A 47,399-nucleotide genomic window follows, 5' to 3' on the forward strand; every position below is an offset into this window, starting at 1 on the left:
CGACATGAACATGCCGATGGCCGCGATCACCAGGGTCAGCGCGACCCAGGCCTGCTGGAATTTCCACTTGCCGGCCATCGCCGCAAAACCGTACATGGCGACAATCGAAATGATCCAAGGGATGGAGTTGAGCAGACCGACTTCAAAGTCGCCGAGATTGCCCATCTTCTTGATCATGCTCGGCAACCAAAAGGTCGCACCATAAATGGTCAGGGCGATGGAAAAATAGATAAAGCAGAACAGCGCGATCTGCCGGTCGGCCAACAGTTTGAACATTGATGGCTTGGCGACCTGTACCGCTTCGCGGGCGCGCTGTTCCTCGGCAATCGCGGCCACCAGCGCGTCACGCTCCTCCTCGCTCAACCACTTGGCTTGCCGCGGATGCGACTGCAACCAGAACCAGACAAACGCGCACAGCACCACCGACGCCGCGCCCTCGATGAGGAACATCCACTGCCAGCCGTGCAGGCCCAGACCGCTGATGTGCAACAGCGCGCCGGACACCGGGCCGGAGATCACCGAGGCAATCGCCGAACCACTGAGAAACACCGCCATGGTTTTGCCGCGCTCGGAGGCCGGCAACCACTGGGTGAAGTAATAAATGATCCCCGGGAAGAACCCGGCCTCGGCGGCACCGAGAATAAAGCGCAGCACATAGAAACTGGTTTCACCCTGAACAAACGCCATCGCCATCGCAGCAGCGCCCCAAGTGAACATGATCCGCGTCAGCCAGACCCGCGCACCGTAGCGCTGCAGAAGCAGGTTGGACGGCACTTCGAACAGCGCGTAGCCGATGAAAAACAAACCGGCACCCAGACCGTACGCCGCCGCACCGATACCAAGATCGGTCTCCAGGTGACTGCGCACGAAACCAATGTTGACCCGATCGATGTAGTTGACGATGAACATCACCACAAACAGCGGCAATACGTGGCGCTTGACCTTGGCGGCAGCGCGGGCCAGCACCGTGACGTCCGAGGGACTCTGGAGGGTTTTCAAGGGGCGACTCCCGATCTTGTTTTTTTAGGGATGACTTGAGGCGATGGATCGATCATGGACGCCGGGCATTGATCCCGTCTAATCTAAACTCGCACTCGATTGATACTTGGATTAGATCAATGTTTGAATTGACCCAATTGCGTTGCTTCACCACGGTGGCCACCGAACTGAACTTCCGCCGCGCCGCCGAGCGCCTGAACATGACCCAGCCACCGCTGAGCCGGCAGATACAATTGCTGGAACATCATCTGGGTGTGGAGTTGTTCACCCGCAGTACCCGCAACGTTGCGCTGACCGCGGCTGGGCGGGCGTTTTTCGTTGAAGCGCAGAATCTGCTCGAGCGCGCCCAGCAGGCAGCCGTCACCGCTCGCCGGTTTGCCGAGGGCGACATCGGCACGGTGAACATCGCTTTTGTCGGGAGTGCGGTGTATGAGTTTTTGCCGAAGGTGATCGCCGAAGCACGCCTGAAACAGCCGCAGGTGAAAATCGATCTATCGGAGATGAACACTTATCAGCAGCACGAGGCGTTGCGTGCGCGCCGCATCGATCTGGGGATCGCCCGCGCGCCGTTACTGGAGCCGGGCTACGCCACCGAGTGCCTGGTGCGTGAACCGTTTGTGTTGGCGGTGCCACGTAAACACGCGCTGGCCACCGCGGTCGACGTTTCGGTCGCCGACCTCGACAAGCAGCCCTTCCTGATGTACTCCCACGCCGCGTATCCGCCGTTCAACGAACTGTTGACCGGCATGCTGCGCTCGGCGCGGGTCGCCCCCGATTACGTGCAATGGCTGGGCTCGTCACTGACGATTCTGGCGCTGGTCAACGCCGGCATGGGCCTGGCACTGGTGCCACGTTGCGCGACCAGTGTGGTGTTCAAAGATGTGGTGTTTCGCGAGATCAACCTCGGCGAAGGGGTACAAAGCGAACTGCACCTTATCTGGCGGGAGAACAACGACAACCCGGCGTTTGCGATGCTGCTGGAGGCGATTCGCCGGGCTGTAGCGCAGGGTTGGGGCTAAGGCGTTATCGTGGCGTCCAGTGCTTCAGCGGCGGCGGAGCACTGGGTGCTTTGATCAACGGCTGCTCCAGCGGTTTGCCGTCCGGCCCTACGAAAAGGCGTTCGTATTGCTTTGGCATTGGTTGCGGTGCTCTGGCAGTCGTCATGATAAACCCTCTGATACCGGGCTGAACTCAACCCATTTGACTTGCGCAGAATCTATCAGCAAAAGTTCGGCACCAAAAGGCGCAGACTCGCCATCCTCAGTGACCCAACGCGGATTCTGCATGACGAATTGCCCTCGGCTTGACTCGGATGGCCATTCGACAGGCCAGCCAAACACGCGCCTCTCGTCATGCAAATGCAGGGTTATGAACCGGTTGAATTGTGCAAAGGCGCAGAACCACTCACTCGGGTAAGAAGATTGTTTCGTGACGTTTCGCCGGCGCAGCCAGCCATGCATTTTGTCATTGGTCGCCAGATAACAGGCGAGCAATCCAAGCATCAATGAGAACACAAACGCCCACAGCGTTTGCGCTCGACCATCCCAAACGCCTATAGAGAATCCCTTCGAGCCGATCCACAGGCACAAGGTGCCAATCGCCAACACGGCGCCCTGAATCACAAACGTAAAAATCAATGCCTGCACAATCTGTCCGAACGTATCCGGTCGCTTGAAAGCCGTGAGGGAATAAAAGATCCAGGTCGATAAAAACCCGGGGACGAGGTGTTACAAACAATCACGTACCGACTGGCGCAGCGAACCTGATTTGGCCCACGGCGGCCCCTGATACAACGACACCTTGCTGCCGTTCTTGTATTTGACGATATCGAGAATCTCATCCGCGGTGATGATGCTCGGCGCGGTGATGCGATAGCCATTGGAAATCGATGTCTGCGAAGTCTTCGCGACATCCCGCTGCCACAACGGCAATACGCACGCGGCATAGTCCCTGGGGGGCTTGTCACTGGTCTTGCTGACGTTGGGTTCACCCGGTACCAGCGAGGCCGGTAAAGAGCAACCCGTCAACAGGGCCAATGCCAGACTGCCGATCCATATCCGCATGTTATTTACCTGTTCGTAAAAACCGCGAATGTACCGTTAAACCGTCTGCACATCCATCGTGGCACCCCGCTTTTACGGGTGATTGGAGGTTTTTTTACATCCGTTCAGCCGGGCGTCAGACGATCGCGCACGACCGCCGTAAATGCGGCTACTCTTTTCTACCGACAATGTTTCGGAGGTGATCATGCGGCTTAATGAATACGAACACGAACTTCAACGCGACCTGCAAAGTGTTGCATCGGACTTGCGCTGGTCGGCCGTCGACCTCAAGCGAATCGCCGAGCAGTTGCGCAAATCAGGCAACGAAGCGGACGCCCAGGCCGTGCTCAGGTCTTGCGAGATCCTGCAAACCGACGAGGAAAGACTGCAGGTCTATGCCAAGGAGGTAAAAGCCCGGGCCATCAGCCGAACCAAAGTCCACTGACATCTATCGATTTTTGCCAAACAAAAGCCCCGGAAAAACCGGGGCTTCTTTTTGACAGCCGGTCAACCGGCGCTGTGATCCTGCACACGCTTGGCGCGTTTTTTATAGCCGGGGAGCGCCGCCGCATACGCCATCGCCTCTTCCCGGCTCGAGAACGAAGCCAATCGATCGCCCTGGGTGCAGACCCGCCAGGGGCCGTTGTTCACACTGAGCACGTCGTAACCGTTCATGTGCAGCTTGTTCAGCATTGGAATGCTCATGAGCACCTCCCTTTTGCCAACGGTAGTTTCAATCTTGCGCAATTACCTTACACCCGGTTCCGGCGCGGGTGTGGACCAGCTGTCGCGGCACCTGTCCGTCAATTCACTGGCACTTTTCGCTCAGGCCACAGTTCCCAACTCTAAGGGAACCTTTAAATCACCGCCCGGCTCGAATATTGCAGTTTAATTACAGTTTTGTGACAGGCATTCAATGAGTAACAGATGAAAGTACGCGCAACCGTCATTTGCGAACAGGATCGACATATTCTCCTGGTGCGCAAACCTCGCCATCACTGGTCGCTGCCCGGCGGCAAGGTCGAGCCTGGAGAAACCCGGGCAGATGCCGCCGTACGCGAACTGCAAGAAGAAACCGGGCTGGATGCCGAAGAGCTGCTGTACTTGATGGAGCTTGAGGCCGGCAGCACGCGGCATCACGTCTACGAAGCGTCAGTGGTGAATATCGATGAGGTGCGCCCGCAGAACGAAATCAGCGATTGCATCTGGTTTCCGCTGGATGCCGTACAGAACCTCAACACCAACGAAGCGACGCGGCGCATCGTTCAGGCTTTCCAGCGACGTTTATAAAAATTTAGCCGGCGAACGCCCTGCGACCCGCGCTGATCTCGGTGCGCAGCTCTGCGATGAAATTGGAGATATCACGTATCGTGACGAGGTGCTCGGGGGAGACGCCATCGAGCAGCAGTTCGACGCGCCCTGTCTTCGGGTCATAAATCTTGATGGACAACAGCCCTTGCCCGGTTGGCATGCAATCGCACTTATAAGCGGGAAACCCCGATTCGACGATGCGGCAAATGTCGGCAATGGCAAGCATGGACGGCCGCCTCGCAGGCGATGAGCTATCCAGCAAGCATAGGCGAGCCTACTGCACTTGCCTGACCCGAAACGCCAACTGGCTCACAAACTGCGCAAGCACTCAGTGGGCATCCTGGTCCCAGATCCAGTTCCACAGGCCCGGCAAATTGACCGGTTCGCTGCTTTGCTGAACCGTGCGCGCCAGCGCCGCCCTTTCCAGCGTAGCCCTTTCGTCATAGAACGGCTTTGCGTCCAGCCTCACCCCGGTGGCCGCCGCACTGTCCAGCAGAATCTGCAAATACTCACGGGTGTGCCGTGCGGTATAGCGATTGAGGTCATGAAACGTCACCACGACCGGAATCACCCCCTCCACCGTCGGGAACTGGCCAAGCGCAATACGCTCACGCACCTCGGAGAGCTGGCGCAACATGTTCGCTCGGCGCCGCGGACTGGCGTTGAAGCCCCAGATCTTGCCGTCATTGGCACTCAAGTCGGTCAGCAAAACGCGCAAGCCATGCTGTTGATAGGCCGCGAAGGTGCGTTTGTCGTAGTTCCAGAATGGCGGGCGCAGCAGCGTCGGCGGCGCGCCCGTAACGGCGGCGATGTCTGCTGTGCCATCCGTCAGCGATTGTTCGAGTTCCTGCGGATCAAGCAACCGATGGTTGGTGTGCCAGTGGGTCGCCGTGTGGAAAGCCAGAATATGCCCCTCGTCGTGTTCGCGACGCATGAGGCTGCGGCCAATTTCGCTGTTGCCGGCCCTGGGCGCACGGGTCTGCACGAAAAACACCGCTTTGATGCCCGGTTGCACCGGATTGGTCTTGAGGCTGTCAAGCACGGTCGCCGTGGGATTCCACCACCCCGACGCACTCGGGCCATCGTCAAATGTCAGCAGAAAACGCACAGGCGCCTGGGTTTGCAGGCGGCTTTCGGTTTGTGCGGTCATTTCGATGGGCGCCGCGATACAGCCAGCCAGACCGAGGGCGATGAGCGCTGCACAAAGAACTTTGTATCCGGGGATCATGTTTTGCCTTGGGTCCGGCGCTAGCCGTCATGTTGTCGATTGGCAAAACTCCCTCGCCCTCGTCCATCCCTGCACGGCGATCTGCGCGCGCAGGTTGGATAAGGTACACAGGGTTTGGTTCCGGCGCTCGTTTCAGTGCGTCAAGGCTTGTTGAAATGACGTGTCGATGATGCCTGCCGTGGCCAAGGGTGCCGGCAGCGCTTTGACTTTAAACAGGAAGTCCGCGGTGCTTTGCAGGTCCGCTGCCGCCTGCTGGTCTACCGGCCCGACGGTCATGTGCGCCTGGCGCAGCCAATGCCGCGAGACTTGCTGATCGAGATTGGCCTTCTTCGCCCAGAGATCGGCGTATTCATCGGTGTGGCTGTCAACCCAAGCCCGTGCCTGTTTCAAGCGCCCGAGAAAATCGGCAATTGCTTCACGCTTGCTGTCGATGGCCGGCGAAGACGCGGCGATGGCGCTGAGCCCCGGCATCAGGTTTTTCGCGGTCAGAATCGGCCGGGCGCCAGAGAAAACGATCTGTTGCGAAATATACGGTTCCCAGACCGGAAACGCGTCAATGCTGCCTTGCGGCAGCGCCGCGGCCGCATCGATTGGCATCAGCTTGACGAACTCAACGTAGTCCTCCGCCAGCCCGCCCTGCTCCAACGCACGCAACGTCAACTGCTGACTCCAGGCGCCGGGCCAATACGCAACTTTCTTGCCTTTAAGATCGGCAATGGTTTGCGCCGGAGAATCCTGGGAGACCAACAAGGCGATGGTGTCCGGATTCTGCCGCGACACACCGATCAATTTGACCGGCGCCTGTTTCGCCGCGAGGAACAGGAAGCCTGAGTCGCCGAGAAAGCCCAGGTCCAAGGCACCGGTCTGCAAGGCCTCGGCCAGCGGCGCTGCGGCCTGGAAATGCTTCCAGTCGACCGTATAAGGCGCGCCCTTCAACACGCCGGACGCTTCTATCGAGGCGCGGATGTTGTAGTAATTCTGATCTCCAACGTGCAGGACCAAAGGCTCGGCAGCGTACGCAAATGGAGAGGTCAGCACGGCAGCGGTCAGCACGCTGCGCAGAAAACGAGAGAGCTTCATGGCGAGTCCTGAGAAGAGGTTTCCATAGACCATAACGCTCTTGATTTTTATTTTTAAATTCTATTTGTGCATAACCTAAGCACCGTGCTGTCGACGAAGGCTTGACGACGCCCGCCTAAATAACCGAAGCACCAGCGCGTTATCCAGACATCCGTTCTACTGAATCCGTCGCGTTACAGTCGCTGTATCAATGGCGAAACAACTTCCCACAAAACAGTCGTTTGAGCGAACCAACCGCTTGTCTGACATTTGGATCGTCATACATACATTTTCCTGCGCTACGGATAGCATGCGCGCCGCCTTTCCGATTGGTATACCAGTTGACCAAAGCGTCAACAAATCAGGAATCCCCCAACAACTTTCAAGCCTTGCAGAGAAATAAGTGAGCGACGATTTTGCAATCAAACAGGTCAACGGCCTGGAGTGGATCCATCTGTCCAAGACAGAGCGCCTGGAACTCGACTGTTTTATCGGCCATTACATCAAGACCCGAAACCTGCACAGTGTTGCCGACATCGAACGCACCCTGCGCAGCACCCTCGAAAGCTATCCTGGCCATCCGCCGGTGATGGTCAACGAACTCAATGCGTGGATCGACAAGACGCTGGGATATCGGGCAACACACCCGGACTTCACACAGCACGAAGACCTCTGAAATGCGAAAAGCCCCGCTCAGGCGGGGCTTTTCGTATCCATGATTCACGGCTTCAGAGGGCGTTCCTGATCGCGGTCCGACAGTTCTCTGCTGTCGTCGTGCTTCCAGGTTTTCTCGTCCCGTTTCTTTTGCTGCTCGATCTCTTCTTCCGTAGGCTCGTCATCGTCCGGTTGCGTTTGGTCGGTCCTCATATGCACCTCGCTTTCACGTTGCTCGCTTGGACAAACTTGCGCACTGGCGCCGAATTTCCCTCAGACCGGCGTACCATGGCGCTATCTAATCTTAGGTCAGGGAAACGACATGCTGTACCGAATCGCAGCCGACGGGCTGGTGCTGTTCCATTTGAGTTTTATTGTCTTCGTACTGCTCGGCGGGCTGCTGGTGCTGAAGTGGCCACGGTTGCTGTGGCTGCATGTGCCGGCCGCTGCCTGGGGGGTCGCGGTCGAAGTGTTGCACCTGACCTGCCCGCTGACCTATTGGGAAAACCTGATGCGTCACGCTGCCGGGCAAACCGAATACGCCGGCGGTTTCATCGAGCATTACATTTGGCCGATCATTTATCCGGCGGGGCTGACCCCGCAGATTCAACTGGCACTGGGCAGCGTAGTGCTGGCAGTGAACCTGCTGGTGTATGGGCGCCTGTTTCGCTTATGGAAACTGCGCCGCGCCCGACGTATCCCGTTTTAACGCGAGGCCGGTTTCAGCGCTTCGAGCCATTGCGGATCGAGGCGCGACTGATCAAGCTCCAGACCCAGCGCCTGCATCCGCTCCTTATGGGCTTCGACTTCGCGAAACAGTTGCCCGTGGTCACTGGAGTTGCCGTCCAGCTCATGCATCTGCATCAACCCCAAGTGGTAGAAACGCAGCACCTTCATCGCCGTCGGATCGTTATTCTCCACCGCCGCCGTGACGTGGTGCATCACATTGGTGATGCTCATGAGATTGCGTTTGAGCCGCCAGCCATACACCGCTGGCGCCATCCAGCTCTGATGCCAGAAACGACCGCGCAGCAACGCCGCAGTCAGCAGAAACGCCAGGAACACCCCGCCGACATTGAAGCGCAGATTATCCCCGCCCGGTTCACCGAACAGCGCCACCGCCGCACTGGAAAACAACATCGCCAGCACCAGGAACAACACCGCAATGATCACCGTGCTGCGGCGGGTCTGCTGGCGAAAGCTTGTGGCGTCCATCGGCTGAATCTCGAACATCTGCTGTGACTTCCTTGAACGACAAAAGGGGCAACGGAAAAAACTCGCCGGCGCATTATCGCATCGAAGAGGGATTTAGCTATGCTGGGGCTCCTTTTCATCTTTTCAGCGTCCAACGGGAACATGGCGGTACAGCGCAGATCGTGCCATCTTCATTCATGGATACACACTATTCAGATGCCATCCGCCCGGTTCTGGATGACATCGTTTTAAGGATCATTGCATGACCCAACGACACGTAATCAATGCTTCGGTCAGCCCGAAAGGCAGCCTGGAAACGCTTTCTCAACGTGAAGTCCAGCAACTGAGCGAAGCCGGTTCCGGCAGCATCTACAACCTGTTCCGCCAGTGCGCCCTGGCCATCCTCAACACCGGCGCCCATGTCGACAACGCCAAGACCATCCTTGAAGCCTACAAGGACTTTGAAATCCGCATTCACCAGCAAGATCGCGGCGTACGCCTGGAGCTGCTGAACGCTCCGGCCGATGCTTTCGTTGACGGCGAAATGATCGCCAGCACCCGAGAGATGCTCTTCAGCGCCCTGCGCGACATCGTCTACACCGAAAACGAACTCGACAGCCAACGTATCGACCTGAGCAGTTCCCAAGGCATCAGCGACTACGTCTTCCACTTGCTGCGCAACGCCCGCACCCTGCGCCCGGGCGTCGAGCCGAAAATCGTGGTGTGCTGGGGCGGCCACTCGATCAACACCGAAGAATACAAATACACCAAGAAAGTCGGTCACGAACTGGGCCTGCGCAGCCTCGACATCTGCACCGGCTGCGGCCCCGGCGTGATGAAAGGCCCGATGAAAGGCGCAACCATCGCCCACGCCAAGCAGCGTATTCACGGCGGCCGCTACCTTGGCTTGACCGAGCCGGGCATCATCGCCGCCGAAGCGCCGAACCCGATCGTCAACGAGCTGGTGATCCTGCCTGACATCGAAAAACGCCTGGAGGCGTTCGTGCGTGTCGGCCACGGTATCATCATCTTCCCGGGCGGCGCCGGTACGGCGGAGGAGTTCCTCTATTTGCTGGGCATCCTCATGCATCCGGACAACGAAGGCCTGCCGTTCCCAGTGGTACTGACGGGGCCGAAACATGCCGCGCCGTATCTGGAGCAGCTCGACGCGTTCGTCACCGCAACCCTCGGCGAAGCAGCGAAGCAGCATTACGAGATCATCATCGACGATCCGGCCGAAGTGGCACGGCAGATGACCCAAGGCCTGAAGGCGGTGAAGCAGTTCCGTCGCGAGCGCAACGACGCGTTCCACTTCAACTGGTTGTTGAAAATCGACGAAGGCTTCCAGCGCCCGTTCGATCCGACCCACGAAAACATGGCCAACCTCAAACTGCACCGCGACCAGCCACCGCACGAACTGGCGGCCAACCTGCGCCGGGCGTTCTCCGGGATCGTCGCCGGCAACGTCAAGGACAAAGGCATCCGCCTGATCGAAGAGCACGGGCCGTACCAGATCCGTGGCGATGCGGCGATCATGCAGCCGCTTGATGCACTGCTCAAAGCCTTCGTCGCCCAACACCGGATGAAACTGCCGGGTGGCGCGGCGTATGTGCCGTGTTATCGGGTGGTGGCGTAATACTTGAGCCACATCCAAAACCTTGGAAGTTGGGTTGCCCGCAAAACCATATGACTTCCGCTGGCATGCGGCGCGTTAAATGCCGAATGCCAGCGAAAGCTTCAAGAGGATAGCTCTGGACAATTTGATGAACACGTTTCAGCTTGATTCTTTATTCCGATTGTGAGTAATTTCGTACTCTGTAATAGGTCCGTCAAACACATTTCCGCCAAAATTCAATAAGTAGGAAAACTTGGCGCGCTGTGGACCTATGGTTCAGCAAGTCTTGGCGAGAAACGTTTATTTCAATGGTGCCTGGATGAGGAGTAGTCCCCATATATCGATCACCGATCAAGGTACCTTCTAAAGATACCTGAACGAAAAAAGGGACTTGTGTCGGCTCGTCCAGTATCTCCGGTGAGATCTGCGCAGTAGCACCTTCCGCTGGGACATCTGTAAGCTTAATGATGCCGTCCTTGGCCTCTTTGATTACAAAGGGTGGAAGAGTCTTGGGCATTTGTCTATTCCTTTAAAGTAAAATGGGGACACGAAGTCTTCGGTGCGGCGCCATTACCTCCCCATTGGCAAAGTTGCACAACTGTCAGAAATTACAGGTGCGTCCTTCATTCCGACAAACGGTAATATCGACCTTAGCGATCCAGCCTCATGGCCAACGCCTTCGCCTGCAACGCTACATCCGTCACCGCTGTGCTCTCCCACCACATTCCGCGCAACGGTGGTCCCATCGTAAACAATCGGCCAGCCGCACGCCCCTCGGCATCCAGCACCGCGCCATTCACCGCTGCCGCGATACCCAAGGCCAACGGCCCCGGTTGCACCAAGCCACGCGCCAGCATCTGCTGCGGCAACGGTCGCGCCACACGGCGCCAGTCATATTCGATGCCGCTGGAATTGATCAGTGCTGCGCCCTGCACCAAGCAAGTTTCAAACTCACCGCGACGTCGAATGCGAATACTGACACCGCCCTCCGCATTTGGCTCAAGCCTCTTGAATGACGCTGCGTGAATTCTTAGCCGCCCTGCCGATTGCAGCCGCTCAACCAACGCCGCACTCAGCGGCGGTGACCGATGGTGATGGCTCTCCCACCACGGCCGCACATGCCGTACGAATTGTCGACGCTGCACGTCAGTCGCTTGGCTCCATAGCCGCGCGATATGCACGCGGACCGTGTCCAGCGGCGCCTGCCAGTCGATGCCCTGGGCGATGGCGTCGCGACAGTGCCGACGCAATTCGCGCAACAGCTGGCGTGGCGTGCGGATGTTGTGATTCTCTGCCAGAAAATCCACCCAGGCCGGCGGTTGACGGCGCACATGCGGCAGCAAACCGTGGCGCGAGAACACCTCGATCGGACCGCGATGCCCGGCCTGCTCCAGCGACACCACGGCATCGACCATGGTCAGGCCGGAACCGATGATCAGCACGGTGGATTGGGGATCAAGTTCACGCATCGCAGCGACATCCCAAGGATCGAGCGCGGCGGCGTTGAGACCACTGGATTGCGTTTGCGGCGTACGAGCAGCGGGAAACATGCCGGTGGCAAGCACTGCGCGTTTGCCGCGTAACCGTTGGCCGTCGCGCAATGTCAGCAGCACTGAATCGGCGTCGTCTTGCAAATCGATGGCTTCGGCGCAGACATGCTCGAGCGTCGAACCGTGCTGCGCGCCGACAACCCGAGCCTCAGCGAGACGCTGCTGCACATACACACCGAACAAACCACGGGGCGGAAACAGCTCACTGACCGGGACCTTCTGCTCCCGGGATTGCGGCCAGCCGCCTGCGGCGATGTGTTCGGTCAGCCATTGCGTCAGATCATCGGGGTTATCCGGGTCGACGCTCATTCGTGCCGCGTTGCCGTTGAGCGTGTGGCCCAGTTCGACGGCACTGTAGGCCTCGCCACGGCCCAGTTCGGCACGCGGCTCGATGACCTGAATGCTGCGTTGTCCTGGTAACCGCAGCAACTGCACCGCCAGCATTGTGCCGCTGAGACCGCCACCGATGATCAGAATGTCCGCGCGCTGCTCCATTCAGATCACCACATTACGCACAAACCACGCCGCGACATCACCATCGTTGCGATAGGAGTGCGGCTGATCGCTGGCAAACATAAAGAATTCGCCTTTGCCGATGTGTTGCGGCTGATCTCCAAGCATCAGCGTCAGACGCCCTTCAAATACGTAAATTTGCTCGCTCCAGCCTGCGGCATCCGGTTGCGAGGGATACACCTCGCCCGGTTGCAGGCACCATTCCCATTGTTCGACCTCGCGAGTAGCGGTGGCTTTGGACAGCAGGACCGCTTTGCTGCCGGGGATCGCTCCCGCCCATGCGACTTCGTTGATGCGGCTGGGATCGCGGGCATCTGCGGCCTGAATCAGGTCGCTGAACGCCACATCCAGCGCCTCGGCAACGCGGTCGAGGGTGGTCAGGCTGACATTTTTCTCGCCGGCCTCAATGGCCACCAGCATACGCCGACTGACCCCGGACTTTTCCGCTAGCGCGGTCTGGCTCATGTCCGCCGCGTGACGCAGGCGCCGCACGTTCTGGCTGACATGCTGAAGCACGGAAGCTCTTTGGCTGGAATCTTTGGGCACTATATTGCTCACTTGGTGGGATTGGGCAGTATACTGCCCAACGTTGGATGCATTGTGCGTCCTGCCTTTTATAGTGCGCAAGGTCATGACGTCGGCAAACAACTCCCCCACTTCCCTCCGCTTCTCCAGGTTCAGCAAAGCCGAGTGCGTGCTGGTGCTGATCACTATGGTCTGGGGCGGCACCTTTCTGCTGGTGCAACACGCCATGACCGTCAGTGGGCCGATGTTTTTTGTCGGCCTGCGCTTTGCCGCTGCGGCGGTGATTGTCGCAATGTTTTCCTGGCGTCACCTGCGCGAGTTGACCTTGTTCGAAGTCAAGGCCGGGTCGTTTATCGGCGTCGCAATCATGCTCGGATACGGACTGCAGACTGTCGGGCTACAGAGTATTCCGAGCAGTCAGTCGGCCTTCATTACCGCGCTGTACGTGCCGTTCGTGCCGCTGTTGCAGTGGCTGGTACTGGGCCGCCGCCCCGGGTTGATGCCGAGTATCGGGATCATGCTGGCGTTTACCGGACTGATGCTGTTGTCAGGCCCGTCGGGTGCCGCGTTGAATTTCAGCCCCGGTGAGATTGCTACGCTGATCAGCGCCGTCGCCATTGCGGCCGAAATCATCCTGATCAGCACGTTCGCCGGCCAGGTGGATGTGCGGCGAGTGACAATGGTGCAACTGGCGGTGACAGCGGTGTTGTCGTTCCTGCTGGTAGTGCCGACCGGTGAAGTGATTCCGGATTTTTCCTGGCTGCTGCTTTCGAGCGCTCTGGGGCTGGGCGCGGCGAGCGCCGCGATCCAGGTGGCAATGAACTGGGCGCAGAAGAGCGTTTCGCCGACTCGGGCCACGTTGATCTATGCCGGTGAGCCGGTCTGGGCGGGGATTGTCGGGCGGATCGCCGGGGAGCGACTGCCGGCGATTGCGCTGGTTGGCGCGGGGTTGATTGTTGCGGCGGTGATTGTCAGCGAGTTGAAGACCAAGGGGAAGGCTGCAGGGGCGGAGACTGAGCTGGAACGGGAGACGCTTGGTTAAGGCCGTGCCTGACATATGGCTATCGCGAGCAGGCTCACTCCTACAGGTGGATGTGTTTCAAATTGTAGGAGTGAGCCTGCTCGCGATGAGGCCATTGCACGCAACATCGATCTACCTGAAACAAGGCCAAACATAAAATCCCGGACTACTTTGTAGGATTCTGAGACATCCTCGCGTTTGGTGATCGGGGAGCTGGCACGTATGATGCTTCACAAACTTCCGCAGATTAGAAGCCTATGTCCCTGATAGTTCTACTGCTTCTGCCATTCATTGGCAGCTGTCTGGCAGCGGTGCTGCCACACAACGCGCGTAATGCCGAATCCCTGCTGGCAGGCCTGGTCGCTCTGATCGGCACCGTTCAGGTCGCGCTGATATACCCGCAGATCGCCCACGGCGGCGTCATTCGCGAAGAGTTCATGTGGTTGCCGAGCCTGGGCCTGAACTTCATTTTGCGCATGGACGGCTTCGCCTGGCTATTCTCGATGCTGGTGCTCGGCATCGGCACACTCGTGTCTTTATATGCCCGTTACTACATGTCGCCGGACGACCCGGTGCCGCGTTTCTTCGCGTTTTTTCTGGCCTTCATGGGCGCCATGCTCGGTCTGGTCATCTCTGGCAACCTTATCCAGATCGTGTTTTTCTGGGAGCTGACCAGCCTGTTCTCATTTCTGCTGATCGGCTACTGGCACCACCGCGCCGACGCCCGGCGTGGCGCCTACATGGCGTTGATGGTCACCGGTGCGGGGGGATTGTGCCTGCTGGCGGGGGTCATGATCCTCGGCCATGTCGTCGGCAGCTATGACCTGGACAAGGTCCTGGCCGCCGGCGAGTTGATTCGCGCACATGCCCTCTACCCTATCCTGCTACCCCTGATCCTGATCGGCGCGCTGAGCAAAAGCGCGCAATTTCCCTTCCACTTCTGGCTGCCCCACGCAATGGCGGCGCCCACCCCCGTTTCGGCGTATCTGCATTCGGCGACCATGGTCAAGGCCGGGGTCTTTCTGCTGGCACGTCTGTGGCCATCGCTGTCCGGCAGTGAAGAATGGTTCTACATCGTCAGCGGGGCCGGTGCCTGTACGCTGTTGCTTGGCGCGTACTGCGCGATGTTCCAGAACGACCTCAAAGGACTGCTGGCGTACTCGACCATCAGCCACCTCGGTCTGATCACGTTGCTGCTGGGTCTGAACAGTCCACTGGCCGCCGTCGCGGCGGTGTTTCACATTCTTAACCATGCCACGTTCAAGGCCTCGCTGTTCATGGCCGCCGGCATCATCGACCACGAAAGCGGCACGCGTGACATCCGTAAGCTCAGCGGTCTGGTCAAACTGATTCCATTCACCGCGACCCTGGCCATGGTCGCCAGCGCCTCGATGGCCGGCGTACCGTTGCTCAATGGTTTCCTGTCGAAAGAGATGTTCTTCGCCGAAACGGTGTTTATCAACGCCACGGCCTGGGTCGAAACCAGCCTGCCGATCGTGGCGACCATCGCCGGCATGTTCAGCGTCGCCTATTCCTTGCGCTTCACCGTCGATGTGTTCTTCGGCCCAACCGCTACCGACCTGCCGCACACGCCGCACGAACCGCCGCGCTGGATGCGCGCACCGGTCGAACTGCTGGTGTTCACCTGCCTGTTGGTGGGGATTTTTCCGGCACAGATTGTCGGGCCGTTGCTCGCCGCTGCGGCGCTGCCTGTGGTCGGTGGCGAATTGCCGGAATACAGCCTCGCTATCTGGCACGGTCTGAACGCGCCGATGATCATGAGCCTGATCGCCATGTCTGGCGGCATCGTGCTTTATCTGTTGTTGCGCAACCAGTTCAAACTCGGCCGTTTCAAGTACCCGCCACTGGTGGGCCGCTTCAACGGCAAGCGCCTGTTCGAGCGCAGTCTGGTGATCATGATGCGCCTGGCCCGACGGGGCGAGCGGCGACTCGGCACCCGACGCCTGCAGATGCAGTTGTTCCTGATGGTCTCGGCAGCGGTGCTTGCCGGCCTGATCCCGATGTTGCACAGCAGCCTGAGCTGGGGCGACCGACCGAAGATACCCGGTTCCATCGTCTTCGTGACGCTCTGGCTACTGGCGATCGCCTGCGCCCTGGGCGCCGCTTGGCAGGCCAAGTATCACCGTCTCGCCGCCCTGACCATGGTCAGCGTCTGCGGGCTGATGACCTGCGTAACCTTCGTCTGGTTCTCCGCGCCGGATCTGGCCCTGACGCAACTGGCGGTCGAAGTGGTCACCACCGTGCTGATTCTGCTCGGCCTGCGCTGGCTGCCGCGGCGGATTGAAGAAGTCTCGCCACTGCCGAGCAGCTTGCGCAAGGCACGCATTCGTCGTCTGCGCGACTTGCTGCTGTCGATAGCCGTGGGCGCTGGCATGGCGCTGCTGTCCTACGCCATGCTCACCCGGCAGACGCCCAACGACATTTCCTCGTTCTACCTCAGCCGCGCCTTGCCTGAAGGCGGCGGCAGCAACGTGGTCAACGTGATGCTGGTGGACTTCCGTGGTTTCGACACCCTCGGCGAAATCACCGTGCTGGTTGCCGTGGCGCTGACCGTATTCGCCCTGCTGCGCCGCTTCCGCCCACCGAAAGAAAGCCTGCAGTTGCCGGCCCAGCAACGCCTGCTCGCACCCGATGTGGTCACCGACCTGGTCAACCCACGCTCGGCCAGCGATACGGCGCTGGGTTTCATGATGGTGCCGGCGGTGCTGGTGCGCCTGTTGCTGCCGATTGCGCTGGTGGTGTCGTGCTATCTGTTCATGCGCGGGCACAACCAGCCAGGTGGCGGTTTTGTCGCCGGGCTGGTGATGTCGGTAGCGTTCATCCTGCAATACATGGTCGCCGGTACGCAGTGGGTCGAGGCGCAAATGAGCCTGCGCCCGCTGCGCTGGATGGGCACCGGGCTGTTGTTTGCCACCGCCACCGGGCTGGGGGCAATGCTGGCCGGCTATCCGTTCCTGACCACCCATACCTGGCATTTCGCATTACCGCTGTTGGGTGATATTCACATCGCCAGTGCGCTGTTCTTCGACATCGGCGTGTACGGCGTGGTGGTGGGTTCAACGCTGTTGATCCTTACCGCCCTCGCCCACCAGTCGGTGCGTGGCCATAAAACCGCATCGCTGCCCAAATCCGTCGCCAGCAAAGGAGCCGTCTGATGGAAGAAGTCATCGCAATCGCCATCGGCATTCTGGCTGCGTCCGGCGTCTGGCTGATCCTGCGGCCACGGACCTTCCAGGTGGTCATGGGCCTGTGCCTGCTGTCGTACGCGGTCAATCTGTTCATCTTCAGCATGGGCAGCCTGTTCATCGGAAAAGAACCGGTGATCAAGGAGGGTGTGACCCAGGACCTGCTGCATTACACCGATCCCCTGCCCCAGGCACTGGTTTTGACTGCGATCGTTATCAGCTTCGCCATGACTGCCCTGTTCCTCGTCGTGCTGCTCGCCTCACGCGGGCTGACCGGCACCGACCACGTCGACGGCCGGGAGCCCAAGGAATGATGGCGATGACTCACCTGATCGCTGCGCCGATTCTGCTGCCGTTGCTGACGGCGGCGATCATGCTGATGCTCGGCGAGCGACACCGGCCGCTGAAAGCGAAAATCAACCTGTTCTCCAGCCTCGTCGGCCTGTTCATTTCGGTGATGCTGCTGCAATGGACGCAAACCACTGGCGTGCCCGGCTCCATCGGCGTGTACCTGCCGGGCAACTGGCAAGCGCCCTTCGGCATCGTGCTGGTGGTCGACCGGTTGTCAGCACTGATGCTGGTGCTGACCGGGATTATCGGTGTCAGCGCCCTGCTGTTTGCCATGGCGCGCTGGGACGGCGCAGGTTCGAGCTTCCACGCCCTGTTCCAGATTCAGCTGATGGGTCTGTATGGCGCGTTTCTGACGGCGGATCTGTTCAACCTGTTCGTGTTCTTCGAGGTACTGCTCGCGGCATCCTACGGTCTGTTGCTGCATGGTTCGGGCCGGGCACGGGTGTCGTCGGGGCTGCATTACATCTCGATCAACCTGCTGGCGTCGTCGCTGTTTCTGATCGGTGCGGCGCTCATCTATGGCGTCACCGGCACCCTGAACATGGCGGATCTGGCGCTGAAGATTCCTCTGGTGCCGGAAGCCGATCGGGGCTTGCTGCACGCGGGTGCAGGGATTCTGGCCGTCGCGTTCCTGGCCAAGGCCGGTATGTGGCCACTCAACTTCTGGCTGGTCCCGGCCTATTCGTCCGCCAGCGCCCCGGTCGCGGCGATGTTCGCAATCATGACCAAGGTCGGCGTCTACACCCTGCTGCGCCTGTGGACGCTGCTGTTCTCGGGACAGGCCGGCGCCTCGGCATTCTTCGGTGGCGACTGGTTGATCTACGGCGGCATGGCGACCATCGCTTGCGCAGCGTTGGCGATTCTCGCCGCACAACGGCTGGAGCGCATGGCCAGCCTGAGCATTCTGGTATCGGCAGGTATTCTATTGTCAGCGATCGGTTTCGCCCAACCGAACCTGATCGGCGCCGCGCTGTTCTATCTGGTCAGCTCGACCCTGGCGTTGAGCGCGCTGTTCCTGCTGGCCGAATTGATCGAACGCTCACGCTCGGCCAACGAAATCCCGCTGGAAGACGAAAGCGAGCTGCTACCGCGCCCGCAGGAGTCGCTGCAACCGCCCAAGGGCATCAACCTCGACGACGAGCAGAAAGCCGTGGTCGGCCAGGTGATCCCATGGACCATGGCGTTTCTCGGCCTCAGCTTCATTGCTTGCGCGCTGTTGATCATCGGCATGCCACCCTTGTCGGGTTTCATTGGCAAGCTCAGCCTGATCGGTGCCCTGCTCAACCCGCGGGGACTGGGCATCGACGCACCGATCTCCAGCGCGGCATGGGCGCTGTTGGCACTGTTGATCCTGTCGGGTCTGGCCTCCTTGATGGCCTTCTCGCGCCTGGGCATCCAGCGTTTCTGGACACCGGAGGAGCGCCCGTCGCCGCTGCTGCGCAAATTCGAATGCGCGCCGATCTTCCTGCTGCTGGGGCTGAGCATTGCGCTGACTTTCAAGGCTGAGCCGCTGCTGCGCTATACCCAGGCGACCGCTGATGCCCTGAACAATCCACAGCAATACGTCATGGCAGTCCTCGGCACCCGCGCTGTACCCGGCCCGGATGCCGCAGCCGCCACGCTGGAGGTGCAACCATGAGGCGTCTGTTTCCCGCGCCCTGGCTGTCGCTGACGCTTTGGGTTCTGTGGCTGACGTTGAACCTGTCAGTCAGTCCGGGCAATTTGCTGCTCGGCGCCGCGCTGGGTTTCGCGGCGCCGTTGATGATGCGCAAATTGCGCCCGAAACGCGCACGCATCCGTCGCCCGGGGACGATTCTGCGTTTGTTCTGTCTGGTCGGCCGTGATGTGGTGATGTCCAACCTGATCGTTGCCTGGGGCGTACTCAATGCCGGGCGCCGACCGCTGCGCCCGGGTTTCGTCAAAGTCCCGCTGGACCTGCGCGATGCCCACGGTCTGGCGACGCTGGCGATGATCTGCACGGTGGTGCCCGGTACGGTCTGGTCAGAGCTGGCACTGGATCGCAGCATCCTGTTGCTGCACGTCTGGGATCTGGATGACGAGGCGCAATTCATCGAACACTTCAAGACCACCTACGAGCGGCCGCTGATGGAGATTTTCGAATGAGCCCATTACTGTCGAACGCAATCCTGCTGACACTGTTCCTGTTTTCGCTGGCGATGGTGCTGACCCTGATCCGCCTGTTCAAAGGCCCTTCCGCCCAGGATCGGGTACTGGCCCTGGATTACCTGTATATCGTCGCCATGTTGATGATGCTGACCCTGGGCATTCGCTACTCCAGCGACACCTATTTCGAAGCAGCGCTGCTGATCGCGCTGTTCGGCTTCGTCGGCTCGTTTGCCCTGGCAAAATTCCTGTTGCGTGGCGAGGTGATCGAATGAGTGCGCCATTGTCTTTGTGGGTCGAGATCCCCGTGGCGATTCTGCTGGTGCTCAGCGGCGTTTTCGCGCTGATCGGCGCCACCGGGCTGTTGCGGATGAAAGACTTCTTCCAGCGCATGCACCCGCCCGCCCTGGCGTCGACGCTGGGTGCCTGGTGCGTGGCGCTGGCCTCCATTATTTGCTTTTCCGCGCTGAAGTCCGGGCCAGTGCTGCATGCTTGGCTGATTCCGATTCTGCTGGCAATCACCGTACCGGTAACCACACTGCTGCTGGCGCGAGCGGCGCTGTTTCGCAAGCGTATGGCGGGGGATGATGTGCCGGCGGAGGTCAGTAGCCGGCGTACCGAAAGTGGTAGCTAAGTCAGATTTTTGTGGTGTCGGTGCAGGCCTCTTCGCGGGCAAGCCCGCTCCCACAGTGATTGTGGGTTTACACAAATTCCGGGGGCAACCCAAGTCCCTGTGGGAGCGGGCTTGCCCGCGAAGAGGCCAGTTCAGCAACCACAAAAATCCGATCTGATCTCAAACCCAGGCAACCGCCAACAACCCCGCCCCCAGTGCCGCACACAGCGGCGAGTACACCCAGGTATCCAGCCGGGCGAACCGTGAATCCTTCACTTCCTTGAAGAAACCTACCAGATTGGAATCGCCAATCGCCCGGGCAAACATTAACAGCGCAATCGCGCTGATGACCCATTGCAGCGCCTTGTGGCTCACCGCCGGTATTCCCCAGCCAACCCGCATACATACCAATACAGCAATCACCAGCAATGCAGCCGCGACTATCAGCGTGAGCCAGCCAGATGGATTGAAGGCCGGTCGCACGGTTTCCACAAAGCCCCGCACCGGCACCTGTGGCACCACCGCCGCTGCCGCCCATTGCCCACCCAGCGCCCAATACACGTGCATCAGACTGATCGCCGCGAAAATACTCACCAGCCATTGAGCCAACACAAAGGTCATGGTTGAAATTCTTGAAAGGGATTTGAACAAACCATCGTAGTCGGATTTTTTGCGCCTGCACGACCGGTCGGCGGTACGCTGCCTTGCACCTCCTATCGCCGGGCGGCTGCACGACCGACGCCAATCATGCAGCCGGAACCACTGTCAGTTCAGACCAGCCGCGACCTTGTCAGCCACATCCTTGGGCAACCATGCCTGCCACACCTGCGGATGTTCCTTCATGAACGCCAGCGCGGCATCCCGAGGCGAGGTGTGCTTCTCACTCATCTGCGCCAGCGCCTTGTTCAGCGGCTCGATCGGGAAATCGACCTTGCTGAAGAATTCGGCTATTTGCGGGTATTGCTTCTGAAAAGGTGTTGAAACACCGATCGACAGCTTCGACGCCAGCGACCGCGTCGGTTTCGGATCGCGATTGTCGGCATCCGTCAGGGTCTTCCACGCCTCGGCATCAAACGGCGGCTCTTGCAGTTGCACCAGTTTGAACTTCCCCAGCAACGGCGTCGGCGACCAGTAATAGAACAACACCGGTTTACCCCGACGAATCGATGAACTGATCTCGGCATCGAGCGCGGCACCCGAGCCGCTGCGAAAGTTGGTGAAATCGTTCTGCAAGCCATAAGCCGTCAGCTTCTGCTTGTTGACCACCTCCGAGGTCCAGCCGATCGGGCTGTTGAGAAAGCGCCCCTTGCCCGGGTTTTCCGGGTCCCTGAACACGTCCTTGTATTGTTTCAGGTCACTGACACTGCGCAGCTCCGGCGCCAGCGGCTTGATGCCCTTGGCCGGGTCGCCCTTGATTACGTACTCCGGCACCCACCAGCCCTCGGTGGCGCCCTTCACGATATCGCCCAGGCTGACAACCTTGCCCTCGGCCTCGGCCTTGATCCACACCGGGCTGCGTCCGGCCCACTCTTCGCCGATGACCTGAATGTCATTGTTGGCCAGCGCGGTTTCCAGGGTGATGGTGGTGCCCGGCAAAGTGTCGGTGGGCAACCCGTAGCCCTTTTCGACGATGATGCGCAGTACATCGGTGATCAGGCTGCCGCTTTCCCAATTCAGGTCGGCAAAATGGATCGGTGCCTGAGCGGCCATCAGCGTTGGCGTTGAAGCCAGCAATGTCCATGCAGCCACACTGGCGGCCAATAACCGTCGAATTCCGTTCATGCATTGCACCTCGTGCTGTCCACAGCAATGACAGGATGGCCTGCCAGACCGCAAGCCTCTGAGTACTCAGTCAACTCACTGTAGCCGAGGTTCCTGCATTTTCAGGGACATGCACTGCGTGACGCTACGATTCAGAATTTTCCTGCAGGATTTGCAGCTCGCGTCTGACCATGCTCGCGTACTCCGCCGGGCGCAATGTATAGATCTGCGCAGCCACCCAGTTCAGCCACGCCCCTTGCAGCTCAGCCTTGGCCGCCAGCAAACGCCGGGCTTCCTGGCGTGCCGTGTCGAGATTGTGCGAATGAAACTGCGCCCTGTTCACTCGCTGGCCTTGAACGTAATCAGCTCGCCCTTGCGCCACTTGGCTGCCTTGGCGGTGACAGCCTTCAAGGTTTTGGTCAGGCCTTCCTGCAACTGTTCGTTTGCGGCGAATACGGTCACCACACTGTGGCCTTCCTTGAACAGGATCGCCTCGCCTTCAGCAGTCGTGACGAAGGCGTAGTCGCCCAGGCCGTAAACCGTCAGTTTGATATCGCGGAAACGAATGTCCAGCTTGCCGCCTTCACGACTGGGCAGGACCGAGGCGCTGAAATGATCGCCGACTTTAAGCTTGAGTCCCGGTTTGTCATCGACCACCAGGGCACTCTCGGTATCGATTTCGGCGACGTAAATGCCTTCTGCGTTTTGCTCGGTGATGTAAACAAAACGTGATTGAAACTGCTTGACCAGCTTTGCGCGTAAATCACCCAGCACAAACAAAGCATGCATATCGAGGTTACTGACTGCCAAAGAAACATCCCCACATCTGAAAAAGCGCGTACGGAAAACGCGCACGGCAAAGAAACGGCCAGGCCGATGGAACTGCCAGATAACTCAAAAATACCCGAAGTGAACAGAGCGCTCATTGATCGCGAGGTTCGTAGACTACTGGATTGTCAGTCATGAAACCCGCCCTGTAGTTCGACAAACCTTGAAGGAAAAAGCCTCAAGAGCGACCAGAGCAAAGCTGACTACGAACTTTAGGGAAATTTCTCACGAAAAAAAGCACTTTTCCGACATATCCCTCGCGAAAAATTGCTTTAGATAAGCCCGGTCGTCAACAAGTATTGGCGATTTTAGAGCAGCGTTCCTCATTACGACTACCCGAACCGACCGGTAAATGCCGGCCGACTGACGAAAAGGACTTCATATGTGCACACTGACTCACTTTGCCATGTTGCCCGACGAACGTGTCACTGCCTCGATGATCATGCAGGCGGCCGACATGGACAACCCGCCAACATCGACCTGGAGCCACCGAACGCCGCGCTTTCGGGTCGTACCCGCCGGCAACGCTTTTTTTCACATCAAGGAAACGTCTACCGGGCTTGTAAGAGGTTTCCGCGAAAACCACAACGAGGCCTGTGCCCTCGCGCGCTGGCTTGAATCAAAAATCGAACTCCATGGCGATGCTTGCCTCAGATAAAGAAGTATCGACAAGCCGTACCGGCGCCCACCGAGGAGTACATGATGGAACTGCCTGCAGAACTGAATCTGACCACCCTATTCGAACAACTGGGCCTGCCTTCGGATGAGGCGTCCATTAATGACTTTGTCGAAGCACATCCACTTGAGCCGGACACCAAACTGATCGATGCGGACTTTTGGGAACCGCAACAGGCGCAGTTACTAAAGGAATGGTTACTCGCCGACGGCGAGGAAGCGCCCATTGTTGATGAACTGAACGTACGCCTGCACCGCGGCAAATAGTACGCTCAGTGCAAGCGGTCGCCCGACTCGATGTTCAGTTGCTCGAGCCAGGCGGCCCTGCATTCTTCTGCTTCACCCCGGCTGGCGAACGCGGTCCCGCGACGCTCGCCGTTGAGCAACACCACCCAGCAGACGCTTTGTCCCCTCGCACGCAGGCCAGCGGGCACGCCGCTGCCAATCATCACTGCAACATCAACCCTGCACTGCACGCCGGCCTCCGAGAAAATAATTAGCTACCTAACTAAGCGGGCAGATTAATGGTTTCCCCGAGACGGAAACAGCAACCGCCGTGCACAGCTTCATTGCGTCAACCGTAACAATCACCTAGCGCGGGTTCTCTGGCCTGTAGCCCAGACGCAAACCACCCCAATGCCTGCCCTTGACCATGATCGGTACCGACAGATCGTGCATCAGCTCGCCCGTATCGCGGGTGTAGGTCTGCAACAGCACCGGTTGCTGGTGACTGCCGCAGCGGATCCCGGTGCGATCGGCAAATTTGCGCTTGGTGCGATTGTTCACCGTGTCGACGGACGCATCCCCGCTCAATGGCTGGCTGAAAACCTGGTTATGCGTAGGCACATACCCTTGCTGCGTGCAGGCAATCGCAAACACCAGCCCTTCATGGCGCCGCAGCAATGGTTCCTGAATCGCAGGCAAAACCTGATCAGTGTAACGGTCGAAGCGGGTCTGGAACTTGGCCGGCTCCGTACCGGGAATCAGCTGATAGTTGCGATCGAAAAGATCGTCCAGGCTGATTCGGCCCTGCTCGACATCCGCTTCGAACCGCGCCGCAATCTGACTCGCACCTTCGCGGGCCAGGTCGTAGACGCGCTGGTGATAGTCGTCCAGCCCCACTTCGGCGAGGCGCTCGCTGATGGTTTCGGCCTGGCCTTCCATTTGCACCGCCGCCTCGGCCAGGCGTCGGGTCTGTTGATCGCTGATCGCCAGATCACTGCGCATCTGCTCGACGGCCTTGAATAAACTGTCGAGCTGCTCGCGATTGGTTTGTGCGCCACGGGCGATCTCGCCGACTTGCCCTTCCACCCCGGCCGCCAGGCGAGCGATATTCTCCAAGTGCTGGCCGGTGCGCTCGACCTGTTCGACGCCGGTGTGCAAATCGCTCGACAACTGGCGAATCTGCTCGACCACCTGCGCAGTGCGCTGCTGGATGTCAGCGACCATTTCACCCACCTCACCCGTCGCCGACGCCGTGCGCGCCGCCAACCCGCGCACTTCATCCGCCACCACCGCAAAACCACGACCATGCTCGCCGGCCCGCGCCGCTTCTATCGCCGCGTTCAAGGCCAGCAGATTGGTCTGGCTGGCGATCGATTGAATCACCAGGGTCACTCGCTGGATATCGTCACTGCGCACGCTCAACGCCTCGATCAGTTCGCGGCTGGCATTGGCACGCTGGCTGAGCTGATGCATGCGCGAAATCGAATCAATCAGTTCGTTGCGCCCCGCCGCGCTGCTCTGATGCGCCTCGCTGGCCGCCTCCAGGGCTTCGCGGCTGAGCTGCGACGTCGCGTGCTCGGTGGCAATCATCACCTCGGCGTTACTGACGATCCGTGCCGCCGCATCAAGTTGCGATTGCAGCTTGCTCGCCAGCGCCTTGACCGAAAATGCGACACCGGCCGCCGACAGCGCGTTATGGCTGGTGGTGCAGGAAAGGTCTCGGGTCAGCTCGGCGATGGCACTGCCGGTATCGACAGGCGCGGCCTCGGGGGTGGCGCGGGAACGCAAGCGCGGCAGCCAGACAATCAGCATCGCCAACGGCATGCCGACGTACAACGACCAATCAGCCAGCGTCGTGGCGGCCAGCAACAGCATCAGGGCGATGCTTTGCAAGGTCGGAGCGATCCAGCGGTTTTTCGGCAAAAGCACTGGTGCAGGCAGAGCCGCAACCAGAGATCCGTCTCTCGTCATCTTCATCACCCCACGCTTGTTCTCATTGTTGTGACTGCATTAAACGCCACTACAACGCCATTATCCATGGTCCGTTAGTCGTGGGGCTGTGGCAGGTCAATGGAACGGCGCAGGATTGCTGCAGACGAGCAAAAGCAAAGATCGCAGCCGCCGGCAACCCATGTGGGGCTGCCGACGGCTGCGATCTTTTCGGGGTAGTCCCTATTCAGGAACTACCGCACAGAATCAGGCCTGACGCTGGTGCTTGTCGATCTGCTCGTGACGCTCTTGAGCTTCGATGCAGTATTTGGTGGTCGGGCTGATCAGCAGGCGCTTCAGGCCGATGGCCTCGCCGCTGTCGTCACACCAGCCAAAGCTGTCGTCCTTGATGCGCTCAAGGGCTTGTTCCAGTTGCGGCAGCATGCGCTGGTCGCGATCGATCGCGTTGACCAGCCAGGTGCGCTCTTCTTCAACCGAAGCCGCGTCCGCCGGGTCAGCCGGGGTGTCCAGGCTTTCGATGGCGATACGATTTTGCTCAATGCGCTCGTGGGTTTCGACTTTCATGTTCTGCAACAGCTCAGTGAAGAAAGCGTGTTGCTCTGCATTCATGTAGTCATCTGCCGGCATAGCCAGCAACTTGTCCTTTGTCATTGATATCTCTATAAAAAAACGTGCATTAAGGCGAATTAGGGAGCGTTTCGGCGATCCGTGTCCGGTCGACGAAAAGGCATCGTTTATTGCAAACGCCACCCGGCACTCAATTTACGAAGGGGCGGCAGTCTAAGGCCCGATTGAGGCCTCAGCAACTCTAAATACGGGAATTTGTCCGACACAGCCCGGAAACTGCTCTGACACGAGCGTCGCAGCGGTCATCGGAGTGCGTTTATAGCAAGAAATTCAGTCCAGCGGCGTTATATAGAAGACAAACGGCTAACTGCGCCGCGCCTGAGCGCGAAATTTTCCGCGGTCGGTGCATCGTTTCAGCACAGCAGACCCCGCACAGCCCCACTACTATCAGGCCCAACGTGCGATCAATCAGCCTGAAGGATGCCTTATGCCCCGCCCCGATCTGTCGGCCACCGACGAGGTTTCGCTCGCCAGCCCCCCGATCAATGCCGAGCGCTTGCTGCAACTGATCAGCGACGAATATGAAGCCCTCCCGCGTCAACTCAAACGCGTCGCCAGCTATATGAGCCAGCAGAGCGACCGGATCATGGTTGACCGCATCAGCGACATCGCGCGCGAGTGCGAAGTCCATCCGTCCGCCATCGTGCGATTCTCGCAACGCTTCGGTTTCAGCGGCTTCAGCGAAATGCAGTCGCTGTTTCGCAGTGCCTACACCAACAAAGCCTCGCCGGTGCAAAACTACCAGCAGCGCATTCGCAGCATGATCGCCAACCAGACACAAAAGGCCAGCGACGGCGACCTCGCCCGCGAGTGCATTGATGCCACTCGCTCAGGCATCGAGCGCCTGGGCCGCGAACTCGACGACAGCGCCTTCGAAAAAGCCGTCAACCTCATCACCCACGCCGAGAACATTTATGTGATTGGCGTGCGTCGCTCCTTCGCCGTGGCCGACTACCTCGTTTACAACCTGCAACACACCGAGAAACGCATCCACCTGGTTTCGGGCCTCGGCGGCAGCTATCGGGAGCAAATGCGCAGCGTACGCGCCAATGACCTGGTCATCGCCATCAGTTTCGTACCTTACGCCAAGGAAACCCGGCACTGCCTGCGCTTCGCCCGTCAGCAACAGGCCAACACGCTGATACTCACCGACAGCGCGCTCTCGCCGCTGGCAAAACTGGCCGACAGCGTGCTGCTGGTCAACGAAGGCAGCGCCCTCGCCTTTCGTTCACTGAGCGCGACGCTGTGCCTGTGTCAGGCATTGTTTGTCGCGGTGGCGTATCGGTTGGGACTGAATGTCGATGAGATTCACGAACAGGCTGGATTCGATGACTGACAATTGCCGCCGGCTCGGCTAGGTTATGTGTCCCACCGATTCGACTTGAAGGAACGCGTCATGAAACTGATCGGCATGCTCGACTCCCCTTACGTGCGCCGCGTGGCCATCTCAGCCAAATGCCTGGGCATCGACCTGGAACACGAGTCGGTCTCGGTGTTCCGGCATTTTGAGCAATTCCAGCAGATCAACCCGGTGGTCAAAGCGCCAACGTTGGTCCTCGACGACGGCCTCGTGTTGATGGATTCCACCCTCATCCTCGACTACCTCGAAAGTGCTTGCGGCAGGAGCCTGTTGCCGACTGAATTGACCCGGCGCGCGCAAGCCTTGCGCCTGATCGGCCTGAGCCTCGCCGCGTGCGAAAAATCCGTGCAGCTCTACTACGAACGCAACCTGCGTCCGGCCGACATTCAATATCAACCTTGGGTTGAGCGCGTTGAAGGCCAACTCGCCGCCGCATTTACTGCACTGGAAAAAGAACTTGAGCACAGTGCCTTGCCCGAGGATGGCTCGCTCGCCCAGGACGGCATCAGCCTGGCGGTCGCGTGGAGCTTCACCGCACTGGTCGTGCCAGATCAGATCGATGCCACGCGCTATCCGCGTATCGCCCATTACACCGCTTACGCTGAAGGCACCGGCGCGTTCATCAGCACGCCGATGAACTGAGCATGAGCACCACCGACACCGCCGCCCCGGCGTTAAAAGAGATTTTCAACGCCGAACGTCTGCAGCACATCGCTACCGAGACGGCCGCCGTCTACCCGGCGTTTAAAACCGAGGCGTTCCTCAAGCATGCCAGTCACGGCCTGGCCGAGCTATCGGTAATGCAACGCATGGCCCGCGTCGCCGAAAGCCTGCACGCCGTGCTGCCGCTGAATTACGAAGATTCCCTCGATGTATTACGCGCACTCGCGCCACGGCTGAACAGCGGATTCGTCAGCATGTGCCTGCCGCACTACGTCGCCAGCTACGGCGGGCATGCGTTCGAAACGTCCATGCAAGCCCTGAAGTACTTCACCACCTTCGGCTCCTCTGAATTCGCCATCCGCCACTTTCTGCGCACGGACCTTGAACGCTCGCTGGAATTGATGCACGACTGGACCCGAGACGAAAACCACCACGTCCGCCGCCTCGCCAGCGAAGGCAGCCGCCCTCGCCTGCCATGGTCGTTTCGACTGGAGACGGTGCAGGCGAATCCGCAATTGGCCGCCGGGATACTGGATCGACTGAAAGCGGATGAGAGTTTGTATGTGCGCAAGTCCGTGGCGAATCATTTGAATGACATAACCAAGGTACACCCGGAGTGGGTGCTGAATGCGGTTGAAGGGTGGTCGCTGGAGAACAGGCACACGGCCTGGATCGCCAGGCATGCGTTGCGCAGTTTGATCAAGCAGGGCGACCTGCGGGCGCTGACGATCATTGGCGCGGGGGCGAAGGCCGAAGTTCAGTTGCTGGATTTGACGGTCACGCCGACTGCAGTTCGGCTGGGCGAGACAATTACTTTATCGTTCACGGTCAAGTCGACGGTGGCACATGAGCAGAAGTTGGTGATTGATTATGCGATTGACTATGTAAAGTCGAATGGCAGTGTTTCGAGGAAGGTGTTCAAGTTGAAGACGTTGGCGTTGCTGGGGTATGGCGAGGAACGCGTGAAGCGCAGTCAGCAGATCAAGGACTTTACGACGCGCAAGCATTTTGCCGGGCGACATGCTGTGCAGGTGATGGTGAATGGGGAGGTATTGGCTAACGCCGCATTCAGCGTTCTGACCTGAGGCCTATCAGGAGGAGTGAAGGTTGCCCCCACTCCCCTCGTCGTCACGCCACTGCCGCAGTGCGTGTTCTGGAGCGCCAGGCAAAAGCCAATACCATCAGCAGGCCCAGAGCGGCCATCGCCGCGCCGGCCAGGGAAATTGACGGATAACCCAACCCGGCGTTGATCACCGCTCCGCCCAGCGCCGCACCGATCGCGTTGCCAAAGTTGAAGGCACCGATATTCACCGCAGAGGCGAGATTGGGCGCGTCCTTGGCAGCGTCCATCACTCGCATCTGCAGCGGCGGCACCAGGGCGAAGCTGGCGATACCCCAGATCAGGATGGCAACAGCGGCTGGCAGCGGCCAGCGCATCAGGAGCGTAAACGCCAGCAAGACCAGAATCAGCGCACTCAGCGAGACGATCAGGGTGCGATCGATCGAGCGGTCGGCAGCCTTGCCGCCCCACATGTTGCCCAGCGTCAACCCCACACCGAACAGCACCAGCATGGCGGTGACGTAAGCGGTGGAAGCGTGGGTCTCGCTGCTGAGAATCGGTGCGATGTAAGTGAAGACGGTAAACATGGCACTTGATCCGACGACGGTCAGGGCCAGCGCTGCCAGCACCGGCCCTCGGCCCAGTACGCGAATTTCCGCCAGCGCACCCACACTTTGTGGTGCCTTCAAGTTGGGCAGGGCGAACCACAAGGCAGCCATGGTCAACACGCCGAGGCCGGTAATCCCCCAAAATGCCGTGCGCCAACCGAACAGCTCGCCAAACCAGGCGGCCAGCGGTACACCGCCAATGGTCGCCAGGGTCAGGCCCATGAACATCGCCGCGACGGCGCCGGCACGTTTCTCTGGCGCGACCACACTGGCGGCGACAATGGAGCCAACGCCAAAGAACGCACCGTGGTTCAGTGAAGTCACCACCCTGGCGATCATGAGGCTGTAGTAATCGGTCGCCAGGGCTGACATCAGATTGCCCAGGGTGAAAATCGCCATGAGTCCGATCAGCAGGTAGCGCCGGGGAATCCTGCCGGTGGTCAGCGTCATCAGCGGCGCGCCGAGCAGTACGCCCAAGGCGTAAGCACTGACCAACAGACCCGCAGCAGGAATGGAAACGCCGAGATCGGCAGCGATGCCGGGCAACATGCCCATGGGCGCAAACTCGGTCACGCCGATGCCAAAGGCACCGATGGCGAGTGCAACAAGGGGTGGATTGATACGCATGGAAATCTCCTCATCTATGCCGCCAATGCTACGATCCATCGTTTTCAGGCGGTAGATAGCGATTTTGGCAATCACCTTTGCGCAAGGGGCACAAATGGACTTCAACGGCAGGTCAGGTGAAATGAGCGTATTCGTCACCGTGGCCAGGGAAGGCAGCCTGTCGGCTGCTGCGCGTGCATTGGGGCTGACACCCTCGGCGGTCAGCCGGATCATTGCCCGCGCCGAACAGCGTCTCGGCACGCGCTTGTTGTTACGCACCACCCGAGCGATCACTTTCACCGCCGAGGGCGAGGCGTTCCTGCGCGGCGCGCGGCGCATTCTGGCCGACATGGACGAGGTCGAAGAAGCCATCGCCGATCAGGGCGTGCCCAAGGGCCGGTTGCGGGTCAGCGCCGCACTTGGCCATGGGCGGCTGGCGATCGTTCCGCTGGTCGCCGACTTCAGCGCGCGCTACCCGAACATCGTCGTTGACCTCAGCCTCGGTGACGAAGTGGTCGACATCCTCGCTGGTCAGGCGGACGTGGCGGTGCGCTTTGGTCACCTGCCCGACAGCCCCCTAACCGCACGCCGGATCGGCCATACCGGTCAAATCGTGGTGGCGTCGCCCGACTATCTGCGGCGGCACGGCACCCCAAACGAACCGGAGGACCTGCTCCAGCACAACTGCCTGCGCTTCAATTTCCGGCGCGCCGAACCCGACTGGCCGTTTGTCCGCGACGGAAAAGAATTCTCGCTGAAGGTCAATGGCAACATCGAATGCTCCAGTGGTGAAGCACTGGCCCAATTTGCCAGAGCCGGTGCCGGCATTGCGCGCATTGGCGAGTTCAGCGTGAGAGAGGATTTGCAGCGCGGCGACTTGATACCGCTGCTCGAAGACTGCAACCCCGGCGACCAGGAGCCGATTCACGCGGTGTTCGTGGGTGGCTTGGCAATGCCAGCGCGGGTGCGGTTGTTCGTGGATTTCTTGCTGGAACATCACCGGATGTAAGCGGTGATGGCCACGAGCCGACGTCACGGGTAGGCGCTTATAGCAATCATCATTCAAGCGTCGCCACACCGTTTCAAAGTCTTCGCCATGACGATCGTACGTTCCGATTGATGGAATTCGTCGCGGATCTTTTTAAAGCCAAGCGAAGCATAGAAGCCTTCTGCCGTGATTGAAGAGGGAACGCAGACGTGTTCTAGCCCCCAGCCCAAGGCGATTGATTGAATCCTCTGCATCAAACGCCTTCCAATCCCCCTTCCTTGATAGAGCGGGTCGACAAACACGCTTCGAACAACGTTGTCATCGAGACTGGCCGTGGCAACGATACGACTGTCGATAACAGCCACCAGCACGTGACGCCCGGTCATCCGATGGAGGACCGCTGCTGGTGAAAAATCTTGAACCAGTTGATCGATGATGTCGGATGAATAGTCCTGGGCATTTGATTCACGCAGCGCGTCAACGATCGTTCTACTGATAGCCGGCGCATCCGCATTCGTTGCGTTTCGAATCTGAACGTCCATCACGTAGCTCCTTGCGTGCGCGCCGCCCATTCAGGGCACATGACTTATCGCTACCAATTCCCCATACGTATAGCGCTTGCGTCAGTGCACGACTACCCATAAACCCATGTTGAATCGACGTATTCCAGTCAATGAAATCAGCTAATCGCCAGCATAGGGGACGATCATGAACACTACGGCAATTCCTGAGGGTTTCGCTCCGTTTACCCGCTCCAGTCCGTTGCTTGATTTGCTTGGCCCGATTTACGCGAAGGGCCATGGATTGCAATTGGAGCTGGGATTGCTCACCGACTCACGACATGCCAATGGCCGGGGCACCTTGCATGGCGGTGTACTGGCGACATTAGCGGATGTCGGCATGGGCTACGCCATGGCCTTTTCCAGCGACCCTCCGCAGCCATTGATCACGGCGAGCATGACGCTCGATTATCTTGGCGCAGTACAAATCGATGAGTGGCTGGTGGTGCGTCTTGAGTTCTCCAGGAAAGGACGTCAACTGGCGTTTGCCGCCGTCAGTTTGCATGTCGGCGAGCGAACAGTTGCGCGCGCCAGTGCGGTGTTTGCTGTGCCCGTGAGTTGAAAGGCTTGTCCGTCAAGGTGGTTGTGATTGATGAGCACGACGATGTCAGAATCATTTCCCTGCTGCAGAGGGCTACCAACTTCCGTAGGGGATACCGAATTTCTCGATATAGCGCTTGGACTTTTCGCTTACGGGATACGCGTAGCGCCCTTGATTCTTACCTTGGCTAGGCCCTAGCGGTTCGATCTCTGCCTGTGCTCTCGCGACTTTGACGGGATGGTGGCACGAGTCTCTGACCCAGACTTGGACGACACCACCTGGCGCCAAACCCAAGTAAATAGACGCGTTATAACGCCCCTTTTGTTCGGGTGTTTTCACGCAGCGCTGGTTTACAGACTCAAGCATGAGTTGCCTGGCTTCTTCGGGAATATCCACCCAGACCTTATACGTCTGCGGTTCAACAATGGACTGCCACCGGACATAGATCCGTTTGGGAAGATCCGCGCCAACAACTGCCTTTCCGGTGCTTCCAACACCGTGCCAACCGCGGGCGGAGTCTGTGCCGTCTTCGGGTTGGCCCCCTGAAGCGGATCCACCGCCGGTGCGTAAGAACGTGTCGCCCTTGACGTCTTCTACGGCGGTATCTTCTACCCAAACCTTCATGTAATCAGGTTCGGTGAACGCCAGCTCCCACCATGGAGATCTAGGATCATTTCTTGTGGAAAGTGGATCGGCGTGACAGCCAGTCATGAAGATCGCACAGAGCAGACTTGGAAGTAGTCTCATCAGAAAAGTGTCCAATCGGGTACGTGTGGATGTTGCACGCGTATGCCGTCAGGTGTGGGCGCATTGATGTACACCGCTTTCACACCGCCTCCATCTCTCCTGCCTAGCGGATGGTTCCAGTTTGCAGAAACATGAATGTATTTGAGTTTGAGCATGTGCTCCTCTTCTGGCGTGGTGCTGTAGTCACCGGCAACAAATCGATCACACAAAGCCTGAAGCTCTGCCGGAAGTGCCAGATCAGGCGTGTCTGAAATGTCATTAAAACGAACGCCTTTATCTTTTGCCATTTTATGCATCACGCGCAGATAGATTCGGGACAGCATGCCACTAACCGGGCGTTTGAGCTGTACAGCGGCATACACATGTTTGACACGTGGGCTCATCCGGTCTTGCGGGCTTCTCGGCATCACCAGTGCAGGAGGCGTTACGATTTCCAGCATCTCAGCAGGCCAGCCGTTTGCTAGCCATCGATTTCTTACTAACACCGCATCGCGGTAAATAGACGTGGAGAGAACATCAGTATGCAGTGAGACTTCCAATGCTTGCATAGGACTGACAAGCACACATTCCTGAGCTTCGTCGAGGTAACTACCGCCTATATCGGAGTGAACGCCCGGCAGAGTAATCTCTAGATGAGCTGGCTTCACGCGGTTTAGGGCAAAATTGCCTCGGCACTCATCGCGAGCAACCAAATGGACGACGTCGGTAAAAAAACGACGAACCAGATAGAGTTTGATGCCCGTTGCAATTGGACTTTTCACATTGCCGAGATTGGACCAACCAGCGATTGACGGAACTGTATCGAATAACCCGATAAACCCCATTCTGATGTCGCCATCGTATTGATCGTTGAAAGTCCTGCTGAACGCTTCAGAATGACTCCGTAGCACTTCACCCAAGGGGCCTTGTTTGCCACGCACTACCTGATTGGCAAAGTGGCGAGCGGCGGCTGCACCCCGGCTGAATCCAAAGCTGTCAAAGGTCAGCGAAGTCACTTCGCTACCCGGGTTATCCTCCAAGAGCTCTTTAATACGTAATCCAATCGATTCAAACGAAGACTGGACCCGACTTGCAACTCCGGTATCACCTCGTCCCGTGCCACCTCCGAAGGGACTATCTTTCTCCCCCGCGCGAGTGCCAATACCATCCACATAAATCATACGGGCAGCTTGCTTTCGGAGGCCCTCACCTTCGGCCCTCTCCGGGGCATCATAGAGCTCACTCAGTTTTCTAATATTCGTCGGGCCCGCTCCATAGCTACTGTCCGGGTCACTCATATAAGGCTGGCAACTCGCAGGAATATCCTGCGGTGCAATCGGATGCTGCGCACCACACAACAACCCCGCAGCCGAGTTATTCGCATTATTGCCCGTCCCATCAAAGAACACCCCAATCCTCAGCGCGATGCCAATTTTCTCAGGCGCGCGCGCGGGCTCTTTCCCATGTTTCTCATACTCCGCCCAACGCTGGGCATGAATATCGACGGGTTTGGCTTCTTCGTAGCGGTAGTTTTTCGGCGGGTTTGGAACGTAACCACTCAATCCTTGATTCCTTGTTCTGATCCTTGAACGGCGCGAAGGGTGACAGCCGGGGCCGGGCGGTGCAAGCCGTGGCTGTGTGCCAGCCGTGGCAGCGGCGTGGGTTACGACGAGGGTTCGCCCTCGTCGCGTTGGCGGTTATTTGGCGATTTCGACGTTATCCAGTGCCTGATTCACGGCGATTTCGCCAAGCATCACGACCTGGGCGATGCCCAGCAGGGTTTTGCGGCGCGGGTTGTCGAGCAGCGCGGCGAAGTCGTAGAGCATGGTGGTGGCCGAGCCGAGTGATTCACTGGCGTTGGCGAGCAGTGATTCGGTGTCGTATTGCGGGTTGGCGAGGAACATCGGTTCCGGGGCGCTGGTGCTGGCGAGGATGTCGGCGGGGCCGAGGTGATGGTCGAGGGCGCGCTCGGCGGCTTCGTGAAGTTTTTTTGAATCGAGGGATTCGTAGGGGGATGCCGGATCTGTTTGTGGCGGGTTGGGTGTGACTTTGAACATGGTGAGCTCCTGATTCTTCATATGAAGCGACCCCCATCACTTGCAGATAATGGGTGGCAGCTATGTGCGGGTCTGCAAGACCGGGAAATCAGGAACCCGGCAGACCCGAAGGTCTCCCGCACAGAGCCGCCATTAAGCGGACACGAACGAGCGTCCTATGGCAGGGCTATGCGTCTGATTTTCCGGCGGGCTTGCAGACCCCATCACTGATGGCAGTGACGGGAACCAAGTTACGGAGGGCGTGCCAGACGCACAAGCCGGCGGATTCTGGCTTAGTCGTAGGCAACGGCGCAAGGCGCTGTAGCCCGTTGCTGATTACTGGCGCGCTGTTTAAACATGATGGGTGTTTTCTGTTTATCTGGCAGTGAATGGGCTGACGCATTCGCGAGCAAGCCCGCTCCCACAGGGGATCGCGGGCTGGCTTAAGATTGCTGGTGTCAGGACTGGCGTCTTCGTGAGCAGGCTCGCTCCCACAGGTCTGGCAGTCAAATCGACCGCTGATTGACCCGCGCCATCAACTGCTCGGCACTTTCCTTGCGCTCGGAATAGCGATCTACCAGATGCGCCTGTTGCCCTCGCAGCAACACGGTGAACTTCACCAGTTCCTCCATCACATCCACCACACGGTCATAGAACGGCGACGGCTTCATCCGCCCCGCTTCGTCGAACTCCATGTAGGCCTTGGGCACCGAGGACTGGTTGGGGATGGTGAACATGCGCATCCAGCGGCCCAGCACGCGCAGCTGGTTGACCACGTTGAACGACTGCGAGCCGCCGCAGACTTGCATCACCGCGAGGGTTTTGCCCTGGGTCGGGCGCACGGCGCCGAGTTCCAGCGGGACCCAATCGATCTGCGCCTTGAACACCGCCGACATGGCGCCGTGGCGTTCTGGCGAGCACCACACCTGCCCCTCCGACCACAGCACCAGATTGCGCAGTTCCTGGACTTTCGGGTGGTCGACGGGAGCGTCATCGGGCAGGGGCAGACCGGACGGGTTGAAGATACGGGTTTCGGCGCCGAAGTGCTCAAGCAGGCGGGCGCTCTCCTCGACCAGCAAACGGCTGAACGAGCGTTCGCGAGTCGAGCCGTACAGCAGCAGGATGCGCGGTTTGTGTTCGCCCGGTGCCGATGGCTTGGTCGCGTCAAACAGGGTTGCGTCGAGGTTGGGCAAAGCGTCTGACATGGGGCCTCCTTAAAGCGTGCCGATGCGGTCGAGTTCGACCTTCAGTTGTTCGCGGCTGAGCGAGTGAAAAGGCAGATCGAGGAAGGCCTGGCAGCGTTGGCCGATGCGCATCAGGGTGGCGTGGAATGCCGCCTCGATTGCGGCTTCGTCACCGATGACATCAGACGGATCTTCGAGGCCCCAGTGCGCTTTCAGGGCCGGGCCGAAGTACACCGGGCAAGTCTCGCCAGCCGCTTTATCGCAGACGGTGATGACGATATCCGGCGGATTGTTTTCGAAGGCGTCGTTGCCTTTGCTGTGCAGACCGTCGATGGCGATGCCGTTCTTTTGCAGCGTCAACAAACTGCGCGGCAGGACTTGGCCTTTAGGAAAACTGCCGGCACTCACCGCGGTGAACCCGGCGGGCGCCAGGTGATTGAACATGGCTTCGGAAAGAATGCTGCGGCAGCTGTTGGCCGTGCACATGAACAGAACTCGCATCGATGCGCTCCGTAAAAGTTAAAGATTCAGCAACAGGCGCGTTCGCGCACGGGACGGCCATCCATGTGTTGCAGGCGCGCGGCATTGTCCTTGAGCCAATCACCGTTGGCCTTTGATGTCACCCGCAGGATCTCGCCGATCCACGCCGGCAGCTGCGGGTTGAGCCGGTAATAGACCCACTGGCCCTGACGGCGGTCGAGCAGCAAACCGTTGCTGCGCAACAGCGCGAGGTGGCGGCTGATTTTCGGCTGGCTGTCGTCGAGTGCACACATCAGCTCGCAGACGCACAGTTCGCCTTGCTCGGCGATCAGCAGAATCGCGCGGACGCGGGTTTCGTCGGCGAGGCTTTTGAAGACTTCGGTGGGGGTGATCATGGGGATCGGCTCGCAATATGCGGGAAAGCGAATATACGGATATCCATATATTAATCAACCTGAAATGCGATCCCCTGTAGGAGTGAGCCTGCTCGCGATAGCGGTGTATCAGTCAATATTTACGTGACAGATACAACGCTATCGCGAGCAGGCTCACTCCTACAGGGGGGATTTGGGTGTATCCGGTCAACCGCGTAACAGGCCCTGCTCCGCTTCGCACAGTCCCACCACATAATCCCAGACCACCCGCAGCCGCACCGACTTGTGCAGTTCGCGCCGCGTGCTGATCCAGTAACTGCGCTCGATGCTCTCATCCGGCAGCAAAGGCACCAGATCCGGGTCGGACGCGGCCATGTAGCACGGCAATACTGCGATCCCCAATCCCGAGCGCGCCGCTTCCTGCTGGGCGATGACGCTGGTGCTGTGAAACACCACGCGCGGGCTGCGGCAGAAACTGTTGAGGAACATCAGCTCCTGACTGAACAGCAGATCATCCACATAACCGATCCATGCATGCCGCGCGAGATCTTCGCGGCTTTGCAGCGGCGGCGCCTGATCGAGATAGGCCCGACTGGCGTACAGCGCCAGGCGATAGTCGGTGAGTTTGCGCGTGACCAGCATGTCAGCGGATGGTCGTTCGAGGTGGATGCTGATCTCCGCTTCGCGGTTAAGGATGCTGACAAACCGCGGCACGGCGACCAGTTCCACCTCCAGCCCAGGGTAACGCTCGAACAGGCCGATCATGCGGCTGGCAAGGAACTTGATGCCCAGCCCTTCAGTCACGCCGACGCGAATCTTGCCCAGTGGCGCCGTCGACTGGGTGATCTCTTCCTGCGCCAGCAACGCGACGTTTTCCATCGCTTCGGCATGTTTGAGCAGCGCCTCCCCCGCCGGGGTCATTTCATAGCCTTGCGCATGCTGGACGAACAGTGCGGTGCCAAGGCTTTTTTCGATGGCCTCGATATGCCGGGCGACGGTGGCGTGCGTGGTGTTGAGGCGACGCGCTGCCGTCAGCAAGCGACCGCTGCGTTGCAGTTCGAGAAAAAACCTCAGGTCGTTCCAGTCGAACATGGCGTGTCCTTTTCGGCTATCGTCTGGGAGCGCTGTTTGAAAACGCACAGCGGCTGCGCAAAAACTAACATTCTTTTGACGAAAGCTAACAACTAGAGTGTCCGACAATAAAAACAAAAACGAGGTCAGGGCATGCAGACGTCCCTCGATGATTACGACTACATCGTAGTCGGCGCCGGCCCCGCCGGCTGTTTGCTGGCCAATCGGCTGTCCGCAGATGCACGGCATCGCGTGTTGCTGCTCGAAGCCGGCGGGCGCGACAACTATGCGTGGATCCACATCCCGGTGGGTTACCTGTTCTGCATCGGTAATCCACGCACCGACTGGTGCTTCAAAACCGAAGAACAACAGGGCCTCAATGGTCGCGCCTTGAGCTATCCACGCGGCAAGGTGCTCGGCGGCTGCTCATCGATCAACGGCATGATCTACATGCGCGGCCAGGCCAGCGACTACGACGGTTGGGCCGCTGCGGGCAATCCGGGCTGGGCCTGGAAGGACGTGCTGCCGCTGTTCAAACAGAGCGAAAATCACTTTGCCGGCGCCGCTGAGTTTCACGGCGCCAACGGCGAGTGGCGCGTGGAACAACAGCGCCTGTCGTGGCCGATTCTCGATGCGTTTCGCAGCGCTGCCGAACAAAGCGGTATTGCCAGCATCGATGACTTCAATCAGGGCGACAACGAAGGCTGCGGCTACTTTCAGGTCAATCAGAAGGCTGGGGTGCGCTGGAATGCGGCGAAGGCATTTTTGAAACCCGTGCGTAGCCGGTCGAACCTGACCGTGCTGACGGGGGTTGAGGTTGATCGTGTCCTGTTGGAGAACGGCCGTGCTTCGAAAGTCAGCGCTCGTCACGAAGGCCAGATCAAGCAGTTCAAGGCGCGCAAGGAGATTGTCCTGTGCGCCGGTTCCGTCGGCTCGCCGAGCATTTTGCAACGCTCGGGGATTGGCCCCCGGCCGCTGCTCGATCGCCTCGGCATCGGCGTAATCCATGAGTTACCGGGGGTGGGCAGCAACCTGCAGGATCACTTGCAACTGCGCCTGATCTACCAGCTGGAAAACGCGCGTACGTTGAACCAGATTTCCGGCAGCGTGTGGGGCAAAATGGGCATGGGCCTGCGTTATCTGTACGACCGCAGCGGGCCGCTGTCGATGGCGCCAAGTCAGTTGGGCGCGTTTGCCCGCTCCGGGCCGGAGCAGTCATCGGCGAACCTGCAATATCACGTGCAGCCGCTGTCACTGGAGCGCTTTGGCGAGCCGCTGCACAGCTTTCCGGCGTTCACCGCGTCAGTGTGCGACCTGCGGCCGAAGAGTCGCGGGCGCATTGAAATCCGTTCGGCAAGTCCTCAAGACGCGCCGCTGATTCAACCCAACTACCTCAGCCACCCCGAAGACTTGCGCGTAGCGGCCGATGCGATTCGCCTGACTCGCCGCATCGTCAGCGCCCCAGCCCTGCAACCGTTCAAACCGGTCGAGTATCTGCCGGGTGACAGCCTGCAAAGCGACGCACAATTGCAGGAAGCGGCGGCAAAAATCGGCACGACGATTTTTCATCCGGTCGGCACTTGTCGCATGGGCAATGACGGTGACGCGGTGGTCGACGCGCAACTGCGCGTTCATGGTGTGCCCGGTTTGCGCATTGCCGATGCGTCGATCATGCCCACCATCACCTCGGGCAACACGTGTTCGCCTACGCTGATGATTGCCGAGAAGGCGGCACAACTGATCTTCAAACCTAATGCTGTAAACACTGTACCTGTGGGAGCGAGCTTGCTCGCGAAAACGGTAGATCATTCAACATAGACATTGACTGACAGGACGCCTTCGCGAGCAAGCTCGCTCCTACAAAGATTTGCATCCCGTTCAAGGCATCGCATCACCCGGACACGCAACACCAGTGGAACAACAAAAACAATCACTGTGAGGGATACCGACATGTCAGAACACGCTCAGCCGCTGGACGCTGCAGGCAGCGCCGAGACCAGCAACGCGACGCAGAAAGTCATCTTCGCTTCATCACTCGGGACGGTGTTCGAGTGGTATGACTTCTTCCTCTACGGCGCCCTCGCGGCGGTGATCAGCAAGCAGTTCTTCGCCGGGGTCAACGACACCACGGCGTTCATCTTTGCGCTGATGGCCTTCGCCGCAGGTTTTATCGTGCGGCCATTCGGCGCGCTGGTGTTCGGCCGGCTGGGCGACATGATCGGGCGCAAATACACGTTTCTCGCGACGATCATTCTGATGGGCGTGGCGACGTTCTGCGTCGGCCTGCTACCGACTTACGCCAGCATCGGCATCGCCGCGCCCATCATTCTGGTGGTGCTGCGCATGCTCCAGGGCCTGGCCCTCGGCGGCGAATACGGTGGCGCTGCGACCTACGTGGCCGAGCACGCGCCGATCGGCAAACGCGGTTTCCACACCAGCTGGATTCAATCTACCGCCACCCTCGGCCTATTGCTGTCGCTGCTGGTGGTGCTCGGTTGCCGCTACTTCACCGGCGATCAGTTTGAAGTCTGGGGCTGGCGCATTCCGTTCCTGCTGTCGATTGTGCTGCTGGGCATTTCCACCTGGATTCGCCTGAGCCTGCACGAGTCGCCGGCCTACCTGAAAATGAAGGAAGAAGGCAAAACCTCGAAGGCGCCGATCCGTGAATCCTTCGGCAAATGGGAAAACCTCAAGGTCGTGCTGATCGCCCTGTTCAGTATCAACGCCGGGCAAGCGGTGACCTTTTACGCGGCGCAATTCTACGTGCTGTTCTTCCTCACCCAATTCCTGAAAATGGACCCGGCGGTGGCCAATAGTCTGCTGATCGTCAGCGTGGTGATCGGTGCGCCGTTCTTCATCTTTTTCGGCTGGCTGTCGGACAAGGTCGGGCGTAAACCGGTGCTGATGCTCGGCCTGCTGCTGGCAACCGTGCTGTACTTTCCGATCTTCAAATCCCTGGCCCACTACGCCAACCCGGCGATCGACCTGGCCAGCCGCCAGGCACCCATCACCGTGCTGGCGGACCCGGCCACCTGCACCTTCCAGTTCGACCCGGTGGGCAAAGCCAAATTCGACAGTCCGTGCGACAAGGTCAAAACCTTCCTGGTCAAGCAAGGCCTGCCCTACTCCAGCGTCGCTGCGCCTGCGGGTAGCGGCGTGCAAGTGAGTGTCGGCGACGTGAAACTGGACGGTTTCGATGAGGCGACACTGCGCGGCGCGATCACCTTGGCCGGCTATCCACAACAAGCTGACATGCAGCAGATCAACAAACCGATGATCGTCGCCCTCATCGTCGCGCTGATCATCATTTCGGCCATGTGCTACGGCCCGCTCGCGGCACTGATGGTCGAACTGTTCCCGACCCGCATCCGCTACACCTCGATGTCGCTGCCGTATCACATCGGCAATGGCTGGTTCGGCGGGTTCCTGCCGACCGTGTCGTTTGCCTTGGTTGTGTACACCGGCGATATCTTCTATGGGTTGTGGTACCCGGTGCTGATTACGGGGGTGAGCCTGGTGGTGGGGATGATCTGTTTGCGTGAGACGAAGAATATCGATCTGGACAAGAACTGAGTACATTAACCGAGCCGTCTCGGGGGCACCCGAGCGGCTTTCTGCTGCCTGCATTATTACCATCGACAGATTAGTGGCACTTCAATACCATCGCATCCCGGGCAAGCGTCCACCGGGTGGCTAGCCCCTAATCCTAAGGAACAGGACATGACCGATGCGCCACGATCCACTGTCAGCCCTACCCAAGAAAACGAACAATTTTCGTCAGAAAATCACCTCTCGGCAACAGACCAACATGTCGGGATTCCCTCCGCACCGCTAGAAGGTCTAAGGCCAGTTCTCCTCAGCTGGATTAATTGCGTCCAGCGCTACATCGATGTATGGGACGCCGATGATTTGCCTTACTGGTACAACGAACAGGCTAACGTCAGCATTCTTGCGGGTGCTGCCTGGAAGGCTGACTGGACAGCCATCGAGGAATATCAGGTTCGCAAAATTGCAAACGAGGGGACAGAGTCGTACTCCTCCATCGGGCGCAACGATCTGTATATTGCCAACGAAACTCACGGTTGGAGCATCGAGGCAAAGGTCTCCTACGTCCCCATCGATAACCCGGAGCGTGCCAGGACGCAAATCAACGAAAAATGCGCGTGGGCCATCCGGGATGCCAATCGGGTCCATTACGACGAGCCGAGGCTGGGCGCCGTATTCATCGCTCCGTACTCAGCAGGCAAGCCAGCAGATGTAGCGCAGATCCGGATGTTCCGGAAAATGCTTCTGGACATCTCCTGTGCTGCGATTGCCTGGGTCGCTCCGAGCCATGCGCAGAAGACGCATAGCCACGATGGCAGGTACTACCCGATGGTGGCGTTGCTCTTGTTGAGTTCGTGATTGAAAGCTTTGGGCTCATCGTAGGGACAGTGAATCCGACTAGCCAGGCAGGCAGCCCGCGTTTGCCATTTCAATCCATAGAACTGTTTCAATGTCCAAGGAAGAATCCGTGATTTCAAAAGCCAAATTCGCTGAAGCCGAATTGCTGACCCTGATAGATCGAATGCTGCGTGATCTTCCGGACGGGAATGGTGGCAGGGCCAAGATTCGGCAGGTTACGCAAAGACAAGAACGTAACCTCGGTGGCTACGATGCCGTCGCAACCAGCGTTCAGCCCTTTTACATACAGGCTAAAACCTCAAGCTTTCACCCCGGCAGTTCCACCAGCAAAATCATTTCTTCGCGCAACGCTATCCCGGTGAATAGCAACCCAGGCGCCTTCGCCTTTGATCTTCGCAAACACACGGGTACTGATGAACCTCTGCAACACAATGCCTTGTATTGGCTTTCGCTGCGATCCACGGCCGCCTACGTATGCCCGACTTTCCTGTCCGAGTACGAACTGGAAAACCGACTCGAAAAAGCCCTGGATTTGAAGCGACATGAAATATGGCACTACCGTGATGACGTGTATACGGAGGCCGGCAATAGCCAATCGCAGCGTTTCCAAGCCTTACACTTTCATGGGTTGTTAACGATTATTCCTCATCGCCTCGTGGCCACTTACCGTCACCGCTACAGCTACGACAACAGTGCTACGCCGAGTATTGTTTTTCATTCGGACCCGGAAAACGTTGGTGAAGCACGCTCGTTCACTTCTTTTGTGGAAACACTGAGCAGTCAAAGCCAAATCCCCGACAAGGAATTCAGCAGGATCTCCCGCCCTGTCTCGTTTGAAAGACTCAAAGAGACGCAATTGAGCTGGATAGAGGAGGCATTCGATCCTGCTACGCAAGGCCTCAACATAAAGGCCTCTGATGTTTCGGAATCGCTCAGCTCGGCATTTCTGTCCCGAACCACGAACTTTCAGAACACTTCCAATGCGTTGAAGTATCTGCAGAAACTGGACGGCCGGGACGTTTCTGTATTTTTTGGTGCATTGCTGAAAAAGAAATATTCCATCTTTCAGCATTACCTTATTCGGCTTGACTGAATGCGGGCTGTAACCCTAGCAGACACAGCCCCACGCGAGTGTTAATTCGCCGGACGTGGACTCAGTCTTCAGGCACGATCACCTTAAACTCGACCTGATCCGGATAGAACGCCACGTAGTCACGGATCGCGGCGACTGACACTTTCGGGTGTTCATACGTCCACACCGCATTCGCGGCTTCATGTCCCGGCACTTGTAGCGTGAAATAATTGGCGTCGCCCTTGTACGGGCAATAGCTGGTGTGATCCGTGCGGGCGAAGTACTTTTCCTCGATGTCTTCGCGGGGGACGTAATAAACCGGTGGATAATTGGCTTCGTTGAGAATCAGCACGTGGGCGGATGCGGCAATCTGGATGCCATGGAATTTTACCAGCAGGCAACCAGTGAGTTGTTCGAGGCTGATGACAGGGTTGAGTCCGGCGCTTTTCATCGGGGGGTTCTCCTGAATACGGCGAAGAGACCGATTCAGGTATAGCTGATGCCTCGGCGTCTGGTTGGGTTTACAGCCGAACGGCTCACCGCGGCCGTCGCTGTATATCCATACAGATAAAAGTTGCCCCCAACGCCAAGTCCGGCCATTCTGTGCCCTCCCCGGACAACGATTGACGATGGTGGCCATGCGGCTGTACCTCTGTGAAAAACCCTCCCAGGCCAAAGACATTGCGGCCGTGCTCGGCGCGAGACGCCGGGGCGATGGCTGCTGGCTGGGAACGGACGTCACAGTAACCTGGTGCATCGGCCACTTGCTCGAAACCGCGCCGCCGGATGCCTATGACGCACGCTACAAACGCTGGGTGCTGGCGGACCTGCCGATCATTCCGGACAAGTGGAAAATGACCGTCAAGCCGCGCACCGCCAGTCAGTACAAAGCGGTCAAGCGCCTGCTCGGCGAGGCCAGCGAACTGATCATCGCCACCGACGCCGACCGTGAGGGCGAGATGATCGCCCGGGAGCTGGTCGAACACTGCCGTTATCGCGGACCGATCCGCCGCTTGTGGCTGTCGGCGCTGGATGAGGCGTCGATTCGCAAGGCCCTGGCCGCGCTGAAACCGGGCGCCGAAACGTTCAGCCTGTATCACTCGGCGCTGGGGCGTTCGCGGGCGGACTGGCTGATCGGCATGAACATGAGTCGCCTGTTCACCTTGCTTGGCCGCCAGTCCGGCTATCAAGGCGTGTTGCCAGTGGGCCGGGTGCAGACGCCTACCCTGCGGCTGGTGGTCGATCGCGATCGCAGCATCGCCGATTTCGTACCGGTGCCGTTCTGGGCGATCGATGTGGAGTTGTCGCACAACGGCACGCGCTTTACCGCGCAGTGGCAAGCGCCGGCGGATGTTTGTGATGATCAGGATCGCTGCCTGAATCAGGCGTTGGCTCAACAGGCCGCGGCGGCCATGAAAAGCGCTGACAGCGCACGGGTGGTCAAGCTGAAAACCGAGCGCTTGCGCGAAGTGGCGCCGCTGCCCTTCGACCTCGGCACGTTGCAGGAAGTCTGCTCGAAGAAACTCGGCCTCGGCGCCCAGGAAACCCTCGACATCGCCCAGGCCCTCTACGAAACCTACAAAGTCATCACCTACCCGCGCAGTGATTGCGGCTTTCTGCCGCTGAGTCAGCACAGCGAGGCTCCGGCAATTCTCGCGGCGCTGCGTCAGGCTGATCCGGGCCTTGAAGCCTTGCAGGGGTATCTTGAACCGCAGCGTCGCTCGCGTGCCTGGAACGACGCCAAGGTCAGCGCTCACCACGGTATCATCCCCACTGCCGCGGCGAAAAACCTTGAACGCCTGACCGGCAAGCACCGTGCGGTCTATACATTGATTCGCGCGCGCTATCTGGCGCAGTTCCTGCCCAACCACGAATTCGATCGCACTCAGGCTGATTTCGATTGCAACGGGCAGGCGCTGCGCGCTGTGGGCAAGCAGATCATCGAACCGGGCTGGAAGCGCGCACTCCCCGAAGCCCTGGCACCGGCCAAGGGCCGCGAAGCAACGGCGCCGCAAACCTTGCCAGCCTTGAGCCAAGGCGTCGAATGCGCGGTTGAAAAGGTCAATCTCAAGGATCTATGGACGCAACCGCCCAAGCCCTACACCGAGGGCGACCTGATCAAGGCGATGAAGAACGTCGCCAGGCTGGTCGAAGATCCGCTGCTCAAACAGAAACTCAAGGACACCACCGGCATCGGCACCGAGGCCACTCGCGCATCGATCATCCAGGGCTTGCTCGACCGTGGTTATCTTCTAAAAAACGGCAAGGCACTGGCGGCGACGCCCGCCGCTTTCAGCCTGATCGATGCGGTGCCCCGCGCCATTGCCGATCCCGGCACCACGGCGATCTGGGAGCAGGCGCTGGACATGGTGCAGAGCGGTGAGATGAGTCTGGAAGAGTTCGTCACCAAACAGGCCGCGTGGATGAGCAAGCAAGTCACCCGCTGCTCTGGCCTGAGCCTGACCATCAGCGGCCCGCCTCCCGCCGGCAAGGCCGCAGCGCCATGGAAAAAAAAGCGCAAGTCTACGGCAGGCAAAACCCCCGCCACGCGTAAACGCGCGGCCCGACCGGCGACCCGATAAATCCCTCGCGGTTCCCGCTTCCCGGTGGCGAAACAGATTTTTTCTCATTCCAAAACAGCTTTGTCGGACAATATGTAGTGCCTGAAAATAATCACTACAAAACCGTTGACGGCGTCGTTTTGCTTTTGCATGATGAAGACGTTCCCCGATCGGGAGCGCTGGTAACACGCTTGAGCAAACTCGTCTGACCGCCGAGTTGTTTTTTCCGGATACACGCTGCCCACAAGGCAGATTGAAGAAGCTGACCTGGCCTGAACGTCCAGTACAAGGACGAGAAGCGCTGGCGAAAATTCTCAAGACGCTTGTGGTCGACACTGGATATGTCGTCAAGGAGCCTCCCGGTTTTCGCTGCTTCTCCTCGTTGTGACGCTATTGCGTAGCAGTTATTCAACACGACTACATGCAACAGATGCACGACCCCGTTCTTCAAACGGGCGAACGCTGACGTCCTGGTTTCGGTGCCAGGGATCAACTAACCGATGGGCTACCTGTATTAGCGAATCAACTTTGAAAGATCACCAGACTGGTCAAGGGGCATAACAATGAATCTGAACAATCAACCTACCGTCGAAGAACTGGCTCGTATGTTCGCTGCGCAGAAAGACAGCCACGACAGCCATATTCTTTGGATCAGCAAGTCGGGCCAGGTACATATCGACTGCCTGTCGCCCCACGCTGGCGAAGAAGAATTCGACCGCAACAACCAGAACCTGCTGGCCCGCCTGAAGATGTACCGCCGCGGCCACGGTTATGTCGGCAAGAAGGCTGCGGCCGACAAGGACTTCATCGGTAATGTGCTGCAAACGCTGAAACAGGCGTGGGGCTCGATGCAGAACAACAATGAAGTTCGGGTGATAGATCGGTTTTATTGAGTTGTAGCTTCGATAATGAAAAGGGCCTGTTTCCGATTAGGAGCAGGCCCTTTTTACATCCAGAGTCCAGCGCATCTCTCTGTAGGAGTGAGCCTGCTCGCGATAGCGGTTATTCAGACATGGCTATATAACTGACACACC

The 47,399-nt window shown here is 59.0% G+C and carries 54 protein-coding genes and 1 pseudogene (1 of these 55 only partly in view); 26 read left to right on the plus strand and 29 right to left on the minus strand.

Translation table 11 applies throughout. The features are described from left to right. Positions 1-999, minus strand: partial view of an MFS transporter gene (locus HU765_RS14645; RefSeq protein WP_186621343.1) — the 5' portion only. It extends 369 nt beyond the left edge of the window; the window shows 999 of its 1,368 coding nt (coding positions 1-999); it begins with the start codon at positions 997-999; the stop codon falls past the left edge of the window. A 119-nt stretch (positions 1,000-1,118) separates the two neighbouring features. Between HU765_RS14645 and HU765_RS14650 the strand changes: the two genes are divergently transcribed. Beyond that, positions 1,119-2,018, plus strand: a complete 900-nt coding sequence (locus HU765_RS14650) for a LysR family transcriptional regulator (RefSeq protein WP_186621345.1) — start codon at positions 1,119-1,121, stop codon at positions 2,016-2,018. 141 nt (positions 2,019-2,159) lie between these two features. Here HU765_RS14650 and HU765_RS14655 read toward each other — a convergent pair. Both HU765_RS14655 and HU765_RS14660 read right to left on the minus strand, forming a co-directional pair. Continuing rightward, positions 2,160-2,726 (minus strand): annotated as a pseudogene (locus HU765_RS14655) (DUF6338 family protein); the annotation flags it as partial. Beyond that, positions 2,727-3,062 (minus strand): hypothetical protein, encoded by a 336-nt coding sequence (locus HU765_RS14660; protein ID WP_186621347.1) that lies wholly within the window; start codon positions 3,060-3,062, stop codon positions 2,727-2,729. It abuts the pseudogene before it with no gap. A 184-nt stretch (positions 3,063-3,246) separates the two neighbouring features. Here HU765_RS14660 and HU765_RS14665 point away from each other — a divergent pair, with 184 nt between their 5' ends. Continuing rightward, on the plus strand, positions 3,247-3,486 hold the full coding sequence (locus HU765_RS14665) for a hypothetical protein (protein WP_186547752.1): 240 nt from the start codon (positions 3,247-3,249) through the stop codon (positions 3,484-3,486). Between the two features lie 62 nt (positions 3,487-3,548). On the opposite strand, the gene HU765_RS14670 is transcribed toward HU765_RS14665, so the two are convergent. Beyond that, positions 3,549-3,746 (minus strand): DUF2188 domain-containing protein, encoded by a 198-nt coding sequence (locus HU765_RS14670; RefSeq protein ID WP_186547754.1) that lies wholly within the window; start codon positions 3,744-3,746, stop codon positions 3,549-3,551. A gap of 222 nt (positions 3,747-3,968) precedes the next feature. Between HU765_RS14670 and HU765_RS14675 the strand changes: the two genes are divergently transcribed. Continuing rightward, the gene (locus HU765_RS14675; protein WP_186621348.1) at positions 3,969-4,331 is read left to right on the plus strand and encodes an NUDIX hydrolase; all 363 of its coding nucleotides are present in this window, start codon (positions 3,969-3,971) and stop codon (positions 4,329-4,331) included. Positions 4,332-4,335: 4 nt separating this feature from the next. On the opposite strand, the gene HU765_RS14680 is transcribed toward HU765_RS14675, so the two are convergent. The 3 genes from HU765_RS14680 to HU765_RS14690 all read right to left on the minus strand — a co-directional run bounded on the left by HU765_RS14680 (position 4,336) and on the right by HU765_RS14690 (position 6,660). Beyond that, a complete protein-coding gene (locus tag HU765_RS14680) occupies positions 4,336-4,578 on the minus strand; it encodes a DUF1652 domain-containing protein (RefSeq protein ID WP_186621350.1) in 243 nt (80 codons plus the stop codon). A gap of 102 nt (positions 4,579-4,680) precedes the next feature. Further along, positions 4,681-5,580, minus strand: a complete 900-nt coding sequence (locus HU765_RS14685; RefSeq protein WP_186621352.1) for a polysaccharide deacetylase family protein — start codon at positions 5,578-5,580, stop codon at positions 4,681-4,683. A 132-nt stretch (positions 5,581-5,712) separates the two neighbouring features. Further along, positions 5,713-6,660 carry an ABC transporter substrate-binding protein gene (locus tag HU765_RS14690; protein ID WP_186621355.1) on the minus strand — a complete coding sequence of 316 codons (948 nt, stop codon included), beginning with the start codon at positions 6,658-6,660 and terminating at the stop codon, positions 5,713-5,715. A 382-nt stretch (positions 6,661-7,042) separates the two neighbouring features. On the opposite strand from HU765_RS14690, the gene HU765_RS14695 reads away from it, so the two are divergent. Beyond that, positions 7,043-7,315 (plus strand): hypothetical protein, encoded by a 273-nt coding sequence (locus HU765_RS14695; protein ID WP_186621356.1) that lies wholly within the window; start codon positions 7,043-7,045, stop codon positions 7,313-7,315. A 44-nt stretch (positions 7,316-7,359) separates the two neighbouring features. On the opposite strand, the gene HU765_RS14700 is transcribed toward HU765_RS14695, so the two are convergent. Further along, the gene (locus HU765_RS14700; RefSeq protein WP_186621358.1) at positions 7,360-7,506 is read right to left on the minus strand and encodes a hypothetical protein; all 147 of its coding nucleotides are present in this window, start codon (positions 7,504-7,506) and stop codon (positions 7,360-7,362) included. A 109-nt stretch (positions 7,507-7,615) separates the two neighbouring features. Here HU765_RS14700 and HU765_RS14705 point away from each other — a divergent pair, with 109 nt between their 5' ends. Beyond that, on the plus strand, positions 7,616-8,002 hold the full coding sequence (locus tag HU765_RS14705) for a DUF2784 domain-containing protein (protein WP_186621359.1): 387 nt from the start codon (positions 7,616-7,618) through the stop codon (positions 8,000-8,002). On the opposite strand, the gene HU765_RS14710 is transcribed toward HU765_RS14705, so the two are convergent. Next, on the minus strand, positions 7,999-8,526 hold the full coding sequence (locus tag HU765_RS14710) for a DUF3087 family protein (RefSeq protein ID WP_186621361.1): 528 nt from the start codon (positions 8,524-8,526) through the stop codon (positions 7,999-8,001). The genes HU765_RS14705 and HU765_RS14710 overlap by 4 nt on opposite strands. A 223-nt stretch (positions 8,527-8,749) precedes the next feature. Here HU765_RS14710 and ppnN point away from each other — a divergent pair, with 223 nt between their 5' ends. Further along, entirely contained in the window at positions 8,750-10,123 is a 1,374-nt protein-coding gene (gene ppnN / locus HU765_RS14715) for a nucleotide 5'-monophosphate nucleosidase PpnN (RefSeq protein WP_186621363.1), read from the plus strand. A gap of 193 nt (positions 10,124-10,316) precedes the next feature. Here the strand turns inward: ppnN and HU765_RS14720 are convergent, their stop codons facing one another. The 3 genes from HU765_RS14720 to HU765_RS14730 form a co-directional block, all read right to left on the minus strand. Further along, complete coding sequence (locus tag HU765_RS14720) at positions 10,317-10,619, minus strand: hypothetical protein (RefSeq protein WP_186621365.1); 303 nt, start codon at positions 10,617-10,619, stop codon at positions 10,317-10,319. A gap of 133 nt (positions 10,620-10,752) precedes the next feature. Beyond that, entirely contained in the window at positions 10,753-12,147 is a 1,395-nt protein-coding gene (locus tag HU765_RS14725) for an FAD/NAD(P)-binding protein (protein ID WP_186621367.1), read from the minus strand. After that, complete coding sequence (locus HU765_RS14730; protein WP_186621368.1) at positions 12,148-12,711, minus strand: helix-turn-helix domain-containing protein; 564 nt, start codon at positions 12,709-12,711, stop codon at positions 12,148-12,150. It abuts the gene before it with no gap. An 85-nt stretch (positions 12,712-12,796) separates the two neighbouring features. On the opposite strand from HU765_RS14730, the gene HU765_RS14735 reads away from it, so the two are divergent. The 7 genes from HU765_RS14735 to HU765_RS14765 all read left to right on the plus strand — a co-directional run bounded on the left by HU765_RS14735 (position 12,797) and on the right by HU765_RS14765 (position 20,026). After that, a complete protein-coding gene (locus tag HU765_RS14735) occupies positions 12,797-13,732 on the plus strand; it encodes a DMT family transporter (RefSeq protein ID WP_186621369.1) in 936 nt (311 codons plus the stop codon). Positions 13,733-13,968: 236 nt separating this feature from the next. Next, a complete protein-coding gene (locus HU765_RS14740) occupies positions 13,969-16,887 on the plus strand; it encodes a monovalent cation/H+ antiporter subunit A (RefSeq protein ID WP_186621370.1) in 2,919 nt (972 codons plus the stop codon). Continuing rightward, positions 16,887-17,231, plus strand: a complete 345-nt coding sequence (locus HU765_RS14745) for a Na+/H+ antiporter subunit C (protein ID WP_150647313.1) — start codon at positions 16,887-16,889, stop codon at positions 17,229-17,231. The genes HU765_RS14740 and HU765_RS14745 overlap by 1 nt, the downstream gene beginning before the upstream one ends. Next, a complete protein-coding gene (locus tag HU765_RS14750) occupies positions 17,228-18,907 on the plus strand; it encodes a monovalent cation/H+ antiporter subunit D (RefSeq protein ID WP_186621371.1) in 1,680 nt (559 codons plus the stop codon). The genes HU765_RS14745 and HU765_RS14750 overlap by 4 nt, the downstream gene beginning before the upstream one ends. Further along, positions 18,904-19,392, plus strand: a complete 489-nt coding sequence (locus HU765_RS14755; protein WP_186621372.1) for a Na+/H+ antiporter subunit E — start codon at positions 18,904-18,906, stop codon at positions 19,390-19,392. The genes HU765_RS14750 and HU765_RS14755 overlap by 4 nt, the downstream gene beginning before the upstream one ends. Beyond that, a complete protein-coding gene (locus HU765_RS14760; protein ID WP_003225959.1) occupies positions 19,389-19,667 on the plus strand; it encodes a K+/H+ antiporter subunit F in 279 nt (92 codons plus the stop codon). The genes HU765_RS14755 and HU765_RS14760 overlap by 4 nt, the downstream gene beginning before the upstream one ends. After that, complete coding sequence (locus tag HU765_RS14765; protein WP_186621373.1) at positions 19,664-20,026, plus strand: Na+/H+ antiporter subunit G; 363 nt, start codon at positions 19,664-19,666, stop codon at positions 20,024-20,026. Before HU765_RS14760 ends, HU765_RS14765 begins: the two co-directional genes overlap by 4 nt. Positions 20,027-20,185: 159 nt before the next feature. Here HU765_RS14765 and HU765_RS14770 read toward each other — a convergent pair whose 3' ends face one another. From HU765_RS14770 to HU765_RS14785, 4 genes are all read right to left on the minus strand, one after another. Beyond that, positions 20,186-20,626: a DUF3995 domain-containing protein gene (locus HU765_RS14770; RefSeq protein ID WP_186621374.1), complete on the minus strand. Its 441-nt coding sequence runs from the start codon at positions 20,624-20,626 to the stop codon at positions 20,186-20,188. A gap of 144 nt (positions 20,627-20,770) precedes the next feature. Further along, on the minus strand, positions 20,771-21,787 hold the full coding sequence (locus tag HU765_RS14775) for an ABC transporter substrate-binding protein (protein ID WP_186621376.1): 1,017 nt from the start codon (positions 21,785-21,787) through the stop codon (positions 20,771-20,773). A gap of 124 nt (positions 21,788-21,911) precedes the next feature. Further along, positions 21,912-22,109 carry a hypothetical protein gene (locus tag HU765_RS14780; protein WP_186547793.1) on the minus strand — a complete coding sequence of 66 codons (198 nt, stop codon included), beginning with the start codon at positions 22,107-22,109 and terminating at the stop codon, positions 21,912-21,914. Then, the gene (locus tag HU765_RS14785; protein ID WP_186621378.1) at positions 22,106-22,555 is read right to left on the minus strand and encodes a hypothetical protein; all 450 of its coding nucleotides are present in this window, start codon (positions 22,553-22,555) and stop codon (positions 22,106-22,108) included. Before HU765_RS14785 ends, HU765_RS14780 begins: the two co-directional genes overlap by 4 nt. A gap of 475 nt (positions 22,556-23,030) precedes the next feature. Here HU765_RS14785 and HU765_RS14790 point away from each other — a divergent pair, with 475 nt between their 5' ends. Both HU765_RS14790 and HU765_RS14795 read left to right on the plus strand, forming a co-directional pair. Next, a complete protein-coding gene (locus HU765_RS14790; protein ID WP_238344709.1) occupies positions 23,031-23,252 on the plus strand; it encodes a hypothetical protein in 222 nt (73 codons plus the stop codon). 44 nt (positions 23,253-23,296) lie between these two features. Beyond that, positions 23,297-23,536 (plus strand): DUF2789 family protein, encoded by a 240-nt coding sequence (locus HU765_RS14795; RefSeq protein WP_186621380.1) that lies wholly within the window; start codon positions 23,297-23,299, stop codon positions 23,534-23,536. A gap of 5 nt (positions 23,537-23,541) precedes the next feature. Here the strand turns inward: HU765_RS14795 and HU765_RS14800 are convergent, their stop codons facing one another. The 3 genes from HU765_RS14800 to HU765_RS14810 form a co-directional block, all read right to left on the minus strand. Next, the gene (locus tag HU765_RS14800; protein WP_186547799.1) at positions 23,542-23,745 is read right to left on the minus strand and encodes a hypothetical protein; all 204 of its coding nucleotides are present in this window, start codon (positions 23,743-23,745) and stop codon (positions 23,542-23,544) included. 115 nt (positions 23,746-23,860) lie between these two features. Then, complete coding sequence (locus HU765_RS14805) at positions 23,861-25,465, minus strand: methyl-accepting chemotaxis protein (RefSeq protein WP_186621420.1); 1,605 nt, start codon at positions 25,463-25,465, stop codon at positions 23,861-23,863. A 225-nt stretch (positions 25,466-25,690) separates the two neighbouring features. Continuing rightward, positions 25,691-26,095, minus strand: a complete 405-nt coding sequence (locus tag HU765_RS14810) for a TraR/DksA family transcriptional regulator (RefSeq protein ID WP_016775095.1) — start codon at positions 26,093-26,095, stop codon at positions 25,691-25,693. A 403-nt stretch (positions 26,096-26,498) separates the two neighbouring features. On the opposite strand from HU765_RS14810, the gene HU765_RS14815 reads away from it, so the two are divergent. The 3 genes from HU765_RS14815 to HU765_RS14825 are packed head-to-tail and all read left to right on the plus strand — an operon-like array spanning position 26,499 to position 29,179. After that, positions 26,499-27,407: a MurR/RpiR family transcriptional regulator gene (locus HU765_RS14815; RefSeq protein WP_186621381.1), complete on the plus strand. Its 909-nt coding sequence runs from the start codon at positions 26,499-26,501 to the stop codon at positions 27,405-27,407. A gap of 60 nt (positions 27,408-27,467) precedes the next feature. Further along, on the plus strand, positions 27,468-28,073 hold the full coding sequence (locus HU765_RS14820; protein ID WP_186621382.1) for a glutathione S-transferase: 606 nt from the start codon (positions 27,468-27,470) through the stop codon (positions 28,071-28,073). 2 nt (positions 28,074-28,075) lie between these two features. After that, a complete protein-coding gene (locus HU765_RS14825; protein ID WP_186621383.1) occupies positions 28,076-29,179 on the plus strand; it encodes a DNA alkylation repair protein in 1,104 nt (367 codons plus the stop codon). A gap of 43 nt (positions 29,180-29,222) precedes the next feature. On the opposite strand, the gene HU765_RS14830 is transcribed toward HU765_RS14825, so the two are convergent. Next, on the minus strand, positions 29,223-30,389 hold the full coding sequence (locus HU765_RS14830) for an MFS transporter (RefSeq protein WP_186621384.1): 1,167 nt from the start codon (positions 30,387-30,389) through the stop codon (positions 29,223-29,225). A gap of 94 nt (positions 30,390-30,483) precedes the next feature. On the opposite strand from HU765_RS14830, the gene HU765_RS14835 reads away from it, so the two are divergent. After that, complete coding sequence (locus HU765_RS14835) at positions 30,484-31,377, plus strand: LysR family transcriptional regulator (RefSeq protein ID WP_186621385.1); 894 nt, start codon at positions 30,484-30,486, stop codon at positions 31,375-31,377. Positions 31,378-31,430: 53 nt separating this feature from the next. Here HU765_RS14835 and HU765_RS14840 read toward each other — a convergent pair whose 3' ends face one another. Next, positions 31,431-31,898: a GNAT family N-acetyltransferase gene (locus tag HU765_RS14840; protein WP_186621387.1), complete on the minus strand. Its 468-nt coding sequence runs from the start codon at positions 31,896-31,898 to the stop codon at positions 31,431-31,433. A gap of 166 nt (positions 31,899-32,064) precedes the next feature. On the opposite strand from HU765_RS14840, the gene HU765_RS14845 reads away from it, so the two are divergent. Continuing rightward, positions 32,065-32,478, plus strand: a complete 414-nt coding sequence (locus HU765_RS14845) for a PaaI family thioesterase (protein WP_186621390.1) — start codon at positions 32,065-32,067, stop codon at positions 32,476-32,478. Between the two features lie 72 nt (positions 32,479-32,550). On the opposite strand, the gene HU765_RS14850 is transcribed toward HU765_RS14845, so the two are convergent. From HU765_RS14850 to HU765_RS14880, 7 genes are all read right to left on the minus strand, one after another. Further along, a complete protein-coding gene (locus tag HU765_RS14850) occupies positions 32,551-33,204 on the minus strand; it encodes a DUF2931 family protein (RefSeq protein ID WP_186547817.1) in 654 nt (217 codons plus the stop codon). Beyond that, positions 33,204-34,745 (minus strand): DUF2235 domain-containing protein, encoded by a 1,542-nt coding sequence (locus HU765_RS14855; protein ID WP_186621392.1) that lies wholly within the window; start codon positions 34,743-34,745, stop codon positions 33,204-33,206. Before HU765_RS14855 ends, HU765_RS14850 begins: the two co-directional genes overlap by 1 nt. A gap of 135 nt (positions 34,746-34,880) precedes the next feature. After that, positions 34,881-35,240 carry a DUF6124 family protein gene (locus HU765_RS14860; protein WP_186621394.1) on the minus strand — a complete coding sequence of 120 codons (360 nt, stop codon included), beginning with the start codon at positions 35,238-35,240 and terminating at the stop codon, positions 34,881-34,883. 485 nt (positions 35,241-35,725) lie between these two features. After that, the gene (gene arsH, locus HU765_RS14865; protein ID WP_186621396.1) at positions 35,726-36,424 is read right to left on the minus strand and encodes an arsenical resistance protein ArsH; all 699 of its coding nucleotides are present in this window, start codon (positions 36,422-36,424) and stop codon (positions 35,726-35,728) included. A 9-nt stretch (positions 36,425-36,433) separates the two neighbouring features. Next, entirely contained in the window at positions 36,434-36,904 is a 471-nt protein-coding gene (locus HU765_RS14870) for an arsenate reductase ArsC (RefSeq protein WP_186621398.1), read from the minus strand. A 26-nt stretch (positions 36,905-36,930) separates the two neighbouring features. Continuing rightward, positions 36,931-37,278 carry a metalloregulator ArsR/SmtB family transcription factor gene (locus HU765_RS14875; protein ID WP_186547828.1) on the minus strand — a complete coding sequence of 116 codons (348 nt, stop codon included), beginning with the start codon at positions 37,276-37,278 and terminating at the stop codon, positions 36,931-36,933. A 186-nt stretch (positions 37,279-37,464) separates the two neighbouring features. Next, positions 37,465-38,349 (minus strand): LysR family transcriptional regulator, encoded by an 885-nt coding sequence (locus tag HU765_RS14880; RefSeq protein ID WP_186621400.1) that lies wholly within the window; start codon positions 38,347-38,349, stop codon positions 37,465-37,467. A gap of 132 nt (positions 38,350-38,481) precedes the next feature. On the opposite strand from HU765_RS14880, the gene HU765_RS14885 reads away from it, so the two are divergent. The 4 genes from HU765_RS14885 (at position 38,482) to HU765_RS14900 (ending at position 43,825) form a co-directional block, all read left to right on the plus strand. Next, positions 38,482-40,146 (plus strand): GMC family oxidoreductase N-terminal domain-containing protein, encoded by a 1,665-nt coding sequence (locus HU765_RS14885; RefSeq protein WP_186621402.1) that lies wholly within the window; start codon positions 38,482-38,484, stop codon positions 40,144-40,146. Between the two features lie 132 nt (positions 40,147-40,278). Continuing rightward, a complete protein-coding gene (locus HU765_RS14890; protein WP_186621404.1) occupies positions 40,279-41,901 on the plus strand; it encodes an MFS transporter in 1,623 nt (540 codons plus the stop codon). Between the two features lie 147 nt (positions 41,902-42,048). Continuing rightward, positions 42,049-42,732: a hypothetical protein gene (locus HU765_RS14895; RefSeq protein ID WP_186621406.1), complete on the plus strand. Its 684-nt coding sequence runs from the start codon at positions 42,049-42,051 to the stop codon at positions 42,730-42,732. Between the two features lie 91 nt (positions 42,733-42,823). Next, the gene (locus HU765_RS14900; RefSeq protein WP_186621408.1) at positions 42,824-43,825 is read left to right on the plus strand and encodes a hypothetical protein; all 1,002 of its coding nucleotides are present in this window, start codon (positions 42,824-42,826) and stop codon (positions 43,823-43,825) included. Between the two features lie 61 nt (positions 43,826-43,886). On the opposite strand, the gene HU765_RS14905 is transcribed toward HU765_RS14900, so the two are convergent. Continuing rightward, positions 43,887-44,255, minus strand: coding sequence for a DUF427 domain-containing protein (locus tag HU765_RS14905; protein WP_186621410.1), 369 nt, complete (start codon positions 44,253-44,255; stop codon positions 43,887-43,889). 187 nt (positions 44,256-44,442) lie between these two features. Between HU765_RS14905 and HU765_RS14910 the strand changes: the two genes are divergently transcribed. Next, the gene (locus tag HU765_RS14910; protein ID WP_186621412.1) at positions 44,443-46,386 is read left to right on the plus strand and encodes a DNA topoisomerase III; all 1,944 of its coding nucleotides are present in this window, start codon (positions 44,443-44,445) and stop codon (positions 46,384-46,386) included. Between the two features lie 542 nt (positions 46,387-46,928). Continuing rightward, a complete protein-coding gene (locus HU765_RS14915) occupies positions 46,929-47,258 on the plus strand; it encodes a hypothetical protein (protein WP_186621414.1) in 330 nt (109 codons plus the stop codon). Positions 47,259-47,399 lie beyond the last annotated feature (141 nt).

This window comes from Pseudomonas sp. SWRI81 (assembly GCF_014268545.1).
Lineage (GTDB): Bacteria > Pseudomonadota > Gammaproteobacteria > Pseudomonadales > Pseudomonadaceae > Aquipseudomonas > Aquipseudomonas hamedanensis.

Coding starts and splice junctions, on each gene's coding strand:
- HU765_RS14680 (WP_186621350.1), bottom strand. CDS start 4,578: ATGCTTGCCATTGCCGACATTTGCCGCATCGTCGAATCGGGGTTTCCC.
- HU765_RS14850 (WP_186547817.1), bottom strand. CDS start 33,204: ATGAGACTACTTCCAAGTCTGCTCTGTGCGATCTTCATGACTGGCTGT.
- HU765_RS14660 (WP_186621347.1), bottom strand. CDS start 3,062: ATGCGGATATGGATCGGCAGTCTGGCATTGGCCCTGTTGACGGGTTGC.
- HU765_RS14845 (WP_186621390.1), top strand. CDS start 32,065: ATGAACACTACGGCAATTCCTGAGGGTTTCGCTCCGTTTACCCGCTCC.
- HU765_RS14900 (WP_186621408.1), top strand. CDS start 42,824: ATGTCCAAGGAAGAATCCGTGATTTCAAAAGCCAAATTCGCTGAAGCC.
- ppnN (WP_186621363.1), top strand. CDS start 8,750: ATGACCCAACGACACGTAATCAATGCTTCGGTCAGCCCGAAAGGCAGC.
- HU765_RS14675 (WP_186621348.1), top strand. CDS start 3,969: ATGAAAGTACGCGCAACCGTCATTTGCGAACAGGATCGACATATTCTC.
- HU765_RS14830 (WP_186621384.1), bottom strand. CDS start 30,389: ATGCGTATCAATCCACCCCTTGTTGCACTCGCCATCGGTGCCTTTGGC.
- HU765_RS14670 (WP_186547754.1), bottom strand. CDS start 3,746: ATGAGCATTCCAATGCTGAACAAGCTGCACATGAACGGTTACGACGTG.
- HU765_RS14755 (WP_186621372.1), top strand. CDS start 18,904: ATGAGGCGTCTGTTTCCCGCGCCCTGGCTGTCGCTGACGCTTTGGGTT.
- HU765_RS14835 (WP_186621385.1), top strand. CDS start 30,484: ATGGACTTCAACGGCAGGTCAGGTGAAATGAGCGTATTCGTCACCGTG.
- HU765_RS14745 (WP_150647313.1), top strand. CDS start 16,887: ATGGAAGAAGTCATCGCAATCGCCATCGGCATTCTGGCTGCGTCCGGC.
- HU765_RS14685 (WP_186621352.1), bottom strand. CDS start 5,580: ATGATCCCCGGATACAAAGTTCTTTGTGCAGCGCTCATCGCCCTCGGT.
- HU765_RS14725 (WP_186621367.1), bottom strand. CDS start 12,147: ATGGAGCAGCGCGCGGACATTCTGATCATCGGTGGCGGTCTCAGCGGC.
- HU765_RS14735 (WP_186621369.1), top strand. CDS start 12,797: ATGACGTCGGCAAACAACTCCCCCACTTCCCTCCGCTTCTCCAGGTTC.
- HU765_RS14880 (WP_186621400.1), bottom strand. CDS start 38,349: ATGTTCGACTGGAACGACCTGAGGTTTTTTCTCGAACTGCAACGCAGC.
- HU765_RS14805 (WP_186621420.1), bottom strand. CDS start 25,465: ATGACGAGAGACGGATCTCTGGTTGCGGCTCTGCCTGCACCAGTGCTT.
- HU765_RS14790 (WP_238344709.1), top strand. CDS start 23,031: ATGATCATGCAGGCGGCCGACATGGACAACCCGCCAACATCGACCTGG.
- HU765_RS14710 (WP_186621361.1), bottom strand. CDS start 8,526: ATGTTCGAGATTCAGCCGATGGACGCCACAAGCTTTCGCCAGCAGACC.
- HU765_RS14905 (WP_186621410.1), bottom strand. CDS start 44,255: ATGAAAAGCGCCGGACTCAACCCTGTCATCAGCCTCGAACAACTCACT.
- HU765_RS14775 (WP_186621376.1), bottom strand. CDS start 21,787: ATGAACGGAATTCGACGGTTATTGGCCGCCAGTGTGGCTGCATGGACA.
- HU765_RS14795 (WP_186621380.1), top strand. CDS start 23,297: ATGGAACTGCCTGCAGAACTGAATCTGACCACCCTATTCGAACAACTG.
- HU765_RS14840 (WP_186621387.1), bottom strand. CDS start 31,898: ATGGACGTTCAGATTCGAAACGCAACGAATGCGGATGCGCCGGCTATC.
- HU765_RS14785 (WP_186621378.1), bottom strand. CDS start 22,555: ATGCATGCTTTGTTTGTGCTGGGTGATTTACGCGCAAAGCTGGTCAAG.
- HU765_RS14665 (WP_186547752.1), top strand. CDS start 3,247: ATGCGGCTTAATGAATACGAACACGAACTTCAACGCGACCTGCAAAGT.
- HU765_RS14915 (WP_186621414.1), top strand. CDS start 46,929: ATGAATCTGAACAATCAACCTACCGTCGAAGAACTGGCTCGTATGTTC.
- HU765_RS14860 (WP_186621394.1), bottom strand. CDS start 35,240: ATGTTCAAAGTCACACCCAACCCGCCACAAACAGATCCGGCATCCCCC.
- HU765_RS14890 (WP_186621404.1), top strand. CDS start 40,279: ATGTCAGAACACGCTCAGCCGCTGGACGCTGCAGGCAGCGCCGAGACC.
- HU765_RS14750 (WP_186621371.1), top strand. CDS start 17,228: ATGATGGCGATGACTCACCTGATCGCTGCGCCGATTCTGCTGCCGTTG.
- HU765_RS14820 (WP_186621382.1), top strand. CDS start 27,468: ATGAAACTGATCGGCATGCTCGACTCCCCTTACGTGCGCCGCGTGGCC.
- HU765_RS14650 (WP_186621345.1), top strand. CDS start 1,119: ATGTTTGAATTGACCCAATTGCGTTGCTTCACCACGGTGGCCACCGAA.
- HU765_RS14815 (WP_186621381.1), top strand. CDS start 26,499: ATGCCCCGCCCCGATCTGTCGGCCACCGACGAGGTTTCGCTCGCCAGC.
- HU765_RS14870 (WP_186621398.1), bottom strand. CDS start 36,904: ATGCGAGTTCTGTTCATGTGCACGGCCAACAGCTGCCGCAGCATTCTT.
- HU765_RS14770 (WP_186621374.1), bottom strand. CDS start 20,626: ATGACCTTTGTGTTGGCTCAATGGCTGGTGAGTATTTTCGCGGCGATC.
- arsH (WP_186621396.1), bottom strand. CDS start 36,424: ATGTCAGACGCTTTGCCCAACCTCGACGCAACCCTGTTTGACGCGACC.
- HU765_RS14760 (WP_003225959.1), top strand. CDS start 19,389: ATGAGCCCATTACTGTCGAACGCAATCCTGCTGACACTGTTCCTGTTT.
- HU765_RS14885 (WP_186621402.1), top strand. CDS start 38,482: ATGCAGACGTCCCTCGATGATTACGACTACATCGTAGTCGGCGCCGGC.
- HU765_RS14810 (WP_016775095.1), bottom strand. CDS start 26,095: ATGACAAAGGACAAGTTGCTGGCTATGCCGGCAGATGACTACATGAAT.
- HU765_RS14740 (WP_186621370.1), top strand. CDS start 13,969: ATGTCCCTGATAGTTCTACTGCTTCTGCCATTCATTGGCAGCTGTCTG.
- HU765_RS14700 (WP_186621358.1), bottom strand. CDS start 7,506: ATGAGGACCGACCAAACGCAACCGGACGATGACGAGCCTACGGAAGAA.
- HU765_RS14705 (WP_186621359.1), top strand. CDS start 7,616: ATGCTGTACCGAATCGCAGCCGACGGGCTGGTGCTGTTCCATTTGAGT.
- HU765_RS14895 (WP_186621406.1), top strand. CDS start 42,049: ATGACCGATGCGCCACGATCCACTGTCAGCCCTACCCAAGAAAACGAA.
- HU765_RS14875 (WP_186547828.1), bottom strand. CDS start 37,278: ATGATCACCCCCACCGAAGTCTTCAAAAGCCTCGCCGACGAAACCCGC.
- HU765_RS14765 (WP_186621373.1), top strand. CDS start 19,664: ATGAGTGCGCCATTGTCTTTGTGGGTCGAGATCCCCGTGGCGATTCTG.
- HU765_RS14690 (WP_186621355.1), bottom strand. CDS start 6,660: ATGAAGCTCTCTCGTTTTCTGCGCAGCGTGCTGACCGCTGCCGTGCTG.
- HU765_RS14720 (WP_186621365.1), bottom strand. CDS start 10,619: ATGCCCAAGACTCTTCCACCCTTTGTAATCAAAGAGGCCAAGGACGGC.
- HU765_RS14825 (WP_186621383.1), top strand. CDS start 28,076: ATGAGCACCACCGACACCGCCGCCCCGGCGTTAAAAGAGATTTTCAAC.
- HU765_RS14910 (WP_186621412.1), top strand. CDS start 44,443: ATGCGGCTGTACCTCTGTGAAAAACCCTCCCAGGCCAAAGACATTGCG.